This window comes from Mesorhizobium sp. B2-1-3, assembly GCF_006442495.1.
In the GTDB taxonomy this organism is placed as follows: Bacteria; Pseudomonadota; Alphaproteobacteria; order Rhizobiales; family Rhizobiaceae; genus Mesorhizobium.
Map to the genome: position 1 here is coordinate 1 of NZ_VFWL01000029.1, position 41,374 is coordinate 41,374.

Genomic DNA, 41,374 nt, shown 5'->3' on the forward strand with positions numbered 1-41,374 from the left:
CATCTGGTTTGGGACCAGAGGGTCGGGAGTTCGAATCTCTCCACTCCGACCACTTTGCGCACAGCAACGCGCACAACAACCTCCCAAAATGCCCGTCTGTTCCCCTGTCGTTCCGTTCCCCTCGACCAATGTTCGCGGAGACAATGATGAAAGACATGTTCGGCAATGAGGTCACAGTGGACGAAGCCAGACGCCTACTGAAGGCGAAGGCCAAACCGCAGAAGCGTGGCTATGCGGCGGCGCCAGGTACCGGCCCTGCGGGAGAGACATGCAAATCCTGCGTTCATTACCGGAGCGTCAATGGCGGCTCTCGGAGCTTTCCGAAATGCGACGTCATGCGTGCTTCATGGAGCCACGGCCCCGGCACTGATATCCTTGCCAAAGCGCCTGCATGCCGGGAATGGAAGCCTGCCAGCCTAACCCCTTCACCTGAGAGGATCTGAACATGAGCGAGAAACGCGATTGGCAAGACGCTACCAGCGCCCCGGAGAATGTCACTGTCTGGACGAAGATCGATGACGCGGACGGCGAACGCAACGTTCAGACGCTCAAGCGGCAAGGCTCGCTGTGGTGGTATCCGGACATGACCATGTACGTCTATTATCATCCGACGCATTGGGCGCCGGTCTAACCCTCCGCATGTTCGCAGCACCGGAATAGGAGAGAAGAATGCCAAAGGCCAAGCACCCCATGCAGCCTATCGTCTGGGTGAATGGGAATCTGCGGTTCAAGGAAAATGCCATTCTTCGATGGGCGGTTGATAGTGGCAAGCTGAGCCTGAACGAGATAGCGCTAGAGGCCGCTACGCAGGGATTTTCGAAGGATGATCAGATGCAACTGGCGCAACTGATCGGTTACTCTGTCAGCGGCTATGGTGATCTACCCTATGCCTCCAAACAGAGTGTCGCCGCCGCCGATGCGATTGCGGAACAGATGATTGCGGCAAAAAAGCCATGAGCCTTCGCAACCTTCCCGCCCTCGCCGTCATCGGCCTAATCATCGTCGCGGCATACTGGGGAATGAAGCTGCTGGGCTAGGAGCGCTCCGGGTGCGCCTTCCCCATGCCCGACATGAGATTTGAATTCGGCGCATAGATCAGCGTGACCTTCTTCGACTGGCATTGGGAGCAGCGCAGTTTCGGCCGCAGATCCCATTCCATTGCCGGTGCGTCGGAGCCGAGCTTGGCCTTCAGCGCTTCCAGGTCGAGATCCTGGCTATGATTGCACGACGAGCAATGAGCTGTGACCTTCATCTTCTCGTCTATCAGGCTTTGGATTGTCCATGGCATTTGAGGGAATATAGGGAAGGGCTTGGGGGGGGAAGAATGAGGCGGGCCGGACGCTACCCCGGCTGACGGTGGGTGCCGCTCTCGAAAGAGACTTGCTCCGTCACTTGGCTGATCTGCCCAGATGCCACCCTGCTCTGTCTGCTGCGTGTCTGCTTTCCACGCCGCCGCCTCACGGAAATGTATAGCGCGAACCCCACAGAAATGGTAGGCTTTTCCGATGGATGACCTGAAAATTCACATTATCACGCCAGTTTTCGAAGGCATTCCGTGGCCGATTGAAGCCAGAACGACCGACGAGGCTTGGCAGATTATGCGGCGCAACGGCTTCTCAGTCGTTAAGACGATGACGCGCGCCGAAGCGAAAGAGCTTTTCCAGACAAAACCGCTCCCTTGACGCTCGCCAGCACCGCCCCAGACTCATGGAATGGCAACAGGCATCAAAGCTGGCGACACCGTCTCGATCACCGCAATAGTCCGCAGGCGTGTGACTGAGGACCGCGTAAGCGTCTCCCTCCCCGGCTATAACTTCCCCCATTCCATCGTGGATAAATCCACCAAGGTAAAGCGAGGCCAGCAGATAGAGCTTCAAGGAGAGGTTTTGCGGGTGGATGAGGACAGCGTGACCATTGGAGGCAAAAGCCTCGGCGTCACCGTTCCAATCGACAAGGTGCGGCTGGTGGAGAGCTACGCCGCGCCGAAACGAAAAAGGCCGCTGGTCGATGCGCCGGATTGAGGCGGGCCGGGCTTGATACCGGCTGCGCTTTTTGTTCACGGTCTCTGCCACTCGCCGATTTCGTCTGGACTTGCCAAAGTACGTCGGGTCACGGTGGCGCCGCGCTGGGCTAATCGCTTACCCATGTCAGCGTGTCCTTCCACGCCGCCGCCTCGTTGATTTCTATAGCGGATTCCGGTGGGGGATGATAGAGTTTTCGGATGCTGACCATCATCATAGACAAAAACCCACGTATGGCGCTGGCTGTCTTTGTGGCCGTCGCAATCCTCATGAGCCCGTTGATATTCGTACACTGAGGCGATGCGCCCGACTAGGATGATCGCCTATCTCGGCTCCAAGCGTGAAACCGAAGTCGAATGCTGGCCTGTCGATCATGGCTGCGGAGCCGGTCAGGTGCCGTGTTTCGAATGCGGAGGGGATGGCGACTGGACGAAATTCCACCCCGAGCCGTGGCGATTTCCCGATGGGCTTCCCTGTGTGGATTGCAAGGGGATGGGGAAGGTCTACGTCTCGATCTAGGCTACGGCGATCATATTGCCGGCGTCGGGAAGATGATCAGGGCGCCATGCCGCCTTTCACGATGAAGGCCAGAATCGCAAGGATGATGCCGGACAGAAGGAGCCAGACGACGCGGGACAGGTCGCTCGATATCTTGTCGACCTTCTTGCCGACACCATCGATCTTATCGTCCATGTGCTTCCACTTTTCGTCATGACGGGCACTCTCGATATCCCGAGCGACCCGCCAGTTTTCGAGTGCCACCACGCGGGCTCGGAGGTCGCCGCTGTCCATGTTTTCATCCACCATTTTTCGCCGCCCTGCTCTGCCCTGCTAGTTCTTGCAGTAGGCATCGCGCTTTGCATTCAACGCGCGGTTGCCATCGATTGTTGCTTGGGTGTCGCCCTTGGCCGAGTAGGTTGCCGGCGACCAAATCAGGCAGATTTCCTTACCCGTTGTCGCGGTTGTAAGGGTCTGACTGCACCCCGCCAGAAGGGCGAGCATTGGCAGCGTCAGAGATATCCTTGATATGCTTCGCATACGAATCGGCCTCCTTGGCCTTGTCAGCGTTGGCTTGTGCTTTGGCGCCGGAGAGACGGCCATGGACCCATGCGCCGGCAGCGGCAACGATGGCTGCGCCGATAGCGATGATTGTTGGGTTCGAGAGAAACCAGGCAACGAGCGTGGTCATTTGGCCCACCCGAAACGATGAGCCAGCCAATACCAGCCTTCGGTGATGGCGCCGATCGCCAAGCCCGCCGCTGTCTCAACAAGCATCTGGATATCGGGATCGGCTGAGAATGTGCCCCCGTCATCGGCCGACAGGAGCCCACGCGCGACAAGGATGCCGGCGAAATAACGAAGTGCGATACGGACGATTACGGCGGTCATGGCAGGATGCTCCAAAGCCAATCGGTGATTTGATGCCAAAAGCCAGCAGCGGCCATTGCGATGAGGGCGAGGACCGTGGCGGCAGGGGCGATTTTGCTGGGTGGTGCGGCGACAGGTGGAGGCATAGGAGCGGCAGGGGCCGGTGCGGGCGTCTGCGGAGCCTGGATGGGCTGAACGGGTGCTGGCGGGGCTGCCTGTGGCTGCGCCGTCATCTTCAGTGCATTGGCGCGCACTGACGCCACGCGGCTTTGCCAGCCCTTGCCAAACGTGCTCCATGTCGAGAGACGCTTCAGGAAAGCCAGACGGGCATCGCAGAGCGTGTCGATGATAGCGCCGGCAGGCTTTGACTTCACTGCAGCGATGGTCGCAGGGCCGATCTTGCCGTCTTGCGGGAGGCTGACACCGCATGCGGCTTGAAGATATTTCGCCGCCCTGCCCGACCCGCTGTTCACGGCAAAATCGAACACAGCATAGTCGACACCATCGGGCAGCTCGGCGCCGGCAATCGCGTCCCAGTAGAAGCGGCGATAGACGGTCGCGACCTGCGCATCGGTGATATGCCGCAGATCGTCCTTCGTCGCATTGGCTTGGACGTAGCGGCGGAAGTTAGCCAGGGTGACGCCCTTCATAGTGGCGCCACCCGGATCGGCCGGATTATCGCTCCAACCTCCCTCTGATTTCAAAACGAGCGCAAGCGCCCGCGTAAAGTTGCGGTCCATGATGATTTCCTTCTAAGATCTGGAGATGAGATTTTCAGTTGAGCAGATGCGCGACGGCACGGCCTTGAAGCGCGTCGATCTATCGGCAGCCAGCGATGTCGAGGCTGCCAAGGCTTGGGGTCCGGTTATCGTCCCGCAAGGCCGTGAGCCCACATCCGGGGAATGGATACGGGTTACTCAGTACGAGAGCGGGAGGACGAGCTGGTTTAGGGTTGGGGAGTGATCACCGGCCACGCGACCACCGGCAGTTCGGCCAGGAATGCCTCGACGGTAGGAACCTCGCGCGCGCCTGCCGATACCTTGTCCAGTTCGCCGTAGGCATAGACCCACACCGCGTCGCGCCAGGCGACAAAGGTTGTCGCCTCAGCCGACCACGCCGGCACGGTCGATGCGACATAGCTTGCGAGAGCGTTTCCATCGGCATAGGAGCGCGACGCGGCTGTCTGATCGACCAGCGATTGGATTGCCGACTGGAAAGTCGCCAGCAGGGCCGCTTGTGCGTCTTCCGCCTTCTGCGCGGCGGTGATGATGATAGAGGGGTCAGGCGTCCACATCTGGAGCCTCGTCGTGTGGCACGGCGATCGGCCCGTCTTCCGTCACCACGATCGGGTCTGGGAAAGCGACCGCCTGCGAAGGGTTCGGGCCATGCGGAAGGGTCAGAACGATGTGAATCTCGCCATCGGTCTTGGTGACAGCGCCCGCGAACCAGCCGCCGGGGATATTCCCCAGCTTGATCGTGTCGCCATCGGCAAGCCCGTCGAAGTTGAAAAGCTCGCCATTGATGCGAATGCGGTCGCCCGTCTTTTCGAGTACCAGAGCATCGTCTCGGCGTTGCGGAGAAAAGGATATTCGCATCAGAACCACCTCCCCACTGCGACGCAATTGAACGTATTGGTCGAAATTACATTGACCGAAGAAGCGAACTCAATGGCGATGGTGCTGACAGTGTTTGCACGCCAGTAACCGGCGGTGATGGTTGTCACGTTTGAAGTTATTGGGCTAACGACGCATCGAGGGGCTGCCGCAAACGTAGCGGCAAATAACTCAGTTTTGATGAAATAGGCGTTGGCCGTTGTGTTAACCGTAACGATGGTTCTCCAACATATCTGGGTGCCATCAGCAAAACGAACGTAGTCGCCGTTCGCATTGCTACCGGCTTCGATCAGCCCGCCGGTCGGAACACCAGCTGATTGCGCTACGGTGGCAAGGATATTCCCGCGCCTGAACGCTTTATCGGCCGTGAGCGTGGCCGAGACGCGCGCATCTGGAAGTGTGCCGGTGCCCAAGTCAGACGCGCTGCCGCTCGATGCGACGGCGGCCAAGCTGGCGCTGATGGTGGCTTTGATATTGGCCCACGTCACCTTCTTGACAGCAAACGACGCCGCGCTGTCCGCCAGCGGAAATTCATCGGCATCAACCGGCGTCGTCTTGCTCGTCGCGGCATGGACCGCAGCACCGAGATCGGAAATCTTCGTCGCCAGTTCGCGCAGGATTTCGTTGCGCCAGTCCGCGCTAAAAATGCTTATGGTCATGAAACAAACCGGTTAATCATGTGTGGGCTTTGCTCCCCGGCTACTTGAACGCCGTGCACTGACAGCTCATATTGGAGGAATGCGAGGGGGATTTCTTCTTACTGTAACGCTGCTTTTTCTGGCGATGGCTGGTTCGGCCATGGCGGGCGGCGACGAACCCGAGGGTGACCCGCGCGGGGACGACGCCGAGTGGAACCCGCCCGCTCGCTTCGATCACCCATACACAGGCAAGCTGACGATCAAGTATCTGCCGATGTCGAGAGTTCAGCTCGTTTGTGAACGATATAAAGCGTTTGACGACCAGGTGATGTACGGCTGCGCTTCCTGGGACAGCACGTCATGTATTATCGTCGTTATTGACCACCAGTACCTCAACCAGACGCCCCAAGCACTCATCAGGCACGAAATGGGCCACTGCAACGGATGGGGAGCCGACCATCCGGACTGACCGCTACCAGTTCCATCCATCGGTGATCATCGCGGTTGCCGCTCCAGAACTGCCGCTGATGCTGATCGCCCGTCCTGTTTGCGCCGCCTGGTGATTGTCGTAGCCGACAACGCACTGATAACCCGCCACAGGGCTGAACTGGCTGCGCTTGGTGCAGCCCGAAACCGTCAGTGTGGCGGAAGAATTCTGCACCCCGACCGTGATCAAGGTGGCGTCGTTTTGCACATTCAGCGTGTCCGAGATCGGAGAAAATTCGGAGAAGTTGCCATTGGACGAACCTGATTCGATGTCGTTGCTGCCGATCATGGAAAAGACGATGACGGAGCAGTTCAGGGCAATGTTGGTCGTGAAGGAAATCGTCCCCGACGTGCCGCTTGGGTTGAAACTGTCACTCTGGACGCCGGAGAAAACAGCGCTATCGGTCGTGCCGGCATAATACCAGAAGAACAGTGGAGCTACACCACCGACCGGGGGAACGCCGCCAACGGTGAAATTGGTAACGGTGACATCGGCGGGGGTCTCGACACCGGCACTTTTCCCATGGGCGATGACGTAGCACAGCAGCCGCCTGTTCGTGAAGACAGGGCCGAAGTTCACGCCGGCGAAGCTGTGGCTCGTGGAAACCCCGCTGGCCCCGGTAGTCGCCGGGATCTTGAGCGCGGTTTTGTTTGCAAAGCTGGTCGGGAAGGTGATCGGATCGCTTGACCCGACGTCGGCAAGCCATCGAGACCGAGCATCCGGGAAGGTGTACGGGGATGTCTGCCCGAGTTCGGCCACGACTTGGGCAGGGGAAGGAGAAGCGCCGAGCGTCATCCCGTAACCGTCAGCGTGCCGTTGATGGTGGTATTGCCGAAGATCGAATTGCCACTAGCGGCGAATGTGGCTTTGATGCTATTCCCGGCGATGAGGGAGACGCTGTTGCCGGCAAAGGTTCCCATCCCGGTATCCGTATCGGTCGTGAAAAGATATTCTGCGGCAAGTATGTTGCCGGATGCAGTGACGGAGCTTCCGAATGTCGCCGCCCCTGTGACTCCCAACGTGCTGCTGAAAGTCACGGCTCCCGTAGCGCCCAACGTGCTGCTGAAAGAGCCAGTCGTCCCGGAAATGGCGGCTGGCGTCGTCGCCCCGAGCGTGCCATTCAGCGCGGCGCTCGTCAGCGTCTTGCCCGCCATGGTCGTTGGCAGCCTGGCATCGGCCAGGGTTCCCGACGAAGCATTGGATACGTTGAGCGCCGTGAGATTGGCGCCTGAAGCTGCTGGAAGCGTGGCAGGGAAGCGGCCATCGGGCAGCGTCCCCGTCGTCAGGTCTGATGCCGACCCGGAAAATGCAACCGCCGCCAAGGAGGCTATCAGTGACGGATTGATCAATATCCATGCGCCAGCCGCCGAATTGGCCGCCGTCGAATAGTGCAGCAGGAAAATGCCGCCCGCGACGATATCTCCGGCCACCAGGGCGACGTCTGCGGAGGCGCCCTGCTTGCGGATGGCCTTTGAGCCAAGGCTGTTCACGTTCGCCGTTACTGCTCCCGTATTGGTGGAGGCAGCCTTGAAGGCAATACGCAATCCCTGCTGATAGGCTGTGAAAGCCGAATTGGCCGTGATCGTCAGCGCATTCGCCGTGCCGGTCGGCACCAGCGCGCCGCCAAGATCCGCGATGAGTTCGGCCACGCGCTCCATCATCACCCGGGCCGAACCGTTCACCGTGCTGGGCAGTTGATTTTCCAGCCAGTTAATATCGGCATCAGCCGTCTGGTTGTCGTCAGGGGTCTGTGACCAATCGTAGATTGAGCCAGCCATTATGCCATCCTCGATTGCATGAAATGTGCGAGATAGTCAGCCAGCGTCGGGCCTTGCGGGGCCTGCATCGGCTGGATTTGCGGTGCTTCCTGCGGCTGCATTGCCGCCAGCGCCCCGAGCAACCCGCCGCCCTTGTCTGCTCCGGCATCGGGCTTGCCGGTCATCAGGTCCATCAGCCCTTGCGGTGGCTGCATCTTGCCGCCTGTGAGACGGCTGAGTAGACCCTGATGAGGAGCCTCTGGGCCTTGCTGCATGGCTGCGATCGGTGCATCGTTGATGGTGCGGGACGGCAGGGGCGCGAGATAGGCTTCCTGCCCCTTGGGGCCGTCTGGCGGGACCGGTGCCGGGGCTTGGGCCGAGAATGGCACCCCGCGCGCGTTGTCGGTGAAATAGTGGTTGCCGATCTTCAGGGCATTGTCCGAATTGAGCCGCCGCGCCCAAGACGCCGTGGAGGCGCCGGGGTTGGCATAGTACAGGGCATCGCCGGCCACATCGGGGAGCGTGCCGCTCTGAAGCTGTTCGGCCACTTGCCTCGCTTCGGGGCCGATCTTCGATGACTGGCCCTGAAACTGGTTGCGGGCAAGCGCCTGGTCCAGCAGGCCGCTGCCGTACCCTGAGAAATTCTGGCTGGCGCGATTGCGGATGACATCGGCCACCGCCTGCAATCCCATGAGCCCTTCGCCGCCGGCTTCCCCTTGAAGGATGGATGCGAGCGTTTCAAGGTCGCTGCCGTAGCGACTGGGTGTCCCGACATAGGCCATGAATTGCCTCGACGCGAGTTTGTGACTATGTTGAAGGGATGCAGATCGACCACGACCCGGAAGAGCCGCCCCGAGACAGGACGGGGAATTGGATTTATTGGGCCGTCTCGGCAGCGGTTGCGTTGGTTTGGGTCGTGTCGCTGACCACCATGACGCTTGATTGGCACTCTGTCCGACTAGGTTTCTTGACCGGTGGGATTTTTGTTATCGTTGGCCGCGCCATTACTGGCGACAAAGTTCCAAAGTGGATGCGCCGTTAGCGCGACCCCAATAGGCCCTGAATGCCGCCGCTCCGCAGCAAGGCTGCAAGAAGCGCCTCACTCACCTTGTTTGCCGGCCCTGCCGCTGCCTGGTTGCCAAGGTAGCGCTGCGCCATCGGGCTCATCAGCGTTCGGCCTGCCACGTAAGGGGCTGCGGCACCTGCGATTGCGCCTGGAATGCCTGCGATCATGCTGCCGACGCCGGCCGATCCTATTGGAACGCCAAGGTTCCGAACCGCCGATCGCGCGGCCGTCCCAGAGTTCGGCAGGGGCGTCATGACCGCCTGCCCCGCCTTGGCAAGGTCTGTAAATTCGCTGGCCCCGTTCGCGAACCCTTCGCGGTTGCCCGTCGACGCCGCTACACGCAATTGAGCCGGTGAAATGAGGCCAAGCCCCGCTGCCTCGCCGCCGCCAGACGATGCCCGGTTGACGACCTTGTAGTTTCCATACTGCTTGCGGAGCACCTTCCACGCGCCAAGGTCGGCCGGATCGATCGAACGTTCCATGGCACCGTCAAGAGCGTTACGGATGCCCCTGAAGGCTCCCGCTAGGGTCTGGTTGGTGGTCGAGCTTGCCGCGCGCGACAGATCGGAACGAATGGACTGGTATTCAGGGCCCGAGAGCTTTCCGCCATTGGCGTTTACTCGGGTGACGAGGTCGCCAAGAATGTCTTTGATGATGGGCTTTTGCTGGGTTTCCAGAAGCTTGTTGTACCGCTGAAAGGTCTGCCCGACATCATTCGCAAGCTGCTGGTCGGCAACCATCGAATTGCGGTTGGAGATATCTTCGAAAGCCTGCCCAAGGTTGCCTTTGAGCGCAGCGAGATTGTCCGGCGTGGCACGACCCGAACCGCCCGCCTTGCGCATAGCGGCATCGGTGAACGCTTCGGCCTGCCGATCCATCATGCCGGCGGCCTTGGACCCGCCAAGCTCGCTTTCGGCATAGCGCAGCGCATTGGAACCGGTGCGCTGCCCTGCCGTGACAGGAACGCCCTCTTTGGAAAGGAGACTGACGGCTGCTTCGCGCTCTGGGGATGAGGCAAAGGGGCTGACCACCTTGCGCGCCAGCGCAGACCCACCGGCAGCAAGAATAGGTGCCGCTAAACCTAAACCAGCACCAATGCCGGCTCCGGTTGCGCCGCCCGCGATCCTGTTGCCATTGTCGGCCGAGCCGGAACCGTAAGCACCGCCGTAAAGGAGGCCATCAAGGGCGCTGCCAGCGGCAATCTTGCCGAGCCCCGCTCCACCGCGCGCAAGAGCCGTAGCGGCCCCTCCGCCGCCTGTAGCTGCTGCCTGCGCCAGGCCCCCGCCAATCTGACCTGCGAGATATGAGCCGGGATTGTCCGATTGCGCCTTTTTGGCATCGCCGCGCATTTCGGAGAGCACCTGGTTGCGAGGCAACCCAGACACAGCACTGCCGAGATAGGAGGCCAGTTCGTCGCCATAGCCGAATGTCGTAGCGTCAGCCGCGCCCATGGCGGTGGACCCTGCTTGACCATAGTTCCGCGGTGAATATTCGGGGATGTTGGCAACGGCATCAGGGTTTGCCCCGCCGGCAGCCTTGGCCCGCTCGATCCCTACTTTTGCCCGCGCGTCGGCTTCGGCTGTGCCGTCCGATTTGAAATCCTCCCAAGGCTTCTTGTCTTGGGACCGGTACTCTTCCCACGGAAGCGGCATTTATTGCGCCTTTTCCCAGTTGGACGGCTCGGAAGGATCGCCACCCTTGAAGCGGTAGCCGTAGCGGGTTTCACCAACTGCCGGAGCGGCATTGGGGGCTGGAGGCGCGGCACCGCCGGGCGCAGTTGCTCCGCTGGCCTGCTGGCGCGCGCGATCAAGGCCCGTCTTGATGACATCCTCGAAATCATTGAGTGCCTTCGCGAATTCCTCGTCAGACTGGGCAGTATTGAGACGGGCGATGGCGTTTTCGGCCTTCGTGCCCTCGATTTCCGTGATCTGGCCGCCGCCTTTGAGCGTCTGATATGCCTGGAGAAAGGTCTGGCCCTTGGCCTGGTCCAGCATGGTGCGGAAATTGGTTGCATTGGTGCCAGGGAGATAGTTGCGCGGGTCTATCGTGCCGCTGAGGCCAGTCGCCGTCTCGCGACCGGGATGGTTCTTCAACTGCTCGACCACATCGACCGTCTGCTGAGCGTTCTGCTCAACGCGCGGGAGATCGAAGGCGGCGGCACCCTTTGCCTTTCCGAGCGCCTCTTGCGCCTGTGCCCCGGCGATATCTTTCGGGATAGTACCAACAACGTTGCCGCCCCGGTCCAAGACGCCCCATGCGGTGCCCAAGTCAATCTTTTGCACGCCGGGGGTGAGGTCTACCCCTTCCGGTATCTTCGCTTCAACAAGGCCGCCAGCCTTCGACGGCTGCATAACAACGGTTTTGCCGTCCCGCTGGCCGTAAATGGGGTTGAGACCGTACTGATCGCGCACGTTCTCGGCCTTTGGACCGCCCAACGGCTGCATGCGGGTCGGGTCCTTCATGTCGACCATGAAGTCCTGTTCCTGCCCATCCTTATTGATCAGGCGCTGGATTTTCCAGTCCGGCTGACTGCCCGTCTTCCATTCCTTATACCAGCCGCGCAGTGCATCGGGATCGCTGGTGAGATAGGCTGCCTCGCCCTCGCCTACGCCCTGCGTCTGCAACCATTGCGCGGTCTGGTTCGCTGCCTTGGCCTGCTTGCGCTCCTTCTGCCGGCCCATATTGACCTGCATCAGGGCAGCGCCAAGCTGCTGGTTGCGCGGGTCGATCATGGCAATTGCGGGAGCGAGGCGCGACAGGATATCGCCCATGCCGCCGCCCTGCTGAGGTTGCTGAGGAGCCGGCTGCTGTGACTGTTGCGGCTGCATGGAAGGTTGGCCGCTGAGAAGGGAGAGTAGACCGGCCATTTAGCCTCTCCTGTTCTGCGAAATCATGGACGCGATCAATTCGGCCAAGCCGCCCGTCTGCGGCGCTTGGCCTGGTTGCTGACCGGTACCACCACCTTGCGATGTGGAATTGCGCAGCAGTTCCAACAGCCCACCAGGACGTCCAAAATGATTGTCAATAGGCTCATTGCCGTGCTGGCCCATGCCCATGCGCTGGAGAAGGCCGCCCTCCTGGCCGAGACCGGAGGTGAGTCTCTCCATGAATGGATGGGATGCGGCATTCGGGTTCACTTGGAGAAGCGAACCGCCGCCGAACATTGCGTCCAGAATTCCCATTTAGTCGCCTCTCAAAGTGCGCTGAACAGGGCGCCGAGCGCGCCAAGGACGTTCGAAGGCTGACTGCTGGTTGCCGTTTGGGTGCCGTAATTCCCCGCAGACTGAGTGCCGGCCGAGAGCAGTCCGCCAAGCCGCGCCCAATCCTGCATGTCGCCCTGACCCCATTGCTTGATGAGGTCGTTAAGCTGGTTCTGGCTTGCCTGATCCAACTGGTTGCCAAGGCCCATCTGCTGCTGCGCATCATAGGTCTTGTTGTTCTGGATCGTCGGCAGGGCTCCGATCATCGACATGATGTTGTTGAAACCGGTGTTTTCCAGCCCCGCCGCGTTCAACTGGTTGTTGGTGTTGTTGGCGATGTTCTGGCCTTGAGCGCCGGCAATGCCGCTTGCCGCATTGAGGCCGGTCGAGGCGCGGTTCTGCTGCGAGCTGTTCAGCGAATTGGCCGCGTTCATCTGGTTCTGCTGCTGCTGGTTGTAGTTGTTATAGAGCAGATTGGAGGTGTTGCTGGCGATGGAATCGGCAAGCGTCCCCTGTGCCACGCCAGAACCGTACCGACCGGCCCCGGACATCGCCTGGTTGACCTGATCGGCAACCTTCTGGTTCGACGTGTCGATGATGTTCGAAAGCTCGGGCGAGCCGTTCAGCATCGAACCACTGGCGTATTGCTGGAGTGCGCTATCGCCCGCACCGGCTCCTTGGGACTGGTTGTAGATGTTCTGGAAGTTCCCGGTGCCGACTTGCCCCATGCCGTTCTGGAGGTGGGAAATGGCCCCTTGCGTGGCAGTGCCCTGCCCGCCCTGCGCCAACGTCTGGTTGAATGCGGCAATGGGTGCCGTCTGCATCAGGCTGTTCTGCTTGTTGTAGGCGCTCGAACCCGGTGTTGCCCAAGCCGGCGATGCCGTGCTGGCGTTGGTCTGGCCGGATTTGTTCTGGGAGCTTGCGTTGCCCATTACCAGAGCCCTCCGCCCGAACGACCCTTGAAGGTACCATACGCGCCTGTGCTTTTGCTGCCGTCGGGGGGTTGGTCCGTCGTCTCGCCTGTCACTGAATTGATGTAATTGTAGATCGGGACATCCATGCTGCCGCCGTGGGAGCCGGCGCCCTGAGCTCTCGTGCCGATCTGCTGCCGCATCCATACGCCCTGCCCTGCCGCCTGAGGCTGCTGCGCTGCCTGCTGCTGCGCCTGTGCGGTTAGCTGCTGACGCGCCTGCTGGATGGCCGGATTGTTGAACACGCTTTCGTTGGTGATCGGCGCACCACCGCCGGTTGCCGCCATCAAGGAATTCATGCCCTGGAGCGTGGTGGGCGAAAATTGGGCCTGCGTCGGGCCGCCATAGACGTTGTAGCCCTTTTTCTCGTCATAGAGCTTCATGGCGTCATTCGCGCCCTTGGTCAGGAGCGGTTTTGCCCAGTCCGGCGGATCGTTCTGTTGTGTCGTCTTGCTTTCTTTGCTGCCCATGGTCACAGTGCCTTTTCGAAAATTCGCGCCTTGGGCGCATAGCCGAAAGCCGGCAGTACCTTTGCCCATCCATCGCGGCCGACAAGCTGGCTGGTTTCAGCGCCTTGATCCTTGGCCCATGCCTCGATCTCCCGAAGGAGCGGCATGCACTCATCCAGGCGCTCGCCTGCCACCTCAGCCAGCAGCAGCCGCTTGCGGCCGGTGGCGTTGATGGTGACGATTTCAGTAACCGGGGTCAGGACAACCGTGCCGCCATCGAGGCAGACCCAGAGCTGGCGCTTTCCCTGCGCGCATTCGGCAATGATGTTTTCCGGGGTTTCGTCGTTGAATCTGGCGCAGTATTTTTCGAGACAGCGCACGATGCCGGGCCAGAGCGGCAGCATTTCCTCCGCACTCATGTTGGACGTCAGCCGGATTTCCATCAACCCGACCGTCCCGGCACTTCCGCCACCGACAAAATCACGTCGAGCGCGCTGGCAAAGCTGGCCTGCACCCTGATTTGATCGTCAATCTTGAGCGCAAAAGCCTCCAGCGGAAGCCAGACAGCGCTATTGGCCGGGACGACATGCTGGTAAAGCAAACGGTATGCGCTGCTATCCGCATTGCTGTACCAGCCTACGGTTGCCGTGCGATCCGTGGCGCTGACATTGGTTAGCCGAATGCCGACAACCTGTGTATAGCCGGTGGCCGTGAAAACCGTCGTGTCGCTCGTGGTGGTAAGGTGCGCGCCGACGAGACGGGTGGCATTGGCAACGTAATTGCTCACGCCTGCCCCTCCTCGACGCCATCAGGCTCCACACCGTGGATATCGCCCCATGTATTGGCGGGGTCCGATGGAATGTTGATTTCGAACCTGTGAAACCGCCCGCTCGCCCTTGCCGGGATCAGCCCGGTTCGCTGGCTGGCATCGGCGGGGAGCTTCCATGTCCCGGCAGCACCTGCCCAATCCTTGACCCGGACACGGCCATTGATCATCGGCGCATCGCACAGCGGCCTGAAGCCGCGCACGAATGTCCGGCCCGTCTGGGACAGCATTGCATCGCCGGTCTGCAACGTTGCCGACAACGGTGCCCCGGAGAACACGCCGAACTTGAATTCATCGTTGATCGCGGCAATCAGTGGCGTCGAGCCGGCCCATGCTCGGCTATCCAGCGAGAACGGCAGATCCTTCAGCGCCAGCCCCAGACTGTCCAGGCTGTCCAGCGTATAGCCGGGCGTCACCGCATCAATCAGGCCTGTCAGGATGGTTCCCGGCTTCAGGAGCGACCAGCGGTTGATGCCGTAATGGTAGAGCAGCACCTTGTCATAAGACATCGGCACCGTGTTTTCGTTCGACCTGTAGGCCCAATAGACGATCTTGCGGTTTGGGTCTTCCGAGCCATACACCTGGAACAGCTCGGAATGGTCGATGTCTTGCAGGAAGAAGTTATCGACGCGCTCGACGCCGATTGGCTCCGGTGGCGTGCCGTAGCGATAGAACCCATCATCCGACAGGTAGAAGATGCCTTGGCCGGTCTGCACGATCGAGCGCGGCGCAAGGCAGCCATGGTTTGCCACGGTCTGTGAAAACGTCATCACCAGCGAGGTATCAAGCGCCAGCGCACCTTCGCGGATCGATTCCGCATGGAAGATCACACAGCCCTTGTTGCCGCCGGCAAAGCCCATGATCTCGCCACCGTCCGGAAACGACTGGAAATCCGACGATCTTTCGCGCGGCGTCCACCATTCCGAATTGTTCAGGCCAGACCATTGAATGCGGCGCTGATCCGTGACCTGATTTGCCAGGACCACGAAATCGCCTAGCGTGCCGGTGTAATAGGCCTTCGGCGGGGAGCCCGGCAGATCAGCGAACTGGACCGGCGTGGTGATGTCGATCCATTGCACCGGATCAGCGCCGTTGGTGGCAATGAGGCGGTTGCCGTACTGCGCAAAATCCCATTTTCGATCCGACGACCCGGTATAGCCGCCGACCTTTGACATATCGACCCAATCGAGGGTTGATACATCGAGCATGTAAAGCCCGGTCTGCGTGCCGGCGAAAAGGCGATATTGCCCATTATCGACATAGGCGAGATAGGTGCCCATCGGCGCCGCCGGCAATGCCAGCGACAAGGGGACGAACCCGGGGAACGGCCCATAGGAATTGGCCTTGGGCAGCACGTTCTCCATCCTGTCGCTGTAGGCTGGATCGAAGGTGGAGCGATCCGGGCCGAACTCCGCGAAAGGGATCATGACAGCGCCCACGACCACGGATAATTGCCGCGCACGATACGGCCGACGCGCAGCAAGGCAGGATCGACGGTGGCGATTGCCCGGTTCTGCTGCGCGATGTAATGCCTGACCTCTGGAATGCCGCTGTTCAGAACCGCTTGGAACTGTGCCGCATAAGGGCTGGCCTGGATGAACAAGCCACCCCAGACCAACGACGCCGCCAGATACACGTCAGGGTGATTGGTCAGAAGCCAGTTTGTCGGGGCAGTCTCCGAGAGCTTGAACCTTTGCTGGAAGCGGAAGCGGAACGAATAGGCCTGGTCGAGCGGGCAGTTGAAATCGATGTTCGTCCCGTCGATCGCCCAATAGCGCGGGCGCATGGATATCGTCTGATAGGGAAACGTCCCGTCCGCCTTTTGCGTCAGTTCCATTTCCGCCGGAATAATGCCATCGCTCAGGAACAGGGCGACCGGCGCCGCCATGCTGAGAGCCGCGATGTCGATGACGCGACTGTCAACGACGCCGGTAAGGGTGGTGTCGAGTTCGACAGGGGTCAGCTCCCGGTTGAGCCTCGCCTCACCCAGTGCGATGAAATCGCCGGCTTCACCGGATAGATCGCTACGCGCCATCCAGTCGGTGATCGATGCCAGGAGATCGTCGTAATTATCGAGCGCCATGCTGCCGCTCCTTGAGCCATTCGGATGGATCGCCTGTGTAGACGCTCAGCCCGTCATGGTGTTTCAGGATAATCGAGGGATCGAGCCAGACATCACCGACCGTCCGCCACAGGCGGCAGAAGCCGTAATCTTCCCCGTAGAGCCGGCCATCGACAATTCCGGTCGGGAAATAGTCGTGACATTGCCTGCCGTCGACATCGAGATAGACATCGGCCGCCATTTGCTCGTAGGCTTTGCGAGAAACCTTCAGGAACCCGCCGGGAAGGCCATCGACCTTGTAGAGGTCACCAACCGGCTCCGGATCGCCGAAGACGTGGAAAAGCTCATCCGGACGCTTGGCGCGATAGGTTGCCCCGATGACATCCTGCGGGCGCTGGGCGAGCTTTGTCAGGTCGCCGGCCTTCCATGAAATGTCCGCGTCAACGAACACCATGCAAGAGGCCTGCGGGATATCGAGAAACTTCTGTGCCAGCTTGTTCCGGGCGATCCCGATCAGGGCGCAGCCGATTTCCCAGACCGGGAGAATGTGAATGCCCTGCTGGAGAGCGATGAACTGCTCTGCCAACAGGGAATCCACGAGTGCGGCGACCGGCTTCCCGTCATGACAAGGAATGCCGACGCATATCAGCATCAGCCGACGATGCCCTTGGCCGCGAGGACGGCATAGAGTTCGGCAAATGCGGCAGCGACATTGGCCGCCGTGGTTGTCGCGGCGGTGAGGGCCGCCGAGAGCGTGCATGTGGCCTTGGCCACAGGAGAAGCGCCGTGAAAGCCGACCTTGTCGGTAGCGGACTGACCGAGCTTGACGCCATCGGCGCCGCCGTCTGAAAGCTGTTTTGCAGCCATGTTCGTGGTTCCTTTGAATGAGAGGGGGAAACGGCCCCGATTAAGGGGCCGCTATGGATCAGGCCGAGCCGCTGACGCGAAGGGCCTGGCGCGGATCGATCGCCTTGGTGCCGTAGAGCATGTCCAGACGCCAGGCACTCACATCGTTGATGCCGTCATAGACGGGGATGACGCGGACGCTGGTGCCCTTGTAGGTACGGCGGGAGACATCGACTGCGCCGGGAGGCGAGACGAGCGGGACCGAAACCAGCGCGAAGGCCTTCTCCGTGAACATCATGTTCTGCCGGTATCCGGTGCTGGCGGTGCCCACGGCGGTGATGGCTGCCGTGTTGAGGTCGGTCGTGCCGGAGGCAACAGCCACGTTCTGGAACGCGCCGGTCCAGATCATCGCCGGGTAGAACACCAGCGTGTTGGCCGAGTACGAAACGCAGGTGAACTGCTTGGCAAAGCCGAGATCGGCCTTCGACACCGGGTTGACGCCGTTCACATTGGCAATCGTGAACACGTCGCCCGGGTTCAGGTTCAGCGAGGCAACAGTAATGGTCTGCTGCATCGAGTCCTTGACCGTGGCATAGTCGATGGTCGAGGTCGTGACCGACTGGTTGACCGTGCCGGAAAGATCCGAACCGGTGATGTGGGTCGGAACGTTCTGCGACATGTAGGTATCGACACCGCCGATCATGCCGAGCGACCCCTGGCGGTAGGCGCCCTTGGCCGCGTCCTGGATGTAGAGCGCGGTCTGGGAACCCAGCAGGCCCCAATGATCGGCCGGCGACAGGACAGCGCTGCGGCCATCGGTCGGGACGGCGTATTCGTCCAGACGCTGCGGGCCGACCGCGAAGTCCTTGTAGCTGTCGATCGTCTGGCCCGCGGTGCCCACCCAGTTCGGGACGGACGCGTAGAGGGCCATCAGGTCACGGTCGATCTGGTTGGCAAGCTGGACCATCGCCGGCTTGATGACGCGCTCGGAGAGGTCTTCGATGCGCAAGGTCAGGTCTTGGGTCGTGAACTTGAAATCGACGCCCTTGAACTTGTCGACGGTAATGGAGGTCTTGCCTTCGATCACGTCCTGAGCGGTCATGGTGGAACCGTTGCGGACGGTAAAGTCGGTCGGCTTGCGGATCGACAGAGTCTCACCGATGTTGTAGCCGTTGACCTTCTTGTCGAAGTCGTTCTCATAGCCCCGGAAGACCTGCTTGGCCATGACGAGGTTGTTGTCGAGGATCATCACCGCCTCTTTGGCAATGATGTCCGCCGTCAGTGTGGTGTTGGACATTGTGGTTCCTTCGGGCGGCCTTAGCCGCGCTGGGACTGGACGACATCACGTCGTTCAATCGGGTTGGGTCTATCGCCCCTGCTGCTTGCGGCGGGCCGCCACGTACTCGTCCATGTCCATGTCCGCGAGGTTCTTCCGGGCTGGCGGGTTCGCCTTGGCCGCGACGACCTTCAGGGGTTCGACAATGGGAGCCGGCTTGAGGGCTGCGGGTTTCTTCGTAAGGGCCTGTTCACCGAGCCTGGCGAGATAGAGCATCTCGTAGACCATGGGGGACATGGCATCGAGCAGGTTCTGGTTGGTGGCGCCCTTGCTTTTGGCCCACTCCACGACCTGGCTATCCGTCTCCGGCGACCAGCCCTTTAAATTGCTTTTCGCCCATTCCTGCGTTTGCTCGAAGCGCTTGGCAGTCTCCTGCTGCGCCTGTTGAGAACGCTGGTTCTGGCGTTCGCTCAAGTCGTTGTCGATGGCGGCTACCTGATCCTTCATGGTCTGGTAGCGCATCCAGTGCTGCTGGGCGCCAATCGGGTCGTCAGCCGAAAGCTGGTTCCAATTGACGTTCGCGTATTCGGCCATCTGGCTCTTGAGCACAGTCAAATGGCCCCGCGCCATCAGTTCATCGTTGGACGCCTGGAATTGCTGGTTGAGCTGCTGTGCGCGGTCTTCCAGTTCCTTACGGGTCGCTGCGACTTCCTGAGTCTTGCGGGTGTAATCGGCCTGCATGAGCACGCCGTCCTTGAGGCCTTTCGGCCCCTTGATCTTCTGCCCGTTCCAGTCGAATTCCTCGAGATCATCGTCCGGGTTGGGTAGTTCGGCAATCTCCTCGCCTTCGAGCGGCAAGGCGCCGGGGTCTGTCGGTTCGTCGTGCTCCACTGCTTCGATTGGCGCTTCCGCTTCGGCAATAGGTTCGTCTTCACCGGCCATAGGTGCAATCCCTTTCATGGGTTGTTGCGATTGCGCCTATGCGGCGGCGCGTCCGATCCTTCAGGCGTTCTGCCTGGGATTGGGTTGAGGCTTCGCTGCTGCTGCTGCGACAGACGCCTGTGCCTTGTAGAATGCGGCATTTTGGTCAGCGACGATCTTGCGATTGGAGACGCGCTCTTCGCTCTCGATCTTCCGAAGCTGTACGGTTTCGTCCGACTGGATCTCGGCAATCTTGTCCGACTTGTCGGCCTTCAACTGCTGGTTTTCCTGCTGGAGCTGCTGAAGCTGGGTAGCCATTTGTTCAATCTGCTTCTTGCCCTGCTCCATCTGCTGCTGGGCTTGCGGAGGAACCTGACCGTCGGCAGCGGCCTGCATCTTCTCCGCGATCTTGTCAGCGCCGGGCCAATCGAGGTTCTTGGCGAGTTCTGGAACAATGATCGGCGCAGCGGCCGGGAAGGCGCGAACCATTTCCGTCATCGACGCGGCGGCTTCCTCACGACGAGACGTGAAGCTCGGGCCAGTCGTTACCGTCAGGTCGTACTTGCCCGCCGTAAGGTCATGAATAGCCATGATGGGCTGCATCAGCGGGTTGCCGGCCTGATCCTGCACCGGCTGCCCGTTCGGCCCCATGACAGGCTGCTGCATCGGCTGGCCCGTCTTGGGGTCTTTCTGCTGGTATTGCTGGTTGATCGGCTTGGCTTCCTGCGTGCCGTCTTCTCCGATCACCCGAATGATGCGCTCCCCGGAATAGACCTTGGGGATGAGATCGATCAGGATGCGCCCGGTATGCCGGATGGCGCGGGCCATGTTGTCGATGAAGTGGAAGGTCGAAACATCCCCTTCCCGCTGGCGGGCCATGATGGCGCGGCCCGATGTCTCATTCGAGCGAGCCCCGAGAGAGGCGTCATAGAGCCCGATGATCGACTTGATGTCGTCGGAGGCGTTCAAGGCCTCCTGAAGCGCACCGGCCGCCGTGCCCATATCCAGCGGCTGCCTCTGCGGAGGCTGCTTGCCCTTGCTGTACTCAAGAAACGGATGGCTCTTGGTGTTGGCCGTGTTCCAGCGCTGGATATCGACATCGAAGGCGCCCTCTTCACCGATGAACGGCACCTTGGGAGCCAGAGCAACAAGCTCGGTGCTTGCCGTGCGCCAGTAATTGAACATGCGCTGCGCATCGATCGCGTTGTGGATCAGCGAGCGGAAATAACGCTTGCCCTCCACATCGAATTCATCGCCATAAACCGGGATGATCGGGATATAGCGGCCCGGCCATTCGCGGGTTTCGAGGATTTCCGCACCCGACATGAAACGCTGCGTGACCTTGCAGGATTTGGCCGTGCGCTGACGAACGACCTGAACCTGCCCGGCTTGCAGCAGGAACTGCATATCATCGGACTGCATGTCCTCCAGGTCGTGGATGCTGCCGTCCGAGAGCAGCACGATAGGACGTTCGGTTTCCTCGCGCGTCCACCATTCCGCCACCGTCGTGGTGTTGCCATCACGCCAGCTCGTGCCGACCTCGTTCCAGACCGAATCGTCCCAATCGACCTGCGCCTTGTCGCCCCACTGCGCCTCGAACTGCTCCTTGGTCATCTGGTCCACGACAAAGGCCTTGTCCCAATCGGAACTGTCGGCTTCGCGTGAATTGGGGTCGCCATAGACCGAGAATGGGTTGGACACCCGCTTGATGCAGATATCCATGTCGAACGCATCGTCGTAGGCGTAGTCCATGCCGACGCGGATATAGCCAAACCCGCCAGTGACCGCGCATTCCGTGGCTGTGTCGTAAGCGGTGTCAGCGTTCGAGGTGTATTCGATGTTGCGGATCAGGCCATTCATCAGCTCGGCCGTGGCTGGGTCCGCTCCGCTGTCAGCCGCATGCACCTTGATCGAAGGCTTGTTCTGCCGGGCGTCGTTGACAACCTGGCGAATGAATGTCGGCAGCTTGTTGATGGTCAGGCAAGGGCGCCCCTCGATCTGGCGCTGCCTTGCGACATCGGCCGGCCACTGGATGCCAAGGCGGGAAAACTGGATGTCCTCCAGAGCCGAGGTGCGATTGTCGTTCTCCGCATCCTCGCAGAGCCGGAAATCCTCCAGCGCTGCGCGAAGCAGGTCGTCGTCCTCGCTGCCTTTTTTGGGTTTAGCCATCGATCATCCCATCCAGCCGCCAGGCCCATGTTGAACAACTGGCCTTGGCTTCGGCTCTACGACCGGTTCTGCAAAAGTCAGCGCTACCGCGTCCCACTCATCAGGGGACCGCAGACCGCGCTTGCGGATGTCGTCTTTGCTTTCGAGGACCAGCCTTGTGAGGCTGTCATATTTGTAGCCAGGCGCGCAGGCGTCGGCTTGGATCGCATCGGAATCGGGGATATCGACCCCTGCCGGCTCTTCCAGCCAATCCTTGGACTTTCCCCACATTTCAGCGCGGCGATTGAGATACCCGCCCTTTGGCCTGCCGCCCTCGTCAAGCGGTTGTGGCTCCAGAGGCGACGAACCGAAGTTGATGGCTACGACGATGTCTCCATAGCCCATTTCGCAAAGACGGTCGTAAACGCCGGCGCCAACACCGCCCACATCAATGAACACGCGGGCCGGCTTTTCAGCATCGATAACCTGCTTGAGCCAGCCAACCTGGCCCATCGTATCAAGGCCTTGGCGGCTTTCCACCTTGAGGACCTTGCGGCCCCTGCGACGGGCAAGGGACGCCCTGTCCTTGCCCTTCCAATTCGGGTCGTATCCTATAACAAGCGGGCCACTTTCGGCGGCCTCAGTCTTTCTCGCCTTGAGGATCAACGAAGCGGGGATATAGCTGTCATGCCCCGACATCTGGAAGGCTTCTGCCGCAGTGGCCGGATATTCCTGCTTGAACAGCAATGGGTCTTTCAGTTCCGCGATCTTGTTGCGGCGCCAGACCATCTGCTCAAGATCCAGATCGTAGGCCGCTCGGTATTCGCGCTCCTCGTCGTTTAGCTCGAAGCCTTCAGGGACATTACGCCGATACTCAGCCTGCCAGAACCACGGAATGAAGATGGCTTCGTAGTCGCCGACCCCCGCCTCCGCTTGCTGCCAGCGCTCGTGGAATTCCCCGCCCATGCCGTTAGCGGTCGATTCCAGGATGATCTCTGTCCCCGGAAGATCCGGGATGGCCTGAACCACGCCGGCAAAGTGCGTGGATGCATTGGGCCAGAACGCCACCTCAGAACCGTGGAAGAGCTGGACCGTCTGCGACCTGCCTGTCGCCTTTGCCCCCGCTGTACCGACGGCGTAGCCGCTTTCCAGCCTATCGAAGAACAACTCCTTGGCGTTCGCCGCGCCGGTTGATGGCTTTACGAGAGGCGGGCAATGCTGGTGGTAGCGATCCACCATGCCGAACAGGTTGTTGGTCGCGTCCTGCTCATGGGTGAGGATGAAGCAGCGCAGACCCTTATTGTGCGTGACCCGGTGATAGAACCGGCCGCCGACATATGTTGAAATGCCCTGCTGCCTGCCTTTGAGGACGAGCGCCCGGACTTTCCCCGTCCTGGCCTTCTGGTCCTCAAGCCTGGAATGAAGATATCGCTGCGCCTCGTTGATGCTGAGCGGAACTATCTTGCCGTCTTTGGCACGGATGTGCAGGCACCGCTCGGCATAGTGCGAGAATTCGTTCTTGAGGCGCTGGCGAACAGACCGTTCCCGATCACTCAAGTTCGCCAAGAGCGTCCTCGTGATTGATCGTCACGCCAACTTCCTTGCGCTCCGTGTAATCGTCGCGGAAGCGGGCCTCCATGGACTTCTTCCAGACAGCGGCGTTGAACTTGTCCGAAGTCATGCCAGCTACGCCCTCGGTTTCCCACCAGGCTTGTGCATGGACCTTCGCTCGCGATAGCGCTTCTAGAAATTCGGGGTGAGCCGCAGCCCAGTTGTCGATTGTCTGCCGGGAAATGTCGAAATGCGCGCACATTTGCGCAACGCTCTTGCCTTGCCTGCCGAGATCCACGACCTCTTCGCAGTTGGCTTCGACATATTCAGATGGGCGGCCTGCGGGCATGTGCTGGCAATCCTTTTCAGGTTGTTGCCTCAAACGCAAAGCGCCCGCTCATGGCGGGCTGCTGCTGATAGTTTTGGGAGTGGATAGGAAACGACGCGACGAGTGATGAACTCTCGTCAGTGCCCGGCCGAGTTGTCCCGATTGGTCCGCCAGCGGCAAATCATCTGATGCGGATATTAGCTGATTTTCGGTTAATTGCAAGTGTCATGCGGCAGAGAGTTGGCCGGCCTCGAACTCCACCGTGGTCAGGCGCCCGAATAGGCTCACCATGGCCTTGATGTTGCCGCTCTTGGTCACCTCTTCAACAATGGCATGGAAGCTGGCAAACGGCCCGTCGATCACCGAGAACTCCTTGCCCGGCGCATATTTCATTTCGAGCGTGGCTTTGATGGTCTTTGCCTCTTCCTTGCGATGAATGCGCGCCGCGCGCGTATCGTCAAAGCGCATATCGACCTCGGCTAGATAGATCTCCTGCACATCCTTGCCGGGGACAGGAATCGGCTTGCCCTGGTATTCAAGGAACTTCTCGACGCCCTCGCAGGCCCTGACAAAGCCGAAGTGCTGAAGCTTGTTGCTCCTCGGCATGCCCACGAAGATGTAGCTCACCATGAGCGGGCGCTCCTTGACCAGATAGGTATTGTTGCGCCGGTGCTTCTTTTCGATCCGCTGGCGTGGAAAATAGACATCGAAGCCCGCAAGCCTGACATTGTCTGCCGCCTTGGCCTCACACTGGACATTGGTCCGGACCACATACCAAACCTTTTCTGTATCGATCGGCTTCATGGCTTCTCTGCGCTATCTGGAGAGCGGATGGCGGCGGCGATTTGGCAGCACGCCTCAAACTCGTGCGACCTATCCGAACCAATGTCCCACTTCTGGGCGATATCATCCGCGATCGATGCGCATCGCTCACGCTCCTGCATCAGCGCTTCGGCGAAGTCATCGGCGGCCCAATCGACGCCACCATTGTAGATTGCTTCCTTTGCAATCCTCCGGGCTGTAGCGCGGATATCATCGGGGATGGTGGTCATGACGATGGTCCGAACTTGTTCATTGGAACCTCCACCCCGGTCCAGATAGAGTGCCAGCGCCAAGGGCTGTAACCACACGATGCGAGAAAAAACCCAAGAACAAACCACCACCCTGAATATCCAAGCACAAAGACCGCATAGCCGGTACCGCCGATGCAGAGCCCCCAAACCATGAAGCTATAGATCAAATAGGTGATCCCAACCCATGCAGGGGCTTTGGGTATCTCGCTCATTCTATCGCTCCATGGTTTCTGCGGGAGAGAGCGTCCCGACCGTTGGTGTGAGCCTTGCGCCTGTTCCGCTCACGAGCGCCTTCGATGTCATAGCCAACGAGGGACTTGGCGCCGGTTGCGTGGCTGTAGCTGGCGAGTGAGTGGAGGATTGAGGTGTGGTCTTTCCCGAACCACTTTCCTATCTGTGGGCTGGACAGCATTGGCTTGCGGTCCTTGACCAGGTAGATAGCCTCGTTGCGAGCCCTGACAACGCGATGCTTCCGGTTGTCGCTCGACATCTCGCTTGGACACACCCCATGCTTTTCGCAGATATGCTCTACGATCTGGCGAGCCCAATCCGGCATGGCTTGACGCCTGAACGTAAGCATTCCCTGCCGTCTTGCCTCCTGTTTCTCCGCAAGCTCCTTGGCTTCGTCCGCGCGAGTTCTGGCCTCCCGAGCCTGGTCTATGAATTCCTTGGTGTAGATGCCTTTTGCGGAGCGGATTCTTTCTCGCTTCGCTTCGACATAGGCCTTGTGAACCGGCACGATGCGTTGCGCGTTCAAGACAGGGGGATAGGCTATGAGGCTCATGGTGAACTCCTACGCTGCCTCTGATTTGGCCGGTGGTGGCCCATAAACAATTCCCGAGCTCGCAATCCACTTCGCCCCCACCGGGATTTCCTTTGCGATGCTCATCTTGCGCCATTGGTCGTAGGAGATGTTTTCAAAGAGGACCGGGAGATGGGCATTCTCTGCTAGGCGCTTCTGCTGCCTGACCTGGAAGGGCGCGAGCGGGCCGGGGAAATAGCGCGGTGCTGGCAGTCTCGGCTTGGCTTTCAGGTCGATGTATTCCTGTCTGCTGCGGGCTTCGGTGACGAATTCCGCAATCGATGGTGCGAACGTCTTCGATTGGCCTTCGACATCCCCCATGGTGAACCTTTGCGCGGCTTCAGTGACGGCTTGCGGCGAAAGGCCCTGCAAAACCTGTTCGTAGGTTCCCATCGTTAGATCCGGATTGGCCGTGCCCTGTGGAAACGAGTTCAACATCCCGACCACTGCCAGATACGCTTTCTGATCCATTGAATTTTTCCATGGCTACATCGAAGACGGTGCGTCTTCCGCTGGTTTTGGCTGGCTTGCGCATCCAGTCGGCTTTGAAGCCGGTCCAGTTGCGATTTATCATTTCCTCCACTGCCTCATTCGGGTCAGGGCTAAGCCGTAGCTGCTTGAGCAGTATCTTGACCGCAAATGGCGTCAGCGGAGCTTTCTTTGCCTTGCGATGCTCCATGAGGCCGAGGGCGTGTTCCTCATCCAGAACAGTCAGGAGCGCGTCTAGGATGGCGTGGCGTGTCTCTAGGCTCATGCGGGCGACCATTCTTCCTGCACGATCTCGGGACGTGTGTAGTCCGCAATCTGCCCGTCAGGCCCGATCTTCAGGATGATGTAGTCGCCATAGCCATTGTCGCCGTGGCAGAGGAAGTCGCCGGGGACATAGCCCTCACGGTAGGCGATTTTGTTGCCGTCACCGTCGAGCAGCCAGTATTCACCGTCATCGCAGACCTTGTAGTGAATGTCTGCCTCGGTTCCTTCCGGCCAATCGACAACCTTGCCCGTAGGCAGATCGATCTTGACATGCCATACGTCGCCATGGCGGCCGGAGATAAGCGTGCCATCGATGTCGTCCACGCCATTGACGAGCGCGTCTTCCCAATACCTGACGCCTGCATGGCCTAAGATAAATCGAGCTTCCTTCATTGTGCCTCCAGTTCGATGCGAACACTCCCGCCCTTTCGGGGCGCCTCCTTACGCAACGCTATCTGCCACCTGCTGTCGTCAATGCCGATCACGTCAGCGATGCCGTCGAGATAGTTTTTGACTGAACTCAGCATGCCGTCTAAGTCTCTGCGGCGACCGTCTGGCGGTGAGAAAATCGCCGTGACTTTCAGCGATTGCGGTATGTCCGGATCTTTCAGCCTGATCCCTGCCGCAAGCGTGCAGTACGCGCCAGTCTGGCGAGCTACCCTTGCCGCCACCGCCCTTCGCGTCCAATGAACACGTGAGTTCGGATGCAAGACGCGTGGCGGCCATGGGAGGTCTATGGCTATCATGCCGCCTCCCTCGTTTGGAGGATGGCGCGGCCTATGATTTCCGGGATTTGCGGGACGACGGTGTTGCCGAACCGGTGGGCGGCAGCAGTAGCCAATCCTGCGGGTACCCCATCATCCATGCTGCGAAGCGATGACAGCTTTTCGTGCCAGACCTCAGGCCAAGCTTGTTCAGGGTCGTGTACAACCCCTCCCCGTTCGTCGGTGAAGACCCAACCTGATTGTAATTCCCGTTCACGGTAATGGTGGGCAACAACCGCCGCAGCTTCGCCCGAGCGTGTGCCCCGCCGTCCAAGATAGAGCTTGTGCCGCCGCTCCTCTTGGAACTCGCTACTGGCGTCGGTAGCAACGATCCAGACTCTTTCTCTGACGTGCGGGGCACCAAGTCCGGAAGCTGGAATAACATGCCATTCGATATCGTACCCGAGCGCGGCCAACTCCCCGAAAACGTGTCGAGCCCAAGCTCCCCCGTCGCCAGTAAGCAAGTCTGCGCTGTTTTCCAGGATGATGACGTAGGGTCGTAGCTCGCGAGCAAGTCGAATGATCTCAGAAAACAGACCTGTACGCTCTCCGCTAATTCCGGTTCGTCGGCCGGCAACGGAGATATCTTGGCAAGGGAACCCGCCGGTGATGACATCAATGCGCCCCAAATCTGCGGCACGTATGGTCCGCACGTCTTCGAAAATCGGGACGCCTGGCCAGATGCTTCGAATGTCAGCACGGCGCTCCGGGTTTATTTCGCAGAAGGCCACCGTCTCAAAACCACCCGCGCGCTCCAGCCCAAGCGTAAAGCCGCCGATACCGCTGAAGAGATCAATGGCGCGCAGCTTGGTCATACCGCCATCCAAGCCAGCACAGCGCGATAAGCCGCCCACCCGAACAGCCCCACAGCAATTACAAGAACCCCATACATCCATAGACCGGAGGATTTCTGCTCTGGTTCGGTGTAGGGCTGGTAGAAGCCGCTGGAATCGAGGACAAAGATCCCGTCAGTGGTGGAGATTGTGCCGGGCTTCATGGGTGTATTCTCCCGTTGCCTAGAGCCGGTTTTCGATGCGGCGCAAGCTGGCGTAGATGTCGGCGTGGATTTCGCGCAGGAGCGCTGCCTGACGCTCGACGCCGTCAATCAGGCCTCCACCGCCGATCTCCTGCAACTTCGCGCCAGAGGCGTCGGTAGCCGGCGCGGTGCCAGTGAGCCTGTCCGCGATAGCCTGCGCCATCTTCTGCATGTCGCGAAGATTGCTGACGGCATCGCCGAGACTATCGAATGCGTTTGCAGGTTTCGTCGCGGTGGCGCCAAGCACTTGGCTTTCGGCCAAATAGTTCGGGTTTGCCATGGTCATTGTTCCTTCTGGTTGCGAGGGTGTATTCCCTCTAGTACCCTCCCAAGGCATGGCAACGGCTCGCACGTAGGAACCATCTGGCATTCCAGATGAACAGTTGGCGGGATACATGCTGGCGATGGTGTGAACGCCATAAGGCCTGCTCATTGGTCATTCACCCCTCAGTTCCGGTGCGATGATTAGGGCGAGCCAGCGAGCGGAGCGCAGCAAAGAACGCGCTATAGAAATCCGCCTCGTGGCCCACCAGGAGAGCGGAGGCGTGGGCGATGAGGTCGTCGTTGGTTCTGAGTTCTTCTTGCGCATAGCGAAGGCCAGTTTTCCTCTCTATCTCCCGCAGTTCGTCGGCGCTGATGGATATGCGGGGATCGGCATACCAAGCATCTTTGGTTCTGTTCGCCGACCAACCCAACGTTCTGGAGGCGTAACGGATGCGCGCCTTGATTGACCCGAAAGAGGGTGGCGCTACCCGCTCCCTTAAGGCGTGTTGAACAAACTCAACGGATGACATTTTGGATTTCTCCGACTGCTTTCCGGACATTTCCGATTTTCCTTTTGCTACCTCTGTGTCCGTCAGAGGCAGCAACTAAGCCGGAGAAAGGACCGGCAGAATGATGGTGGAATGGAACGAACAGGACACCCGTGACGCCCAGCGACTTTGCAGGGTCTTGATGGAGCGCACGGAGAAACGAAGAAGGCTTGCCGGCGGCCTTGAAGGCCCGGCAGAAATTCACAAATCCAGTGCGTCCCCACTGGAGAAAGGCGCTGACGGCGAGAAGAGCGGGTTGGGTTCGGGTGCGCTCGATCCTCGCCGTCAGCAGTCTACCGTTGCCAACGGGGAGGTGTTTCGTGGCAACGGATTGGGTGTGGACGGGGTTGAGTGCGTTGGTTCGACTGAACCTGATGAGGTGACGATGCGCCCGTCCACGTCCAGCGCAGATTCGAACCGTCACATGTTCACGACAGGGCTTGAGGGAAACCGAGCCGTGCGCTGGGGAAATGGGGAATGAGGTCATGCCGGCAGCACTCGCATGATGACGTAGAGCCACAGCAGGCCGATAGCGACGGTCTTCAGGATCTCTGTTGAGAGGGGCGATGTTGCCGCAATGGCAAGCCTGTTGGAGGTCTCGCTCATGCTGCTACCCTTGAAAAGAGGCGCGAAGACCGAGACATGGCCTGACCAAGGCCGGCGCGATCAGCCGCGATGAGGGCCGAAACAGCCTTCGGGCCAGCGGCAAAAAGCGTTGTGCCGTTCGACGGGCTTTTACCTATGGATCCATCGGGCTTTTCGAACTTCACCTTGCCCGCGATGAAAAGGACGGCGTCGGCCTTATGATTTGCTTCCTGCCACCATGGGGCCGACGTTCGGTCTGGCGTCAAAGCGATGCCGTTTCCATGCTCGAAGAACTTAGCCAACCAGGCAGCGATCGAGTTGCGGCCGCCAAATGGAGGGTTCATCCAGATGAAACCGTGCCACCTGCATTCGAGGCTACGCTCATAGAGCATGTCGTCGTACGGCACGTGGGTCTGGCTTTGTGGATGAGCCACATCAAGGTCGAACCGGCATCCAAGCGCATCGAAGATGTACTTCGGCGTGTACCATTCGTCGGATTGGCCCGTAGCCTCCCAAAAGCTCATGCTGCACCTGAAATCTGGGAACCCGACGGCAGGGAGGAGACCGCCGCCGGGCTATCCGTTGCCGTGGAGGGGGTTCCTGGCAACGAATGGGGAATGAGATGCGAGATTTCAACAGCGGCGCTCTCGCGGGGCGCGTGGTCGTTCATGGCTTCTTGCTGCGGCTGTTGCCCCGCATTGACGCCCAGGCGCCGGCCGACGATCAGATTAGAATAATGGAAACGGTCGTGTGCGGACTTCGCATCGCTCTCTCCTTTGTTGGTGGTCGATAGGGGAATGTTGAGATGCCCGATGAAGACAAAGACCCGCCGCTGGTAGAGCCGGCGATTGTCCTCGACGCCTTCTGCGAGGGCATCGACATCGAGCGAATTGACGGCGAAGTGCGTCTGATTGGATGGGTCACGCACCAGGATGAACATCGCATCGTGGCGCGGCTGGTGCTGCCTGATGCCGTGGCTCGAGCCCTGATCCGCGATTTGCGCAAGGCGCTTGCGAGCGGGGGACATTGAGGGATTTACGGTTCGTTCACCATCCTGATCACGCGATTGTTGAGAATGGTCATACTGGCGTGATTTGTAACTTGTGGTCTGACCCGATGCATGCATGCTTGCCTTGCCGGCAACAAAATCAACAACCCCGGCAGGGAGGCAACAATCATGGGCATCATGCTCGTAGAGCCGGCCATTATCCCCGATGTTTTCTGCTCTGGACTTGCCGAGGCCGAAGACCTTGGAGACGGGAATTTCCGCTTCACCCTCTACGCCAAGCAGAAGTCGCATCACGACTATGCCGGGACGACCGATCTGGTGATCGTTGCTCGCCTGATCATGCCGGTGTCGGCTGTCCATCAGTCCATGCAGATGACCATGAAGGCCATGGGCGTGGCGTGTTGCGGTGCGGAGAGGCTGAGGGTTGCGCATTAGCGTCAAGCCACCTCGAACAGGTCGGGGCGAAGTTCCCGCACCGACGCCGCCAGGATCTTCTTTGCATCCTCAAGTCGCTTCAGCGGGATCATGGGCGTACCCTTCTCCCAACGGATGATCGTCGTGCGATCGACCTTGAACCGCTCGGCTGCTTCAGCCAGGGTCATGCCGGCTTCCTTGCGGAACTTTGCGAAGGGCTGTTTGTCGGGCTGTTTGTCGCTCATTGGCTATCAGTGGCAGAAAGTGCCACCAATGTAAAGCCTCATCGTCGCATTTTTTGCCGGCGACTGGTTTTTGGCTGATTGGTAAAATCTGCCACGATGATGAAACCCCGGAATAACCCTAAGCACATGACTGGCTCCGAAAGGCCGGTCAGCGCGATCCATCAGGGGAAGCAGCCCAACCGACGCCACTACATAAATGAGTGGCTGGAGGTTCGCGAGATGGACCCGATGGACCTGCTGCGCGTCCTCAATGAGGGCGATACGTCTCTGCCGGCCGTTGACAAGAGCCAGGTCTATCGATGGCTGAAGGGGCAGCTCCCACAAACTCCAATGCAAGCTCGTATTGCTGGCGCTCTGGAGATTGTCGATGTTGAAACCGGGCTGCCCGATCCCAATGGCCTTTTCCGTCATCCTGATATTGACTGGTTTGCGCGAAAACTGCAGCAAAGCAGCCGTGAGGATGTCGAAAGGTTGAAGCAGATTGTCGAATTGACGCTCCCCCGTACTGGAACTAGGAATTAGACACAGCAAGGCAAAGACGGAGGGTGAGGTATCTCACATCTATCCCGTCTGCTTCCGTATCCAGAGCTTAGGCACTACACGCATTATCGACCGAGATGGATGCCGGATGCTCCCGGCGGCTCCTGAGGGTCTCGCACTCCTGGCAGATCGGGCATTTGCGCCCGGACCTCACCGCTTTCGTCGTTTATCCACCCTTGCGGGGCGTTCAGGGCCGTCTTAAGCCCGCGTGTCTTACCTTATGCCAGTCCCTATGCGGGTTAGCCCTCGAAAGCGGCGTCTCCGCACGTTCCGATTTGAGGGATCGGGAACCCGTTGGCGGGATTTTGATTGACGGCAGCGACGTAACGTTATAACACTACTGCCTGTTGAAGGTGCCAAACCCTGCCAAGGAAATTTGCCTTCAACCAAGCCCGGTGTCTCGCGACACGCGGGCTTTTCTTTTGCCCTTTATGCCACCTGATTCCGCACGGCACAATTTATTTGTGGCAGATTGTGCAACTATTTTCGTTTGGCCCTCTTGCGCACAGTGGCAGAAAGTGCGACTGTCATTTCCAGAGACAAGCACTGGAGACGACGCAGATGGACCACGGCATTCTGAACACCCCGCTTCGCTCTCGCGGCAACATCGACGCTCAGATTGACCACCACAAGGCGACCCAGGCAGCGGCCTACAAGGAGAGCGCCAAGATCATCCGCGCAGAACTGGTCGCCGATCAAGCGACAGCCAAGGCCCTGTTTGAAAGCATGTCCGTCGAGCGCCTCGCGCAGCTCGCTCACCGCTGCAATGTCAGCCTTTCCGCCATGAAGAAGAAGCTGCGCAGCGACAGCCACTGGCAGCCGAAGCTGGTCATCAGCCTGCTCTCCTAAGCCCCCTTCCACAACCAGACACACCGCACTGGAGACAGACAGATGGACTGGATAATCACCGCTCACATCGACAACCAGACCAAGACCGTGGATGGCGTCACCTTCACCAATATCCACAGCGGCCAGAAGTGCGCCTATGGCGACAGCTTCTACGAGTACGAGGTGACGAGCGAAAAGCCCGATGAGTTCGTCAAGAACGTCTGCTGCGAGTTCGCCTACAAGTGCGCCCTCCCGGCGAGCCAGTGGCGCGAAGAGAACCGGGCCAAGCCCTCCATGGAAAACCATTTCCGCTCGCATTTCGAGTTCGAAAGCCGTGGCGAGGGCCGGTTCTTCTATCGTGTGACATCGCCGTTTGCCGACTGACCCCCCCATCCCGAGGAAGGCCCAGCCCTCCCTCATGAGACCTGGAGAACGGAAATGAAGCCACAGCTCACAATCGAAGCCTTCGCAGACTGGTGTGAGAAGCAGCCGGCGGAGAGGAAATATCCGTTCATGTCCATGGATGACTGCGCCTGCGCCCAATACGCCAAGGCGTTGGGGATCGGCAATTGGGTTTCGGCATCCACCTTTTGGAGGGTCGCGGAAGACATCGCTCTAGATCGTCCATGGACCTTCGGAGCCCTCGCCGCTCGTCTGAGGGCGGCACAATGAACGCCCTCGCCTGCCAGTCCTCGAACTGGAGCCTGGAATATCCCTTCGAAGAAATCGAGATCGAAGAGGCCGGCATCCATTTCGGCTCCTTCTGGGGCACGGCAGAGCTTGCCGTCAATGATCCGCGCGATGGTGATTTCTACGTCAAGGCCGTCGCTATCAGGGGCGAGAAACGCCAGCAGGAAACCCGGAACGGATACCGCCTGTCGATCATGAAGCGCACCGATGCCGTGCTGCTCATCCGCCGGCCTGCGAACGATGATCGGACGTTCCAAGCCCATCTTTTTCGGAAAATCGCGGACGCGCTCTACGCCAGTGAGCATGCGCGCGAGACGTTCCAGAGCGAATTGGAGGATGCGTGATGGTCGGCATCATCGTCGGTAATCGCCGTCAGATCGCTCTGCGACTTACGCCAGTCGAATTCGCCTGGGTTGAGAAGCGAGCCGCCGAACGTGGCGTGAGCATCAATGAGCAAATCTGCCAGATCATCCGGTGGGGCATCGACCACACCGCATCGAAGGAAGCCGCCTGATGCCCCTCGACCTCATATCAGAACTGTCCCTGATCGACCTGTCCAGAGCCCAGCGCATGGCATGGGAGAAGCTTCTCCTGCTCACCGCAGGCGTCGATGCCGATGAAGCCGAACGGATTGTCAGGCGCGCAGATGCAGACAGACAAGCACTTCAACCAGAAGGAATCGCCGCATGAGTGCCGCCGATTTCGGATGGTGGTCAGCAGCTGTTTCCGGTGAGCCTGCGCCAGTCCATTCCGACCCTGAGTGCGGATACTTCAAGCTCCGTGACCGGCGCGGCGCAAACAAGCAACTGGCAGCTATCAAACGCCCGTGGGTCGCTTGCGCTATCTGGCGTGACGAAGCCGGCGAATTGAAGGCGGAACTTGGCGGCGCGCCGACCGACCCCGACCGGATTTGGCCCTACTGCGCCAAGTTCCCGATTCCCTATGCCGATTACCAATACTGGCATCAACACGAACGTTTCCCGGAGATTGCAGCATGAACGCCCTAGTCCCCGCTCCCCTGAATGCCGGCGGTGCTGTCCGCGCCATTGTCCCGCAAGACTTCGACGGCGCATGGCGCATCGCCCTAGCTGTCACGAAAGCCGGCATGGCGCCGCGCGGCCTCGAAACCCCTGAAAAGGCCATGGTCGCCATCATGCACGGCTTGGAGGTCGGCTTCACGCCGATGGCGGCCTTGCAGTCGATTGCGGTTATCAACAGCCGCGCGACGATCTGGGGCGATGGGGCTCTTGGCCTTGTCCAGGCTTCCGGCAAGATGTCGTCGCACAAGGAATGGTTCGAAGGCGAAGGCGACACCCGCAAGGCCTTCTGTCGCGTCGTCAGGAAGGGAGACCCTGAAGCCAAGCTTGGCGAGTTCTCCGTCACTGACGCCAAGCAGGCCGGCCTGTGGGGGAAGAAGGGCAAGAACGGAGAGCCGACGCCGTGGGTGACCTATTCTGACCGCATGCTGAAGATGCGCGCCCGCGCCTTTGCGCTGCGCGATGGCTTCGCCGATGTCTTGAAAGGTCTCGGCATTGCGGAGGAAGTGCAAGACACCCTGTTGGCCGAACCGCAAGTTGTTGCCCCGCCGCCGCCGCCGGCCCAAATCGCCGCGCCTACCACGGAGACAATCACTGTCACTACGAACGAGGGCGAGACCGTAGAGGCGGTCGCCGAAGTCGATCCGGTTGATTATGGCGACTACTTCGAGCGCCTCCAAGAGGCGATGAACGACGCCAAGGACGCCGCATCAATCGAGGAAGTCTGGAACGACTTCGACCCCGACGCAACGTTCCAGGATGACGCCGACAGCATGGTATTGGCGACGACGATCAAGCAGCGCCAGTTGGCCAAGGTTCACCCCATCAACGCCGGATAGCGACGAGAAGGCGGGTCGCGCGAATGCGGCCTGCCGGGAGTTTCAAATGGCAAAGGCACCCTTCTTGGATCAAGCAATGCTACTGGCAATGCTCAATTACGATCCGGCGACTGGCATCTTCCGCTGGAAACATCGCCAAGAATACCCAAAGCGCTGGAACACGCGCTATTCCGGCAAGGTCGCTGGGTTCGCGATGAAGACGTGTCCAAATGTCACCTACTGGTCGATCCGTATATTCGACTGGCCTTTTTTGGCTCATCGTCTTGCGTGGCTCTACGTGACTGGGGACTGGCCAGCCACCGGAGTTGACCATCGCGACTTAGACGGGATGAATAATCGCTGGAGCAATCTTCGTCTGGCGTCAAAAGCCCAGAATGGGGCGAACACCCGGGCTAAGAGAAATAACGCCACGGGCTACAAAGGCGTCAGCCCAAGCAAGAACACCGGCAGGTTCCGGGCTACGATCCAGTTCAACGGCGAATGGCGGCAGATCGGCATCTTCGACACCGCCGAAGCCGCTCATGAGGCTTACCAGGCAGAGGCAAAGATTCTGCATGGTGAATTTGCGAGGGCGTTATGATCCCTCCCCTACACTTTCGCTGGGATGGTGACGCGCTCGTCCCCCTTCGCCCCATCCTTGCTGATAGGCATTATGTCGTCGGCGAGACCTATTCCATAGTCGAACACCACGACAGGTCGGCGAACAGCCATCGTCACTATTTCGCCGCGCTCGGCAATGCGTGGTCGAACCTGCCAGACCGCATGCTGGAGGAGTTCCCGACTGCTGAAGTCCTGCGCAAGAAACTGCTGATCCGCGCCGGCTATGCCGATGAGCGTTCAATCGTGTGCGCCAGCAAGGCAGAAGCGCAGCGTGTGGCGGCGTTCGTCAAGCCGATGGACGACTACGCCATCGTGACCGTCCGTGAGGCTGTGGTGCGCGTCTACACCGCGCAGAGCCAGTCGGTCAAAGCGATGGGTGCCAAGGCGTTCCAGGAGAGCAAAACGAAAGTCCTCGAAGCTCTGGATGACCTGCTTGGCGTCGAGCGCGGTGCGACCGCTAGGAGTGAGGCAGCATGAACGCTCCCCGGATCATCTGGCGTAGAGCTTGTGCCGTTCGGCTTCCAAACCGTATCGATACTCCTCCCCATGTCGAGCTATTCCAAGCCCGTCAGTTGGACAAGCTCAACTCAGATATCGAGGAATGTTTTGAATACGAGGTCGAGCGCGCTTTGGAAGAGGTGCGGTCGTGAGCGTTTCAGCCTTCCCGCTCCAGTGGCCCGCCGGCCGCGTGCGCAAGCCTGCCGCAGCGCGACGGGACGGTCGTTTTAACATCAAGCGCAGCAACGGGCGATATCTTCAGACCCATGGCGTGAGTGTTGCTGATGCGCTTGCCAGACTGCAAGACGAACTCGACCGGATCGGCGCCATCCTGCCCGTCGTTAGCACCAATCTTCAGACGCGGCTCGATGGTCTGCCGCGTTCAGGACAACCCGAACCGTCGGACCCCGGTGTCGCGCTCTATTTCCAGCTTCAAGGCAAGCCGCACTGCATGCCATGCGACACCTACACCAAGGTAGCGCAGAACATTGCCGCCATCGCAGCCCATATTGAGGCTACCAGAGCGATCGAGCGGCACGGAGTGTCTTCTGTCGCCGAGATGTTCGCAGGCTTCACAGCCCTGCCCGCGCCGGGCGCGCGGCGGCATTGGCGTGAAGTTCTGGGCATCGCGCCGAACGTTCCTGTCACCGCAACTGAGATCGAATATTTATTCCGGCTGGCTGCCAAGAAGGCGCACCCGGACACCGGCGGCTCGCATACCGCCATGGCTGAACTGAATGCAGCCCGCGACGAAGCGCTGAAGGCGGTGCGGTCGTGAGGCGCGAGTTCCCCCGCAAGGTGAAACAGGCCGCGCTCGCTCGCGCCGCCGGCAAATGCGAGAGATGCACCGCCGTCCTGAAGCCCCGCGAGGGCGAGGTCGATCACATCCTGCCTGACATCTTGGGCGGCGAACCGGTGCTGGCGAACGCACAGGTGCTTTGCGGCGTCTGCCATGCCGAAAAGACGGCAGACGATATCCGCCGCACACGCAAGGCTGACAGGCAGCGAGACAAGGCGTCAGGTGCCATCAGGCCCGCCGGCAAGCTTCGTGGCCCTGCGTTTCAGAAATCCGCCAAGGCCCCGCAGATAGACAAATCTGCCCTGCCTACGTCTCCCCGTCGAAACCTATTTCAGAGATTGGAGCAGTCATGAGTGAAGCGAAGCATACGCCGGGACCGTGGCAGTGGTTTGGGAACGCGAACAGCAACCATGTCTATCTAGCTACGGTTCACGGCGGGCGCCGATATGTCATGGACTTTGTGCGATGGGGCATGCGCGGTGCCCAGCCGAGATTCCAGCCAGAACGCGGCGGCATGATCGACGCGAAGGATCTGCTTCAATTCGAAGTCGGTGACCAGGCTATTATAGGCATCGACGCTGCACGGAAAGACGAGAGCGTCTACAGGTACGATGTTCGCGGTATCAACAGTGCCGATGCCCGCCTGATAGCCGCCGCGCCGACTATGCTGGCCGCGCTCCAAGCCATCGTTGCAAAGTTCGATCCCGCCGCATTGGTCGAAAAGGATCTACCGCACAGCGACTTGGCCGACGAGATGCGAGCCGCGTTTGCCGCCATCGCCCGCGCCGGAGCCAAGCCATGACCAGGGTTGGAGAGACGGCGCTGCTGCCCGAACTGGAAAAGTTGCAGGAATGGTTGCGGGAGCCCGATCATCGCGGCGTGTTCGGGAACGGCGAAATCCTAGACTGGATCAACCGGCGCCCCACGCACATCATTCCGAAGGCTCTCGCCGCCCTCTCCCCCTGTCTGGATGGAGCGGAGCCGGTGACTACTACGACGGATATTCTACGCGAATGGTTCGGCGGCGAACGATACGCGCGTGACCATGAATATCTAGACGCCAATTTCGGCAAGCAGGCCGGGCAAGTCGTGGACTACCTCGCCCTCCGCGCCTCTCTAGCTAGGAAGCCGGTGGCTTGGCGTGGAGTTGTCGATGGCCGCACTGCGTTCCTGTGCAGGACCAGGGACGAAATCGACCGGCTGGCGTCCGATTATAACGCCACCATCGAACCCATCTTCGCCTCCCCACCTCTACCCGATACCGAGGAGAAACGCGCGTGACCCACGCCCACGACGAAGACGAGAACGAGCTCGCCAGCATGACCGCCACATCCCTACCCGCCGCCAAGGGCGTGACAGACGAGATGGTGTACGCGCCGCATGTCGTTGACGCATTGAGGGCAGCAAGCGATGCTGTGACGAAATCGGAAGCTGAGGCCACTCAGTTGCGCGCCGCGCTTCAAGAGATCGCGGACTACTCACCGGGCAGCACGGTCCAGCCAGTTCGTATCGCTCGCAAAGCCCTCGCATCCCTATCCCCGCTACCCGCTCCAGGGGAGGGAGAGCCGACGCTATTGGAGCGCGAGCGTGCGGCCTTGGATGTGTGCCAGCGAGAATTGATAGAACTTCGAAATCGCGTTCTGATTGACGCCGAAATAGCCAAATTCAATACGGCGCACAAAGCGGTGCCGTCTATGCGGGATGTGCTTGCCGCTCATGCGCAGTTCGGCGGAGATCTCGAGGATATGCTGCGAAGGGCCGAAGAAACTCGTTCCGAAGCCGAGTGGACAGCTTTCCAAGCTTGGTGGAAAAGCAGCGGTCACGCCGCCGACCCAACATTTACGCTCACCATGGAAAACTGCGCACATGCAGCATGGCAGGCCCGAGCCCTTTCCACCCCCGCTGTTGGAGAACTGGCGGTGAAGGCGCTTGAGTGGCGCGACCTTCGGGGGCATTCGTTCCCGGACATGTGGTGCGCCACATCGCCATGCGGCGTCTATGATATTGAGGAGCGCTCCGCTAGCGATAGTCCAGCATATGTGGCGCTAGGCCCGCACTATGCATTCATCGCCGACAAGGACAGTCTAGACGAGGCAAAGGCGGCCTGCCAAGCCGATTACGAGGCTCGCATCAGGTCCGCCCTCGCTTCTCCCAAGCAAGGAGAGAAGGCATGAGCGCGGACAAGCTGATAGAGTCGGGAGGCCCATGCGAATGGCTGATCCGAAAGGACGGCTATTTCTATCGACCAAACAAGAGCGGCTATACCACCGTCAAGTCGGAAGCTGGACGATACACCGAACTCGATGCGCGCCTTGAGGCCGAAATCGAACCTTGGCACATGGCGGCGATCCATCAAGACGACGTGCCCGATCCCATTGGCGATTTCAATGTCTCGGAAATTGCGTCGCTCAAGGCCGCCCTCGCCTCCATCCATGCCGACAACCTTCGGCTGAGGGAATCGCTGGAGCCGTTCGGTAAGGCGGCGGGCTGCCACAGTGACGATAAGTCGTTCATGCCGGACGAAATGCTTATCTGGCGCGGTGGCGAATGTGCCATCCGGCTTGGCGATCTCCGCGCCGCCCGTTCCCTATCTCAGGCTGGGGAGGGAGAGCAGTGAGAACCCTGACCCTTCCACTGAACGCGGAATACTTCGACGCGATCAAGGGCGGCGAAAAGCTCGAAGAGTACCGGCTCGAAATCGCCTACTGGCGCAAGCGTCTTGCCGGGCGCGCCTTTGATAAGATCGTCCTGACCAAGGGCTATCCGACACTCACCGAGTTCGACAGGCGCATCGAGCGCCCTTGGCGCGGCTACTCGATCAAGACTATCACGCACCCGCATTTCGGCCCTGACCCGGTTACGGTCTACGCCATCATCGTGAACATCCCCCATCTCCCCAACGAGGGGAAAGCGGAATGAGCCGGGCCGATCTCATGGACACCGACCCGATAACCCTGGTTGAGGCCAGCAAGGTCGTTCTGCGGGGGATCATCTCGGTAAGCGCCTTGCGCGCGGAAATCAGGCGTGGAAACCTGACGGTCGAGCGGATCGGGAAAAACCTATACACGACGCCCGCCGCGATACGCGAGATGAGGGACAAATGCCGCGTCATGCCGAACCACCAAGACTATACCTCAGAAAAGACCGAGGTCAAAGCGTCTGGATCATCCGCGACGGGGGAAAAGACAAGCGAACTGGCTGCACTGAAAGCGAGCGTGCACGCGCTGAGAACCGGTTCGCTGAGTACCTTGCGCAAAAGCACACCGCGCGACCGGCAAAAGGCGGAAAGTCCGATTCCGTTTCGATCGCCGAAGTCCTCCGCGTCTACGTGATGGAACACGCGCCCTCTGTCAGCCGACCAAAACTGATCGCCGACCATGTTACCGGGTTGACAGATTTTTGGGCTGACAAGATGGTTTCCGACATCAAGGGCAAGACCTGCCGGGATTTCACCGCATCGAGGTCTACACCCTCAATGGCCCGTCATGAGCTGGAAACGCTCCGGGCTGCGATCAATTATTTCCACAAGGAATACGGGCTTGACCCTGTGCCGGCATTTACGATGCCGCAGAAGCACCGCGCGCGCGAAAGGTGGCTGACCCGCGATGAGGCCGCAGCACTGCTCTGGAACGCCCGCAGGACGCCGCACCTTGCCCGATTCATCCTCATAGGCCTTTACACAGGAACGCGGTCAGGCGCCATCCTAGGGCTATCCTGGCTCCCGTCGATCAAGACTGGATGGCTGGATCTGGAACAGGGCATCATGCACCGCAGCGGGAGCGGTCAGCGCCAGACGAACAAGCGCCAACCGCCAGTTGCTCTGCCTGACAGGCTCATGGCCCATATGCGCAGATGGAAAAGGCTCGACAAGAGCATCCGGCATGTCATCAACTGGAACGGTTCGTCGGTGGTTTCGGTGAAGAAATCCTTTCGTTCAGCGCGGATAAATGCTAAGTTAGATCAACAGGTTATCCCGCATACTCTACGCCACACGGCGGCAACTTGGCTCATGCAATCGGGCATCGAGCCATGGCAGGCGGCAGGGTTTCTCGGAATGACAGTCGAGATGCTGGAGCGTACGTATGGGCACCACTCGCCCCAGTTCCAGAAGGCGGCGTCAACAGCCATAGCGGCAAGGAGAGCATCATGAGCGATTTGGCAACATACGACAGGTGGCGGACAATGCCGCAGGAAATGACTGCTGATGAAGCGCTAGAGACGCTTAAGCCCCTCGCCTCCGTCACCGATCTCGAAGTCGCCCATAGCCAGGCTGATGACGTGTTGTGTGCATTGCTCCGTGGTCTTGGCTACGGCGCGGTCGTCAATGCATGGGATAAAGTTGGAAAGTGGTACGCCTAAGCCGCGCACGTCTATTTCTGTGCGGCGCACGGAAACAACAGAGCCTAACGAAATGGAAAGTGAACAAACTGAGGCTGAAACAGGGAACAGAGACGAGTGAAACGGGCTGACATCTGGTTTGGGACCAGAGGGTCGGGAGTTCGAATCTCTCCACTCCGACCAC

At 59.9% G+C, this 41,374-nt stretch carries 70 protein-coding genes; 28 read left to right on the forward strand and 42 right to left on the reverse strand.

The annotated features are described in order from the left end of the window. Positions 1-445: 445 nt before the first annotated feature. Positions 446-631 (forward strand): hypothetical protein, encoded by a 186-nt coding sequence (locus tag FJ973_RS29545; RefSeq protein WP_140558797.1) that lies wholly within the window; start codon positions 446-448, stop codon positions 629-631. A gap of 38 nt (positions 632-669) precedes the next feature. After that, complete coding sequence (locus FJ973_RS29550; protein ID WP_140558798.1) at positions 670-957, forward strand: hypothetical protein; 288 nt, start codon at positions 670-672, stop codon at positions 955-957. A gap of 76 nt (positions 958-1,033) precedes the next feature. Here the strand turns inward: FJ973_RS29550 and FJ973_RS29555 are convergent, their stop codons facing one another. Then, positions 1,034-1,252, reverse strand: a complete 219-nt coding sequence (locus tag FJ973_RS29555) for a hypothetical protein (RefSeq protein WP_246675976.1) — start codon at positions 1,250-1,252, stop codon at positions 1,034-1,036. Between the two features lie 253 nt (positions 1,253-1,505). Between FJ973_RS29555 and FJ973_RS31080 the strand changes: the two genes are divergently transcribed. After that, positions 1,506-1,682, forward strand: coding sequence for a hypothetical protein (locus tag FJ973_RS31080; protein ID WP_181170985.1), 177 nt, complete (start codon positions 1,506-1,508; stop codon positions 1,680-1,682). 30 nt (positions 1,683-1,712) lie between these two features. Then, complete coding sequence (locus FJ973_RS29560) at positions 1,713-2,021, forward strand: hypothetical protein (protein WP_140558800.1); 309 nt, start codon at positions 1,713-1,715, stop codon at positions 2,019-2,021. Positions 2,022-2,576: 555 nt separating this feature from the next. On the opposite strand, the gene FJ973_RS29565 is transcribed toward FJ973_RS29560, so the two are convergent. The 7 genes from FJ973_RS29565 to FJ973_RS31085 all read right to left on the reverse strand — a co-directional run bounded on the left by FJ973_RS29565 (position 2,577) and on the right by FJ973_RS31085 (position 5,661). Beyond that, entirely contained in the window at positions 2,577-2,813 is a 237-nt protein-coding gene (locus FJ973_RS29565) for a hypothetical protein (protein WP_224646512.1), read from the reverse strand. Between the two features lie 154 nt (positions 2,814-2,967). Next, the gene (locus FJ973_RS29570; protein ID WP_140558802.1) at positions 2,968-3,210 is read right to left on the reverse strand and encodes a hypothetical protein; all 243 of its coding nucleotides are present in this window, start codon (positions 3,208-3,210) and stop codon (positions 2,968-2,970) included. Then, entirely contained in the window at positions 3,207-3,410 is a 204-nt protein-coding gene (locus FJ973_RS29575) for a hypothetical protein (protein WP_140558803.1), read from the reverse strand. Before FJ973_RS29575 ends, FJ973_RS29570 begins: the two co-directional genes overlap by 4 nt. Beyond that, entirely contained in the window at positions 3,407-4,129 is a 723-nt protein-coding gene (locus FJ973_RS29580) for a glycosyl hydrolase 108 family protein (protein ID WP_140558804.1), read from the reverse strand. Before FJ973_RS29580 ends, FJ973_RS29575 begins: the two co-directional genes overlap by 4 nt. A gap of 206 nt (positions 4,130-4,335) precedes the next feature. Then, positions 4,336-4,683 carry a hypothetical protein gene (locus tag FJ973_RS29590; protein ID WP_140558806.1) on the reverse strand — a complete coding sequence of 116 codons (348 nt, stop codon included), beginning with the start codon at positions 4,681-4,683 and terminating at the stop codon, positions 4,336-4,338. Further along, entirely contained in the window at positions 4,670-4,984 is a 315-nt protein-coding gene (locus FJ973_RS29595; protein ID WP_140558807.1) for a hypothetical protein, read from the reverse strand. The genes FJ973_RS29590 and FJ973_RS29595 overlap by 14 nt, the downstream gene beginning before the upstream one ends. Continuing rightward, on the reverse strand, positions 4,984-5,661 hold the full coding sequence (locus FJ973_RS31085) for a hypothetical protein (protein WP_181170993.1): 678 nt from the start codon (positions 5,659-5,661) through the stop codon (positions 4,984-4,986). The genes FJ973_RS29595 and FJ973_RS31085 overlap by 1 nt, the downstream gene beginning before the upstream one ends. 22 nt (positions 5,662-5,683) lie before the next feature. Here FJ973_RS31085 and FJ973_RS29605 point away from each other — a divergent pair, with 22 nt between their 5' ends. Continuing rightward, positions 5,684-6,109 (forward strand): hypothetical protein, encoded by a 426-nt coding sequence (locus tag FJ973_RS29605; RefSeq protein ID WP_210240120.1) that lies wholly within the window; start codon positions 5,684-5,686, stop codon positions 6,107-6,109. Positions 6,110-6,112: 3 nt separating this feature from the next. Here FJ973_RS29605 and FJ973_RS29610 read toward each other — a convergent pair whose 3' ends face one another. From FJ973_RS29610 to FJ973_RS29750, 30 genes are all read right to left on the reverse strand, one after another. Next, a complete protein-coding gene (locus tag FJ973_RS29610; RefSeq protein ID WP_140558809.1) occupies positions 6,113-6,922 on the reverse strand; it encodes a hypothetical protein in 810 nt (269 codons plus the stop codon). Further along, positions 6,919-7,905, reverse strand: coding sequence for a hypothetical protein (locus tag FJ973_RS29615; RefSeq protein WP_140558810.1), 987 nt, complete (start codon positions 7,903-7,905; stop codon positions 6,919-6,921). Before FJ973_RS29615 ends, FJ973_RS29610 begins: the two co-directional genes overlap by 4 nt. Next, complete coding sequence (locus tag FJ973_RS29620) at positions 7,905-8,666, reverse strand: cell wall hydrolase (protein WP_140558811.1); 762 nt, start codon at positions 8,664-8,666, stop codon at positions 7,905-7,907. The genes FJ973_RS29615 and FJ973_RS29620 overlap by 1 nt, the downstream gene beginning before the upstream one ends. Positions 8,667-8,922: 256 nt before the next feature. Then, positions 8,923-10,602, reverse strand: coding sequence for a hypothetical protein (locus tag FJ973_RS29625; protein ID WP_140558812.1), 1,680 nt, complete (start codon positions 10,600-10,602; stop codon positions 8,923-8,925). Then, on the reverse strand, positions 10,603-11,817 hold the full coding sequence (locus FJ973_RS29630; protein WP_140558813.1) for a hypothetical protein: 1,215 nt from the start codon (positions 11,815-11,817) through the stop codon (positions 10,603-10,605). Then, on the reverse strand, positions 11,818-12,132 hold the full coding sequence (locus tag FJ973_RS29635; protein ID WP_140558814.1) for a hypothetical protein: 315 nt from the start codon (positions 12,130-12,132) through the stop codon (positions 11,818-11,820). Positions 12,133-12,143: 11 nt separating this feature from the next. Next, positions 12,144-13,082, reverse strand: a complete 939-nt coding sequence (locus FJ973_RS29640; protein ID WP_140558815.1) for a hypothetical protein — start codon at positions 13,080-13,082, stop codon at positions 12,144-12,146. Next, positions 13,082-13,591 carry a hypothetical protein gene (locus tag FJ973_RS29645; protein ID WP_140558816.1) on the reverse strand — a complete coding sequence of 170 codons (510 nt, stop codon included), beginning with the start codon at positions 13,589-13,591 and terminating at the stop codon, positions 13,082-13,084. Before FJ973_RS29645 ends, FJ973_RS29640 begins: the two co-directional genes overlap by 1 nt. 2 nt (positions 13,592-13,593) lie before the next feature. Then, positions 13,594-14,013 (reverse strand): hypothetical protein, encoded by a 420-nt coding sequence (locus tag FJ973_RS29650; RefSeq protein WP_140558817.1) that lies wholly within the window; start codon positions 14,011-14,013, stop codon positions 13,594-13,596. Further along, positions 14,013-14,357 carry a hypothetical protein gene (locus FJ973_RS29655; protein WP_140558818.1) on the reverse strand — a complete coding sequence of 115 codons (345 nt, stop codon included), beginning with the start codon at positions 14,355-14,357 and terminating at the stop codon, positions 14,013-14,015. Before FJ973_RS29655 ends, FJ973_RS29650 begins: the two co-directional genes overlap by 1 nt. Then, positions 14,354-15,823: a hypothetical protein gene (locus FJ973_RS29660; protein WP_140558819.1), complete on the reverse strand. Its 1,470-nt coding sequence runs from the start codon at positions 15,821-15,823 to the stop codon at positions 14,354-14,356. Before FJ973_RS29660 ends, FJ973_RS29655 begins: the two co-directional genes overlap by 4 nt. Continuing rightward, positions 15,820-16,479, reverse strand: a complete 660-nt coding sequence (locus FJ973_RS29665; RefSeq protein ID WP_140558820.1) for a hypothetical protein — start codon at positions 16,477-16,479, stop codon at positions 15,820-15,822. Before FJ973_RS29665 ends, FJ973_RS29660 begins: the two co-directional genes overlap by 4 nt. Next, positions 16,466-17,044: a hypothetical protein gene (locus FJ973_RS29670; protein ID WP_140558821.1), complete on the reverse strand. Its 579-nt coding sequence runs from the start codon at positions 17,042-17,044 to the stop codon at positions 16,466-16,468. Before FJ973_RS29670 ends, FJ973_RS29665 begins: the two co-directional genes overlap by 14 nt. A 65-nt stretch (positions 17,045-17,109) precedes the next feature. Next, on the reverse strand, positions 17,110-17,325 hold the full coding sequence (locus FJ973_RS29675; RefSeq protein ID WP_140558822.1) for a hypothetical protein: 216 nt from the start codon (positions 17,323-17,325) through the stop codon (positions 17,110-17,112). Between the two features lie 58 nt (positions 17,326-17,383). Beyond that, complete coding sequence (locus FJ973_RS29680; protein WP_140558823.1) at positions 17,384-18,601, reverse strand: P22 phage major capsid protein family protein; 1,218 nt, start codon at positions 18,599-18,601, stop codon at positions 17,384-17,386. A gap of 69 nt (positions 18,602-18,670) precedes the next feature. Next, on the reverse strand, positions 18,671-19,522 hold the full coding sequence (locus FJ973_RS29685) for a hypothetical protein (RefSeq protein WP_140558824.1): 852 nt from the start codon (positions 19,520-19,522) through the stop codon (positions 18,671-18,673). A gap of 60 nt (positions 19,523-19,582) precedes the next feature. Beyond that, positions 19,583-21,670 (reverse strand): portal protein, encoded by a 2,088-nt coding sequence (locus tag FJ973_RS29690; protein ID WP_140558825.1) that lies wholly within the window; start codon positions 21,668-21,670, stop codon positions 19,583-19,585. A gap of 3 nt (positions 21,671-21,673) precedes the next feature. Further along, the gene (locus FJ973_RS29695) at positions 21,674-23,215 is read right to left on the reverse strand and encodes a hypothetical protein (RefSeq protein WP_246675977.1); all 1,542 of its coding nucleotides are present in this window, start codon (positions 23,213-23,215) and stop codon (positions 21,674-21,676) included. Further along, entirely contained in the window at positions 23,199-23,549 is a 351-nt protein-coding gene (locus FJ973_RS29700; protein ID WP_140558826.1) for a helix-turn-helix domain-containing protein, read from the reverse strand. Before FJ973_RS29700 ends, FJ973_RS29695 begins: the two co-directional genes overlap by 17 nt. Before the next feature lie 204 nt (positions 23,550-23,753). Next, positions 23,754-24,332, reverse strand: a complete 579-nt coding sequence (locus FJ973_RS29705; RefSeq protein WP_140558827.1) for a transcription termination/antitermination NusG family protein — start codon at positions 24,330-24,332, stop codon at positions 23,754-23,756. Beyond that, a complete protein-coding gene (locus tag FJ973_RS29710) occupies positions 24,329-24,580 on the reverse strand; it encodes a hypothetical protein (RefSeq protein ID WP_140558828.1) in 252 nt (83 codons plus the stop codon). The genes FJ973_RS29705 and FJ973_RS29710 overlap by 4 nt, the downstream gene beginning before the upstream one ends. Next, on the reverse strand, positions 24,577-24,813 hold the full coding sequence (locus FJ973_RS29715; protein WP_140558829.1) for a hypothetical protein: 237 nt from the start codon (positions 24,811-24,813) through the stop codon (positions 24,577-24,579). The genes FJ973_RS29710 and FJ973_RS29715 overlap by 4 nt, the downstream gene beginning before the upstream one ends. Beyond that, a complete protein-coding gene (locus FJ973_RS29720) occupies positions 24,810-25,385 on the reverse strand; it encodes a helix-turn-helix domain-containing protein (protein ID WP_140558830.1) in 576 nt (191 codons plus the stop codon). Before FJ973_RS29720 ends, FJ973_RS29715 begins: the two co-directional genes overlap by 4 nt. A gap of 9 nt (positions 25,386-25,394) precedes the next feature. After that, positions 25,395-25,874 (reverse strand): hypothetical protein, encoded by a 480-nt coding sequence (locus FJ973_RS29725; RefSeq protein ID WP_140558831.1) that lies wholly within the window; start codon positions 25,872-25,874, stop codon positions 25,395-25,397. A 279-nt stretch (positions 25,875-26,153) separates the two neighbouring features. After that, positions 26,154-26,549 carry a hypothetical protein gene (locus tag FJ973_RS29730; protein ID WP_140558832.1) on the reverse strand — a complete coding sequence of 132 codons (396 nt, stop codon included), beginning with the start codon at positions 26,547-26,549 and terminating at the stop codon, positions 26,154-26,156. After that, entirely contained in the window at positions 26,546-26,902 is a 357-nt protein-coding gene (locus FJ973_RS29735) for an endodeoxyribonuclease RusA (protein WP_140558833.1), read from the reverse strand. Before FJ973_RS29735 ends, FJ973_RS29730 begins: the two co-directional genes overlap by 4 nt. Then, positions 26,899-27,735 carry a DNA (cytosine-5-)-methyltransferase gene (dcm, locus tag FJ973_RS29740; RefSeq protein ID WP_181170986.1) on the reverse strand — a complete coding sequence of 279 codons (837 nt, stop codon included), beginning with the start codon at positions 27,733-27,735 and terminating at the stop codon, positions 26,899-26,901. The genes FJ973_RS29735 and dcm overlap by 4 nt, the downstream gene beginning before the upstream one ends. After that, entirely contained in the window at positions 27,732-27,917 is a 186-nt protein-coding gene (locus FJ973_RS31090; protein ID WP_181170987.1) for a hypothetical protein, read from the reverse strand. The genes dcm and FJ973_RS31090 overlap by 4 nt, the downstream gene beginning before the upstream one ends. Positions 27,918-27,936: 19 nt before the next feature. Continuing rightward, the gene (locus FJ973_RS29745; protein WP_140558835.1) at positions 27,937-28,236 is read right to left on the reverse strand and encodes a hypothetical protein; all 300 of its coding nucleotides are present in this window, start codon (positions 28,234-28,236) and stop codon (positions 27,937-27,939) included. 160 nt (positions 28,237-28,396) lie between these two features. Then, complete coding sequence (locus tag FJ973_RS29750; protein ID WP_140558836.1) at positions 28,397-28,780, reverse strand: hypothetical protein; 384 nt, start codon at positions 28,778-28,780, stop codon at positions 28,397-28,399. A 70-nt stretch (positions 28,781-28,850) separates the two neighbouring features. On the opposite strand from FJ973_RS29750, the gene FJ973_RS29755 reads away from it, so the two are divergent. Beyond that, positions 28,851-29,249, forward strand: coding sequence for a hypothetical protein (locus tag FJ973_RS29755; RefSeq protein ID WP_140558837.1), 399 nt, complete (start codon positions 28,851-28,853; stop codon positions 29,247-29,249). 2 nt (positions 29,250-29,251) lie between these two features. Here the strand turns inward: FJ973_RS29755 and FJ973_RS31675 are convergent, their stop codons facing one another. Genes FJ973_RS31675 through FJ973_RS29765 form a run of 3 tightly spaced genes read right to left on the reverse strand, consistent with a single transcriptional unit; the run spans position 29,252 to position 30,479 of the window. Beyond that, on the reverse strand, positions 29,252-29,374 hold the full coding sequence (locus FJ973_RS31675; protein ID WP_281407034.1) for a hypothetical protein: 123 nt from the start codon (positions 29,372-29,374) through the stop codon (positions 29,252-29,254). Beyond that, entirely contained in the window at positions 29,371-29,877 is a 507-nt protein-coding gene (locus tag FJ973_RS29760; RefSeq protein ID WP_140558838.1) for a DNA N-6-adenine-methyltransferase, read from the reverse strand. The genes FJ973_RS31675 and FJ973_RS29760 overlap by 4 nt, the downstream gene beginning before the upstream one ends. Then, on the reverse strand, positions 29,874-30,479 hold the full coding sequence (locus FJ973_RS29765) for a hypothetical protein (RefSeq protein WP_210240121.1): 606 nt from the start codon (positions 30,477-30,479) through the stop codon (positions 29,874-29,876). Before FJ973_RS29765 ends, FJ973_RS29760 begins: the two co-directional genes overlap by 4 nt. A 51-nt stretch (positions 30,480-30,530) precedes the next feature. Between FJ973_RS29765 and FJ973_RS31180 the strand changes: the two genes are divergently transcribed. Further along, positions 30,531-30,797 (forward strand): hypothetical protein, encoded by a 267-nt coding sequence (locus FJ973_RS31180; protein WP_210240122.1) that lies wholly within the window; start codon positions 30,531-30,533, stop codon positions 30,795-30,797. Between the two features lie 2 nt (positions 30,798-30,799). Here the strand turns inward: FJ973_RS31180 and FJ973_RS29770 are convergent, their stop codons facing one another. After that, positions 30,800-31,021, reverse strand: a complete 222-nt coding sequence (locus FJ973_RS29770; RefSeq protein WP_140558840.1) for a helix-turn-helix transcriptional regulator — start codon at positions 31,019-31,021, stop codon at positions 30,800-30,802. 126 nt (positions 31,022-31,147) lie between these two features. On the opposite strand from FJ973_RS29770, the gene FJ973_RS29775 reads away from it, so the two are divergent. The 21 genes from FJ973_RS29775 (at position 31,148) to FJ973_RS29860 (ending at position 41,211) form a co-directional block, all read left to right on the forward strand. Then, positions 31,148-31,543, forward strand: coding sequence for a hypothetical protein (locus tag FJ973_RS29775; RefSeq protein ID WP_140558841.1), 396 nt, complete (start codon positions 31,148-31,150; stop codon positions 31,541-31,543). A 579-nt stretch (positions 31,544-32,122) separates the two neighbouring features. After that, on the forward strand, positions 32,123-32,410 hold the full coding sequence (locus FJ973_RS29780) for a hypothetical protein (RefSeq protein ID WP_140558842.1): 288 nt from the start codon (positions 32,123-32,125) through the stop codon (positions 32,408-32,410). A 42-nt stretch (positions 32,411-32,452) separates the two neighbouring features. Beyond that, positions 32,453-32,773, forward strand: a complete 321-nt coding sequence (locus tag FJ973_RS29785; RefSeq protein WP_140558843.1) for a hypothetical protein — start codon at positions 32,453-32,455, stop codon at positions 32,771-32,773. 54 nt (positions 32,774-32,827) lie between these two features. Next, the gene (locus FJ973_RS29790; RefSeq protein ID WP_140558844.1) at positions 32,828-33,061 is read left to right on the forward strand and encodes a hypothetical protein; all 234 of its coding nucleotides are present in this window, start codon (positions 32,828-32,830) and stop codon (positions 33,059-33,061) included. Then, positions 33,058-33,423 carry a hypothetical protein gene (locus FJ973_RS29795; protein WP_140558845.1) on the forward strand — a complete coding sequence of 122 codons (366 nt, stop codon included), beginning with the start codon at positions 33,058-33,060 and terminating at the stop codon, positions 33,421-33,423. Before FJ973_RS29790 ends, FJ973_RS29795 begins: the two co-directional genes overlap by 4 nt. Further along, on the forward strand, positions 33,423-33,593 hold the full coding sequence (locus tag FJ973_RS31095; protein ID WP_181170988.1) for a hypothetical protein: 171 nt from the start codon (positions 33,423-33,425) through the stop codon (positions 33,591-33,593). The genes FJ973_RS29795 and FJ973_RS31095 overlap by 1 nt, the downstream gene beginning before the upstream one ends. Next, positions 33,593-33,769 (forward strand): hypothetical protein, encoded by a 177-nt coding sequence (locus FJ973_RS31100; protein ID WP_181170989.1) that lies wholly within the window; start codon positions 33,593-33,595, stop codon positions 33,767-33,769. The genes FJ973_RS31095 and FJ973_RS31100 overlap by 1 nt, the downstream gene beginning before the upstream one ends. Beyond that, entirely contained in the window at positions 33,766-34,077 is a 312-nt protein-coding gene (locus tag FJ973_RS29800; RefSeq protein ID WP_140558846.1) for a hypothetical protein, read from the forward strand. Before FJ973_RS31100 ends, FJ973_RS29800 begins: the two co-directional genes overlap by 4 nt. Continuing rightward, positions 34,074-34,955 (forward strand): hypothetical protein, encoded by an 882-nt coding sequence (locus tag FJ973_RS29805; protein WP_140558847.1) that lies wholly within the window; start codon positions 34,074-34,076, stop codon positions 34,953-34,955. The genes FJ973_RS29800 and FJ973_RS29805 overlap by 4 nt, the downstream gene beginning before the upstream one ends. Before the next feature lie 46 nt (positions 34,956-35,001). After that, a complete protein-coding gene (locus tag FJ973_RS29810; RefSeq protein WP_181170990.1) occupies positions 35,002-35,535 on the forward strand; it encodes an HNH endonuclease in 534 nt (177 codons plus the stop codon). After that, positions 35,532-36,032: a hypothetical protein gene (locus FJ973_RS29815; protein ID WP_140558849.1), complete on the forward strand. Its 501-nt coding sequence runs from the start codon at positions 35,532-35,534 to the stop codon at positions 36,030-36,032. The genes FJ973_RS29810 and FJ973_RS29815 overlap by 4 nt, the downstream gene beginning before the upstream one ends. Before the next feature lie 169 nt (positions 36,033-36,201). Beyond that, positions 36,202-36,831 (forward strand): J domain-containing protein, encoded by a 630-nt coding sequence (locus FJ973_RS29820; RefSeq protein WP_140558850.1) that lies wholly within the window; start codon positions 36,202-36,204, stop codon positions 36,829-36,831. Positions 36,832-36,851: 20 nt separating this feature from the next. After that, on the forward strand, positions 36,852-37,205 hold the full coding sequence (locus tag FJ973_RS29825; RefSeq protein WP_246675979.1) for an HNH endonuclease signature motif containing protein: 354 nt from the start codon (positions 36,852-36,854) through the stop codon (positions 37,203-37,205). Further along, positions 37,202-37,654, forward strand: a complete 453-nt coding sequence (locus FJ973_RS29830; protein ID WP_246675978.1) for a hypothetical protein — start codon at positions 37,202-37,204, stop codon at positions 37,652-37,654. Before FJ973_RS29825 ends, FJ973_RS29830 begins: the two co-directional genes overlap by 4 nt. Then, positions 37,651-38,133, forward strand: coding sequence for a hypothetical protein (locus tag FJ973_RS29835; protein ID WP_140558852.1), 483 nt, complete (start codon positions 37,651-37,653; stop codon positions 38,131-38,133). Before FJ973_RS29830 ends, FJ973_RS29835 begins: the two co-directional genes overlap by 4 nt. After that, positions 38,130-39,026 carry a hypothetical protein gene (locus FJ973_RS29840; protein ID WP_140558853.1) on the forward strand — a complete coding sequence of 299 codons (897 nt, stop codon included), beginning with the start codon at positions 38,130-38,132 and terminating at the stop codon, positions 39,024-39,026. Before FJ973_RS29835 ends, FJ973_RS29840 begins: the two co-directional genes overlap by 4 nt. Beyond that, positions 39,023-39,469: a hypothetical protein gene (locus FJ973_RS29845; protein ID WP_140558854.1), complete on the forward strand. Its 447-nt coding sequence runs from the start codon at positions 39,023-39,025 to the stop codon at positions 39,467-39,469. The genes FJ973_RS29840 and FJ973_RS29845 overlap by 4 nt, the downstream gene beginning before the upstream one ends. Then, positions 39,466-39,771 carry an ASCH domain-containing protein gene (locus FJ973_RS29850; RefSeq protein WP_140558855.1) on the forward strand — a complete coding sequence of 102 codons (306 nt, stop codon included), beginning with the start codon at positions 39,466-39,468 and terminating at the stop codon, positions 39,769-39,771. Before FJ973_RS29845 ends, FJ973_RS29850 begins: the two co-directional genes overlap by 4 nt. Continuing rightward, entirely contained in the window at positions 39,768-40,184 is a 417-nt protein-coding gene (locus tag FJ973_RS31105; protein WP_181170991.1) for a hypothetical protein, read from the forward strand. Before FJ973_RS29850 ends, FJ973_RS31105 begins: the two co-directional genes overlap by 4 nt. Then, complete coding sequence (locus FJ973_RS29855) at positions 40,184-41,002, forward strand: site-specific integrase (protein ID WP_181170992.1); 819 nt, start codon at positions 40,184-40,186, stop codon at positions 41,000-41,002. Before FJ973_RS31105 ends, FJ973_RS29855 begins: the two co-directional genes overlap by 1 nt. Next, positions 40,999-41,211, forward strand: coding sequence for a hypothetical protein (locus FJ973_RS29860; protein ID WP_140558857.1), 213 nt, complete (start codon positions 40,999-41,001; stop codon positions 41,209-41,211). Before FJ973_RS29855 ends, FJ973_RS29860 begins: the two co-directional genes overlap by 4 nt. Positions 41,212-41,374: the final 163 nt, after the last annotated feature.

Bases quoted from the DNA above. Each gene is read 5' to 3' on its own strand.
- FJ973_RS29545 (WP_140558797.1), top strand. From the start codon at position 446: ATGAGCGAGAAACGCGATTGGCAAGACGCTACCAGCGCCCCGGAGAAT.
- FJ973_RS29550 (WP_140558798.1), top strand. From the start codon at position 670: ATGCCAAAGGCCAAGCACCCCATGCAGCCTATCGTCTGGGTGAATGGG.
- FJ973_RS29555 (WP_246675976.1), bottom strand. From the start codon at position 1,252: ATGAAGGTCACAGCTCATTGCTCGTCGTGCAATCATAGCCAGGATCTC.
- FJ973_RS31080 (WP_181170985.1), top strand. From the start codon at position 1,506: ATGGATGACCTGAAAATTCACATTATCACGCCAGTTTTCGAAGGCATT.
- FJ973_RS29560 (WP_140558800.1), top strand. From the start codon at position 1,713: ATGGCAACAGGCATCAAAGCTGGCGACACCGTCTCGATCACCGCAATA.
- FJ973_RS29565 (WP_224646512.1), bottom strand. From the start codon at position 2,813: ATGGACAGCGGCGACCTCCGAGCCCGCGTGGTGGCACTCGAAAACTGG.
- FJ973_RS29570 (WP_140558802.1), bottom strand. From the start codon at position 3,210: ATGACCACGCTCGTTGCCTGGTTTCTCTCGAACCCAACAATCATCGCT.
- FJ973_RS29575 (WP_140558803.1), bottom strand. From the start codon at position 3,410: ATGACCGCCGTAATCGTCCGTATCGCACTTCGTTATTTCGCCGGCATC.
- FJ973_RS29580 (WP_140558804.1), bottom strand. From the start codon at position 4,129: ATGGACCGCAACTTTACGCGGGCGCTTGCGCTCGTTTTGAAATCAGAG.
- FJ973_RS29590 (WP_140558806.1), bottom strand. From the start codon at position 4,683: ATGTGGACGCCTGACCCCTCTATCATCATCACCGCCGCGCAGAAGGCG.
- FJ973_RS29595 (WP_140558807.1), bottom strand. From the start codon at position 4,984: ATGCGAATATCCTTTTCTCCGCAACGCCGAGACGATGCTCTGGTACTC.
- FJ973_RS31085 (WP_181170993.1), bottom strand. From the start codon at position 5,661: ATGACCATAAGCATTTTTAGCGCGGACTGGCGCAACGAAATCCTGCGC.
- FJ973_RS29610 (WP_140558809.1), bottom strand. From the start codon at position 6,922: ATGACGCTCGGCGCTTCTCCTTCCCCTGCCCAAGTCGTGGCCGAACTC.
- FJ973_RS29615 (WP_140558810.1), bottom strand. From the start codon at position 7,905: ATGGCTGGCTCAATCTACGATTGGTCACAGACCCCTGACGACAACCAG.
- FJ973_RS29620 (WP_140558811.1), bottom strand. From the start codon at position 8,666: ATGGCCTATGTCGGGACACCCAGTCGCTACGGCAGCGACCTTGAAACG.
- FJ973_RS29625 (WP_140558812.1), bottom strand. From the start codon at position 10,602: ATGCCGCTTCCGTGGGAAGAGTACCGGTCCCAAGACAAGAAGCCTTGG.
- FJ973_RS29630 (WP_140558813.1), bottom strand. From the start codon at position 11,817: ATGGCCGGTCTACTCTCCCTTCTCAGCGGCCAACCTTCCATGCAGCCG.
- FJ973_RS29635 (WP_140558814.1), bottom strand. From the start codon at position 12,132: ATGGGAATTCTGGACGCAATGTTCGGCGGCGGTTCGCTTCTCCAAGTG.
- FJ973_RS29640 (WP_140558815.1), bottom strand. From the start codon at position 13,082: ATGGGCAACGCAAGCTCCCAGAACAAATCCGGCCAGACCAACGCCAGC.
- FJ973_RS29645 (WP_140558816.1), bottom strand. From the start codon at position 13,591: ATGGGCAGCAAAGAAAGCAAGACGACACAACAGAACGATCCGCCGGAC.
- FJ973_RS29650 (WP_140558817.1), bottom strand. From the start codon at position 14,013: ATGGAAATCCGGCTGACGTCCAACATGAGTGCGGAGGAAATGCTGCCG.
- FJ973_RS29660 (WP_140558819.1), bottom strand. From the start codon at position 15,823: ATGATCCCTTTCGCGGAGTTCGGCCCGGATCGCTCCACCTTCGATCCA.
- FJ973_RS29665 (WP_140558820.1), bottom strand. From the start codon at position 16,479: ATGGCGCTCGATAATTACGACGATCTCCTGGCATCGATCACCGACTGG.
- FJ973_RS29675 (WP_140558822.1), bottom strand. From the start codon at position 17,325: ATGGCTGCAAAACAGCTTTCAGACGGCGGCGCCGATGGCGTCAAGCTC.
- FJ973_RS29680 (WP_140558823.1), bottom strand. From the start codon at position 18,601: ATGTCCAACACCACACTGACGGCGGACATCATTGCCAAAGAGGCGGTG.
- FJ973_RS29685 (WP_140558824.1), bottom strand. From the start codon at position 19,522: ATGGCCGGTGAAGACGAACCTATTGCCGAAGCGGAAGCGCCAATCGAA.
- FJ973_RS29690 (WP_140558825.1), bottom strand. From the start codon at position 21,670: ATGGCTAAACCCAAAAAAGGCAGCGAGGACGACGACCTGCTTCGCGCA.
- FJ973_RS29700 (WP_140558826.1), bottom strand. From the start codon at position 23,549: ATGCCCGCAGGCCGCCCATCTGAATATGTCGAAGCCAACTGCGAAGAG.
- FJ973_RS29705 (WP_140558827.1), bottom strand. From the start codon at position 24,332: ATGAAGCCGATCGATACAGAAAAGGTTTGGTATGTGGTCCGGACCAAT.
- FJ973_RS29710 (WP_140558828.1), bottom strand. From the start codon at position 24,580: ATGACCACCATCCCCGATGATATCCGCGCTACAGCCCGGAGGATTGCA.
- FJ973_RS29715 (WP_140558829.1), bottom strand. From the start codon at position 24,813: ATGAGCGAGATACCCAAAGCCCCTGCATGGGTTGGGATCACCTATTTG.
- FJ973_RS29720 (WP_140558830.1), bottom strand. From the start codon at position 25,385: ATGAGCCTCATAGCCTATCCCCCTGTCTTGAACGCGCAACGCATCGTG.
- FJ973_RS29725 (WP_140558831.1), bottom strand. From the start codon at position 25,874: ATGGATCAGAAAGCGTATCTGGCAGTGGTCGGGATGTTGAACTCGTTT.
- FJ973_RS29730 (WP_140558832.1), bottom strand. From the start codon at position 26,549: ATGAAGGAAGCTCGATTTATCTTAGGCCATGCAGGCGTCAGGTATTGG.
- FJ973_RS29735 (WP_140558833.1), bottom strand. From the start codon at position 26,902: ATGATAGCCATAGACCTCCCATGGCCGCCACGCGTCTTGCATCCGAAC.
- dcm (WP_181170986.1), bottom strand. From the start codon at position 27,735: ATGACCAAGCTGCGCGCCATTGATCTCTTCAGCGGTATCGGCGGCTTT.
- FJ973_RS31090 (WP_181170987.1), bottom strand. From the start codon at position 27,917: ATGAAGCCCGGCACAATCTCCACCACTGACGGGATCTTTGTCCTCGAT.
- FJ973_RS29745 (WP_140558835.1), bottom strand. From the start codon at position 28,236: ATGGCAAACCCGAACTATTTGGCCGAAAGCCAAGTGCTTGGCGCCACC.
- FJ973_RS29750 (WP_140558836.1), bottom strand. From the start codon at position 28,780: ATGTCCGGAAAGCAGTCGGAGAAATCCAAAATGTCATCCGTTGAGTTT.
- FJ973_RS29755 (WP_140558837.1), top strand. From the start codon at position 28,851: ATGATGGTGGAATGGAACGAACAGGACACCCGTGACGCCCAGCGACTT.
- FJ973_RS31675 (WP_281407034.1), bottom strand. From the start codon at position 29,374: ATGAGCGAGACCTCCAACAGGCTTGCCATTGCGGCAACATCGCCCCTC.
- FJ973_RS29760 (WP_140558838.1), bottom strand. From the start codon at position 29,877: ATGAGCTTTTGGGAGGCTACGGGCCAATCCGACGAATGGTACACGCCG.
- FJ973_RS29765 (WP_210240121.1), bottom strand. From the start codon at position 30,479: ATGCATGCATCGGGTCAGACCACAAGTTACAAATCACGCCAGTATGAC.
- FJ973_RS31180 (WP_210240122.1), top strand. From the start codon at position 30,531: ATGGGCATCATGCTCGTAGAGCCGGCCATTATCCCCGATGTTTTCTGC.
- FJ973_RS29770 (WP_140558840.1), bottom strand. From the start codon at position 31,021: ATGAGCGACAAACAGCCCGACAAACAGCCCTTCGCAAAGTTCCGCAAG.
- FJ973_RS29775 (WP_140558841.1), top strand. From the start codon at position 31,148: ATGACTGGCTCCGAAAGGCCGGTCAGCGCGATCCATCAGGGGAAGCAG.
- FJ973_RS29780 (WP_140558842.1), top strand. From the start codon at position 32,123: ATGGACCACGGCATTCTGAACACCCCGCTTCGCTCTCGCGGCAACATC.
- FJ973_RS29785 (WP_140558843.1), top strand. From the start codon at position 32,453: ATGGACTGGATAATCACCGCTCACATCGACAACCAGACCAAGACCGTG.
- FJ973_RS29790 (WP_140558844.1), top strand. From the start codon at position 32,828: ATGAAGCCACAGCTCACAATCGAAGCCTTCGCAGACTGGTGTGAGAAG.
- FJ973_RS29795 (WP_140558845.1), top strand. From the start codon at position 33,058: ATGAACGCCCTCGCCTGCCAGTCCTCGAACTGGAGCCTGGAATATCCC.
- FJ973_RS31095 (WP_181170988.1), top strand. From the start codon at position 33,423: ATGGTCGGCATCATCGTCGGTAATCGCCGTCAGATCGCTCTGCGACTT.
- FJ973_RS31100 (WP_181170989.1), top strand. From the start codon at position 33,593: ATGCCCCTCGACCTCATATCAGAACTGTCCCTGATCGACCTGTCCAGA.
- FJ973_RS29800 (WP_140558846.1), top strand. From the start codon at position 33,766: ATGAGTGCCGCCGATTTCGGATGGTGGTCAGCAGCTGTTTCCGGTGAG.
- FJ973_RS29805 (WP_140558847.1), top strand. From the start codon at position 34,074: ATGAACGCCCTAGTCCCCGCTCCCCTGAATGCCGGCGGTGCTGTCCGC.
- FJ973_RS29810 (WP_181170990.1), top strand. From the start codon at position 35,002: ATGGCAAAGGCACCCTTCTTGGATCAAGCAATGCTACTGGCAATGCTC.
- FJ973_RS29815 (WP_140558849.1), top strand. From the start codon at position 35,532: ATGATCCCTCCCCTACACTTTCGCTGGGATGGTGACGCGCTCGTCCCC.
- FJ973_RS29830 (WP_246675978.1), top strand. From the start codon at position 37,202: ATGAGTGAAGCGAAGCATACGCCGGGACCGTGGCAGTGGTTTGGGAAC.
- FJ973_RS29835 (WP_140558852.1), top strand. From the start codon at position 37,651: ATGACCAGGGTTGGAGAGACGGCGCTGCTGCCCGAACTGGAAAAGTTG.
- FJ973_RS29845 (WP_140558854.1), top strand. From the start codon at position 39,023: ATGAGCGCGGACAAGCTGATAGAGTCGGGAGGCCCATGCGAATGGCTG.
- FJ973_RS31105 (WP_181170991.1), top strand. From the start codon at position 39,768: ATGAGCCGGGCCGATCTCATGGACACCGACCCGATAACCCTGGTTGAG.
- FJ973_RS29855 (WP_181170992.1), top strand. From the start codon at position 40,184: ATGGAACACGCGCCCTCTGTCAGCCGACCAAAACTGATCGCCGACCAT.
- FJ973_RS29860 (WP_140558857.1), top strand. From the start codon at position 40,999: ATGAGCGATTTGGCAACATACGACAGGTGGCGGACAATGCCGCAGGAA.